General features: G+C 72.8%; 34 protein-coding genes, 1 tRNA gene and 1 pseudogene (1 of these 36 cut by a window edge). 10 read left to right on the top strand and 26 right to left on the bottom strand.

From position 1 onward, the window contains the following. The 3 genes from HHL19_RS21335 to HHL19_RS21325 form a co-directional block, all read right to left on the bottom strand. On the bottom strand, window positions 1-2,951 hold a 2,951-nt coding region (locus HHL19_RS21335), incomplete at its 3' end, for a LuxR family transcriptional regulator (RefSeq protein ID WP_169091876.1). 112 nt (window positions 2,952-3,063) lie between these two features. Then, entirely contained in the window at window positions 3,064-3,264 is a 201-nt protein-coding gene (locus HHL19_RS21330; protein WP_169091875.1) for a hypothetical protein, read from the bottom strand. Between the two features lie 116 nt (window positions 3,265-3,380). After that, entirely contained in the window at window positions 3,381-6,470 is a 3,090-nt protein-coding gene (locus HHL19_RS21325; protein WP_169091874.1) for a type 2 lanthipeptide synthetase LanM family protein, read from the bottom strand. Window positions 6,471-6,687: 217 nt separating this feature from the next. Here HHL19_RS21325 and HHL19_RS36845 point away from each other — a divergent pair. Then, window positions 6,688-7,615: pseudogene (locus HHL19_RS36845) on the top strand (site-specific integrase); the annotation flags it as partial. Window positions 7,616-7,701: 86 nt separating this feature from the next. On the opposite strand, the gene HHL19_RS21310 reads toward HHL19_RS36845, so the two are convergent. Together HHL19_RS21310 and HHL19_RS21305 are read right to left on the bottom strand one after the other, a co-directional pair. Further along, window positions 7,702-8,070, bottom strand: coding sequence for a hypothetical protein (locus HHL19_RS21310; protein WP_169091873.1), 369 nt, complete (start codon window positions 8,068-8,070; stop codon window positions 7,702-7,704). A gap of 10 nt (window positions 8,071-8,080) precedes the next feature. Next, entirely contained in the window at window positions 8,081-14,899 is a 6,819-nt protein-coding gene (locus HHL19_RS21305; RefSeq protein WP_240981788.1) for a polymorphic toxin-type HINT domain-containing protein, read from the bottom strand. Window positions 14,900-15,896: 997 nt separating this feature from the next. Between HHL19_RS21305 and HHL19_RS21300 the strand changes: the two genes are divergently transcribed. Next, window positions 15,897-19,373: an FG-GAP-like repeat-containing protein gene (locus HHL19_RS21300; protein ID WP_169091872.1), complete on the top strand. Its 3,477-nt coding sequence runs from the start codon at window positions 15,897-15,899 to the stop codon at window positions 19,371-19,373. Here HHL19_RS21300 and HHL19_RS21295 read toward each other — a convergent pair. The 8 genes from HHL19_RS21295 to HHL19_RS21260 form a co-directional block, all read right to left on the bottom strand. Beyond that, on the bottom strand, window positions 19,292-20,434 hold the full coding sequence (locus HHL19_RS21295; RefSeq protein WP_240981751.1) for a hypothetical protein: 1,143 nt from the start codon (window positions 20,432-20,434) through the stop codon (window positions 19,292-19,294). The two genes, HHL19_RS21300 and HHL19_RS21295, sit on opposite strands and share 82 nt — an antisense overlap. Then, the gene (locus tag HHL19_RS21290; protein ID WP_169091871.1) at window positions 20,431-21,720 is read right to left on the bottom strand and encodes an MFS transporter; all 1,290 of its coding nucleotides are present in this window, start codon (window positions 21,718-21,720) and stop codon (window positions 20,431-20,433) included. The genes HHL19_RS21295 and HHL19_RS21290 overlap by 4 nt, the downstream gene beginning before the upstream one ends. Next, complete coding sequence (locus tag HHL19_RS21285; RefSeq protein WP_169091870.1) at window positions 21,720-23,060, bottom strand: discoidin domain-containing protein; 1,341 nt, start codon at window positions 23,058-23,060, stop codon at window positions 21,720-21,722. Before HHL19_RS21285 ends, HHL19_RS21290 begins: the two co-directional genes overlap by 1 nt. A 282-nt stretch (window positions 23,061-23,342) precedes the next feature. Continuing rightward, window positions 23,343-24,974, bottom strand: coding sequence for an ABC-F family ATP-binding cassette domain-containing protein (locus tag HHL19_RS21280; protein WP_169091869.1), 1,632 nt, complete (start codon window positions 24,972-24,974; stop codon window positions 23,343-23,345). A gap of 223 nt (window positions 24,975-25,197) precedes the next feature. Continuing rightward, the gene (locus HHL19_RS21275; protein ID WP_240981750.1) at window positions 25,198-25,620 is read right to left on the bottom strand and encodes a hypothetical protein; all 423 of its coding nucleotides are present in this window, start codon (window positions 25,618-25,620) and stop codon (window positions 25,198-25,200) included. Beyond that, complete coding sequence (locus tag HHL19_RS21270) at window positions 25,617-26,186, bottom strand: RNA polymerase sigma factor (RefSeq protein WP_169091868.1); 570 nt, start codon at window positions 26,184-26,186, stop codon at window positions 25,617-25,619. The genes HHL19_RS21275 and HHL19_RS21270 overlap by 4 nt, the downstream gene beginning before the upstream one ends. 290 nt (window positions 26,187-26,476) lie before the next feature. Beyond that, window positions 26,477-28,105, bottom strand: coding sequence for an acyl-CoA dehydrogenase family protein (locus HHL19_RS21265; protein WP_346768331.1), 1,629 nt, complete (start codon window positions 28,103-28,105; stop codon window positions 26,477-26,479). 207 nt (window positions 28,106-28,312) lie between these two features. Then, entirely contained in the window at window positions 28,313-28,921 is a 609-nt protein-coding gene (locus tag HHL19_RS21260) for a TetR/AcrR family transcriptional regulator (RefSeq protein ID WP_169091866.1), read from the bottom strand. 88 nt (window positions 28,922-29,009) lie between these two features. On the opposite strand from HHL19_RS21260, the gene HHL19_RS21255 reads away from it, so the two are divergent. Beyond that, window positions 29,010-30,083 (top strand): hypothetical protein, encoded by a 1,074-nt coding sequence (locus HHL19_RS21255; RefSeq protein WP_169091865.1) that lies wholly within the window; start codon window positions 29,010-29,012, stop codon window positions 30,081-30,083. On the opposite strand, the gene HHL19_RS21250 is transcribed toward HHL19_RS21255, so the two are convergent. After that, complete coding sequence (locus tag HHL19_RS21250) at window positions 30,073-31,542, bottom strand: cellulose-binding domain-containing protein (RefSeq protein ID WP_169091864.1); 1,470 nt, start codon at window positions 31,540-31,542, stop codon at window positions 30,073-30,075. The genes HHL19_RS21255 and HHL19_RS21250 overlap by 11 nt on opposite strands. Before the next feature lie 277 nt (window positions 31,543-31,819). Between HHL19_RS21250 and HHL19_RS21245 the strand changes: the two genes are divergently transcribed. Further along, on the top strand, window positions 31,820-33,136 hold the full coding sequence (locus HHL19_RS21245) for a cytochrome P450 (protein ID WP_346768326.1): 1,317 nt from the start codon (window positions 31,820-31,822) through the stop codon (window positions 33,134-33,136). Window positions 33,137-33,183: 47 nt separating this feature from the next. On the opposite strand, the gene HHL19_RS21240 is transcribed toward HHL19_RS21245, so the two are convergent. After that, window positions 33,184-33,660: a hypothetical protein gene (locus tag HHL19_RS21240; protein ID WP_169091862.1), complete on the bottom strand. Its 477-nt coding sequence runs from the start codon at window positions 33,658-33,660 to the stop codon at window positions 33,184-33,186. Between the two features lie 50 nt (window positions 33,661-33,710). Continuing rightward, entirely contained in the window at window positions 33,711-35,033 is a 1,323-nt protein-coding gene (locus HHL19_RS21235; RefSeq protein WP_169091861.1) for a hypothetical protein, read from the bottom strand. A gap of 162 nt (window positions 35,034-35,195) precedes the next feature. On the opposite strand from HHL19_RS21235, the gene HHL19_RS21230 reads away from it, so the two are divergent. Then, the gene (locus HHL19_RS21230) at window positions 35,196-35,879 is read left to right on the top strand and encodes a 1,4-alpha-glucan branching protein (protein WP_169091860.1); all 684 of its coding nucleotides are present in this window, start codon (window positions 35,196-35,198) and stop codon (window positions 35,877-35,879) included. Window positions 35,880-35,897: 18 nt separating this feature from the next. Here the strand turns inward: HHL19_RS21230 and HHL19_RS21225 are convergent, their stop codons facing one another. The 7 genes from HHL19_RS21225 to HHL19_RS21190 all read right to left on the bottom strand — a co-directional run bounded on the left by HHL19_RS21225 (window position 35,898) and on the right by HHL19_RS21190 (window position 47,059). Beyond that, complete coding sequence (locus HHL19_RS21225; RefSeq protein ID WP_346768325.1) at window positions 35,898-38,924, bottom strand: helix-turn-helix transcriptional regulator; 3,027 nt, start codon at window positions 38,922-38,924, stop codon at window positions 35,898-35,900. A 222-nt stretch (window positions 38,925-39,146) separates the two neighbouring features. Beyond that, on the bottom strand, window positions 39,147-40,844 hold the full coding sequence (locus tag HHL19_RS21220) for a S8 family serine peptidase (RefSeq protein ID WP_169091859.1): 1,698 nt from the start codon (window positions 40,842-40,844) through the stop codon (window positions 39,147-39,149). A 955-nt stretch (window positions 40,845-41,799) separates the two neighbouring features. Beyond that, window positions 41,800-42,666 (bottom strand): GNAT family N-acetyltransferase, encoded by an 867-nt coding sequence (locus tag HHL19_RS21210; RefSeq protein ID WP_169091858.1) that lies wholly within the window; start codon window positions 42,664-42,666, stop codon window positions 41,800-41,802. A gap of 239 nt (window positions 42,667-42,905) precedes the next feature. Continuing rightward, window positions 42,906-43,841 (bottom strand): hypothetical protein, encoded by a 936-nt coding sequence (locus HHL19_RS21205; protein WP_169091857.1) that lies wholly within the window; start codon window positions 43,839-43,841, stop codon window positions 42,906-42,908. Next, window positions 43,838-44,890, bottom strand: coding sequence for an SPFH domain-containing protein (locus tag HHL19_RS21200; protein ID WP_169091856.1), 1,053 nt, complete (start codon window positions 44,888-44,890; stop codon window positions 43,838-43,840). The genes HHL19_RS21205 and HHL19_RS21200 overlap by 4 nt, the downstream gene beginning before the upstream one ends. A gap of 124 nt (window positions 44,891-45,014) precedes the next feature. Beyond that, window positions 45,015-46,094: a DMT family transporter gene (locus tag HHL19_RS21195; protein WP_169091855.1), complete on the bottom strand. Its 1,080-nt coding sequence runs from the start codon at window positions 46,092-46,094 to the stop codon at window positions 45,015-45,017. Further along, entirely contained in the window at window positions 46,091-47,059 is a 969-nt protein-coding gene (locus tag HHL19_RS21190) for a phosphatase PAP2 family protein (RefSeq protein WP_169091854.1), read from the bottom strand. Before HHL19_RS21190 ends, HHL19_RS21195 begins: the two co-directional genes overlap by 4 nt. 197 nt (window positions 47,060-47,256) lie before the next feature. On the opposite strand from HHL19_RS21190, the gene HHL19_RS21185 reads away from it, so the two are divergent. After that, the gene (locus HHL19_RS21185; RefSeq protein WP_169091853.1) at window positions 47,257-47,859 is read left to right on the top strand and encodes a TetR/AcrR family transcriptional regulator; all 603 of its coding nucleotides are present in this window, start codon (window positions 47,257-47,259) and stop codon (window positions 47,857-47,859) included. Between the two features lie 29 nt (window positions 47,860-47,888). After that, window positions 47,889-48,257 carry a DUF488 family protein gene (locus HHL19_RS21180; protein WP_169091852.1) on the top strand — a complete coding sequence of 123 codons (369 nt, stop codon included), beginning with the start codon at window positions 47,889-47,891 and terminating at the stop codon, window positions 48,255-48,257. A 161-nt stretch (window positions 48,258-48,418) separates the two neighbouring features. On the opposite strand, the gene HHL19_RS37510 is transcribed toward HHL19_RS21180, so the two are convergent. Then, window positions 48,419-48,925, bottom strand: a complete 507-nt coding sequence (locus tag HHL19_RS37510; RefSeq protein WP_169091851.1) for a DUF309 domain-containing protein — start codon at window positions 48,923-48,925, stop codon at window positions 48,419-48,421. 106 nt (window positions 48,926-49,031) lie between these two features. Here HHL19_RS37510 and HHL19_RS21170 point away from each other — a divergent pair. From HHL19_RS21170 to HHL19_RS21160, 3 genes are all read left to right on the top strand, one after another. Continuing rightward, window positions 49,032-49,105 (top strand) — tRNA-Pro (locus HHL19_RS21170). A gap of 115 nt (window positions 49,106-49,220) precedes the next feature. Further along, window positions 49,221-50,006 carry a DUF397 domain-containing protein gene (locus HHL19_RS36840; protein WP_240981749.1) on the top strand — a complete coding sequence of 262 codons (786 nt, stop codon included), beginning with the start codon at window positions 49,221-49,223 and terminating at the stop codon, window positions 50,004-50,006. Window positions 50,007-50,220: 214 nt separating this feature from the next. Beyond that, window positions 50,221-51,117 (top strand): helix-turn-helix domain-containing protein, encoded by an 897-nt coding sequence (locus HHL19_RS21160; protein ID WP_346768324.1) that lies wholly within the window; start codon window positions 50,221-50,223, stop codon window positions 51,115-51,117. A 244-nt stretch (window positions 51,118-51,361) separates the two neighbouring features. Here HHL19_RS21160 and HHL19_RS21155 read toward each other — a convergent pair whose 3' ends face one another. Both HHL19_RS21155 and HHL19_RS21150 read right to left on the bottom strand, forming a co-directional pair. Next, window positions 51,362-51,832, bottom strand: coding sequence for an SRPBCC family protein (locus tag HHL19_RS21155; protein WP_169091850.1), 471 nt, complete (start codon window positions 51,830-51,832; stop codon window positions 51,362-51,364). Between the two features lie 46 nt (window positions 51,833-51,878). Next, window positions 51,879-52,549, bottom strand: the 3' end of a protein-coding gene (locus tag HHL19_RS21150; RefSeq protein WP_346768323.1) for an MFS transporter. It continues 736 nt past the right edge of the window; 671 of the gene's 1,407 nt are visible here — the last part of the coding sequence; its start codon lies off the right edge, out of view — the gene reads right to left on this strand; its stop codon occupies window positions 51,879-51,881.

Genomic DNA, 52,549 nt, shown 5'->3' with positions numbered 1-52,549 from the left:
CCGGCGCTCTCGGCGGACAGGGCGCAGAGGGCCGCGCGGTCCGCGCGGCCGGTCTTCGCGAGGAGGCTCGCCAGGTGCTTCTCCACCGTGCGCGGGGAGATGTGCAGCCGCCGGGCGATCTCCTGGTTGCCCGGACGTTCGGCGAGCAGCACGAAGACCTCGTGCTCGCGCGGGGTCACGCCGACCTCGCGCAGCCCGGCGGGGATCCGCTCGCGGCCGCCCCGGCGCTGCGAGACGGTCACGCCCGCCTGCCGCAGCGCGGCCCGGCAGGCCGCCGCCACCGGCTGGACGCCCGCGCCGTAGAAGTACTCCTCGGCGGTACGCAGCCAGGCCACGGGTTCGCCCCAGCCGTCGGCGAGCGCGGCCTCGGCCGTCAGCCGCAGGGCCAGGTGCCAGGCCTGGGGGAAGGCCCGCGCGGCTTCCCCGGTGGCGCGTACGGCCCGCAGCGCGCCCGCCCGGTCCTTCTCCCGGCCGAGCAGCACGGCGTCCGCCATGCCCAGGAAGACCCGGTTCCAGGCGAGCGCCGCGCCCGGGGAGGCCAGCGTCTCCCGGTACGCGGCCCGGTCGTCCGCGCCGCTCAGGACGCGCAGCAGCGGGCGGAGCCCGTACCGTCCGCTCAGGTAGAAGAAGCTGGGGTGCGCCCGCTCCCAGGCCAGCGAGGCGTCGAGTTCGGCCAGCGCCCGCTCCCGGTCCTCCTCCATGAGCGCCCCCATCGCCTGACAGAGGCCGCGCTGGAGGGGGACGAGCATCGACTCCTCGCCGCCCGCGCGGCGCAGCCGCGTCAGCGCCTGGTCCCGCTCGCGGGAGCGCCCCTGGTGGGCGGCGGAGGTGGCGCGCACGAGCAGCAGATAGCGGTGGGCGGCGTGGTTGCGGACCCGGACGCTCGCCTCGACCGACTGCTCGACGATCTCCGTGGCGCGCTCCCAGCGTCCGCCGAGCACCGCCTGCATCGCCAGCATGCCGTCGATGTGCTGGAGGAGGGCGAGTGAGCCGAGCTCCCGGGCGGCCGAGCGGGCCGTTTCGAGGCGGGCCGCCTCACCGGTCCGCATGAAGGCGTTGGCGCCGAGGCGGACGAGGGCCTCGGCGCGCCACACCGGGAGCCGGTGCTCCTCGGAGACGGCCAGCATGCGTTCGAGGCAGGCGTCGGCCTCGCCGAAGCCCCGCTCGCGGGAGAGCAGGGCCAGCAACTGCCAGGCCCGGCAGGCCACGACCGGTGTCCGGTGCTCCTCGGCGATCAGCGCGGCCCGTCTGGCGGAACGTTCCGTCTCCGCGAGGTCCTCGCGCGTGCGGGAACGTTCCGCCTCCGTCGGGTCCTCGCGCCCCGCGTGGCCCGGCAGCAGCGTCAGATGCCCCTCGACCACCGCGAGCGCCGCCTCGTGCACCGGCAGCGGCGCGGGCCCGAGCAGGGCGCGGGCGGCCCGCGTCAGGGACAGCGCCTCCTCCCGCTGCTCCGCCATGGTCGCCACCCAGGCGACCTCCACCAGCGCCTCGGCCCGCGCCTCGGCGGCCGGCGAGCCCGCGGACACCGGCGCGAGGTCGTCGAGCAGGGCACGGGCCGTGTCCAGCTGCCCGGACTGGGCCTGTGCGACGGCGAGCGACACCGTGACCGCGTCCCGCCCGTCCTCGGCCGCCAGTTTGCGGGCCCGTTCGAGCAGCACCACCGCCGAGCCGGCCGCGCCGGCGGCGAGCATATGGCGCCCGACCAGCTCCAGTTGGCGGGCGGCCGCCGCCTCGTCACCGGCCGCGAGCCGAAGCGCCGCCACCAACTGACGGGCCTCGTCCGACAGTTCGCGCCCAGCCTCGCCGGGGCCTTCGAGCACCTCGGCGGCCTGCCGGGCCAGTGCGGCCTGCTCGGCCGGCGGCAGCGTCGCCCGCAGCGCCTCCGCCGTCAGCACGTGACGGAAGGTGTACTGGTCGTACGCGGCCCCGTCCGGGGTGATGATCCCCGCCTCCGAGGCCGAGCGCAGATGCGCGAATAGCGACCGGTCGTCGAAGCCGGTCACGTCCTTCAGTACGCTGACGGAGAACCGCCCGCCGAGCGTGGCCGCGGTCAGCAGCAGCGTCCGCACCGGCTCGTCGAGCCGGGCGAGGCGCCGCGCCCAGCTCCGCACGATGCCCGTGGGCACGGTGGGATCGAAGCGCTCGGCGAGCCGCCACCCCTCGTCCGTCCGGCCGAGGCGTCCCGTGTCGAGCAGATCGGCGAGCAGCACCTCCAGGACGTACGGGTTCCCGCCCGCCCGCTCCGACAGCAGCCGGTGCGCGGCCTGCGGCACCTCCCCCCGCCCGGTCTCCAGGCACGCCGCGATCATGTCCCGTACCGCCTCGTCCCCCAGCGGACCCAGCTCCCGCGCCGCGGCGGTGCCGCGCAGCTCCGCGGCGTGCGCCAGGTCCAGGGCCGGGCCGGGGTCCGGGCGGAGCGTCGCCACCAGGAGGACGGGTAACCCCGCGACGTTGTCGACCAGGTACTCCACCACCGCGACCGTCTCGGTGTCGGCGTCGTGCAGGTCCTCCAGGAGGATCACGCAGCCCCGCTCCCGGCCCAGCACCGAAAGCAGCCGGAGCAGCGCCTCGGCCAGCTCGATCAGCGAGTCCGGAAACCCGGGCGCGGCCCCGCCCCGCCACTCCGGCACGAGACTCGCCAACGCGGGCCGGTAGGGGAGGAGTTCGGCGTCGTCGGGCGTCCCCGCCGCCCGGAAGCGCGAGGAGAGCGCCTCGGCCAGCGGGCGGAAGGGGACGACGAGCCCGGTCGAGGTGGCGCGCCCACGCAGCACCGGCATGTCGAGGCCGTAGGCACGGAAGGCGCACTCCCCGGCCAGCCGCGACTTCCCGATCCCCGCCTCGCCCACGAGGAACACCGCGCTCCCCGAGCCCCGCGCGGCGCCGTCCAGAGCGCGGCCCAGAAGCCCGATCTCGGAGTCCCGCCCTACGATGACCGAAGACGTCGCACGCATGCGCACAAACTACTTGATCTTCTCCATGCGCGGCAGAGGGCCCGGGAGGTTCCCCGGGCCCTCGATGTCCTTGCGGACAGCGCCTGGTGACGTGTGCTCAGCCCGTCGTGCGTCAGTCCGCACAGGTGATGGTGAAGGTGGTGAACGGCATGTCCGCGGAGTAGCCCGCCTGGTCGGCGGCCGAGGCCCGCAGGAGCCGGCTGCGCATGCCGAGCCGCCCGCCGACGCCGATCGTGACCTCGCCCGCGGGGTGCCCCTGGACCGTGTTCTCCTGCGCGCCGTCGACGTGCGTCACCGAGTGGCTGATCTGCATGATTCCCGCCTCGTCCTTCGTGGTTGGTGTGATGCTGCACCGTTGGATGTCGCCGTGGTCGTGCGCCTTCCCCCGCATTTCCCCCTTGTGCTTCCCCCCTGTGCTTCCCCGCGCGCTCAGGGGGAGCCGCGGAGGGCCGGTACGGCTCCGCCCCCCGCCGGGCCCGGCGCCGCGGACGCCCGTACGGCCGGACGCAGGAGGAGCGCCGGTGGCACCTGGTCGGGGAAGCCGGCCCTGAGCAGGCCGTGCCCCACCCCCGCGAGCCCGGTCAGCAGGCCGGGATGCGCCACCCGGTCCGGTGTGCCGCAGACCGGCCCCGCCTCCTCGACCGCCGCGAGCAGCGCCCCGGCCCGCCGCACCCAGTGCGGCCGAGCCTCCGGCAGCGCCCCGTGGCCGAGCAGTTCGAGCAGCCCCGACTCCCCGTGGCAGAGGCTGTCGTCCCCGGACGGCCCGCCCCGCGCCACCACGTCGACGGTCTCCCGGGCCCAGCGGGCCAGGAGCGGGTCGTCCAGGGCGCCCGCACCGTCCAGGACGGCCAGCGCGATCCCGGCCCGACCCCGGCACCAGGCGCCGGACCGGCCGGCCGGATCGCCGCCGACTGCCTCCCGCAGCGCGGCGAGGCCCGCCCGGCGCGCGTGGTTGCCGCCGCCCGCCTCGGCGAACCGCAGCAGCGCCCAGCCCGCCCCCGCGAGCCCCGTCGCCACGTCGGGCCGCCCCCGCAGCCGCCCGGCGGCGAGGAGCTCGACGAGCCGGTCCGCGCAGGCGCGGGCGGTCCGCCAGGTCTCCGTCCCGCCGACCGCGCGGTGGCCGGCGAGCAGGGCGACGAGGCCGCCGGCGGTACCGGAGCCGTACCCGTGCTCGTGCTCCGACAGGGCCGCCGCGCCGGTGAGCCGCAGGGCGGGCGCCACCCACTCGCCGACCTCGGGGTCGTCGAGCAGCCGGGCCGTCTCGGCCAGCGCGTAGGCGATGCCGCCGAGCCCGGAGAACGCCCCCGAGCCCACCACGGCCAGGTTGTCCGGGTGTTCGTGCAGCGCGTCCAGGAGGCCGGGGACCGGCGCCAGGGCCGTACGGGCCGCCTCCGCGTAGTGTCCCGCCCCGGTCAGCGCGGCCAACTGGGCGAGGAACAGGGCCGGTCCGGTGTAGCCGCCCGCCAGGTCCGCCGCCATCGGCCCGATCCGCCAGTACCGCTCGTCCAGCAGCTCCAGACCGATCCAGTTGGTGCGTCCGGCGCCCCGGTAGGCCTGGGACACCAGCTGGTCGCCGATGGACCGGGCGGCCGACAGGAGCCGTTCCGGCTCGGGGGCGTAGTCCGCGGTACGGGCCCGCCGGCTGCCCGGCGGGCGGTGCGCGGGTGCCCGGGACGAGGTCACCATCGCGGCCCGGACGATCCACTCCTGGTCCTGCCGGTCCACGGTGTCGAGCGCGGCGATCCGCTCCCGGACCCGGGCGAGCCCGGGCCGCTCCGTCGCCACCGCCGTCGGCCGCCCGCCGCTGCCGTGCAGCCGGGTCCCGCCGGGCCGGGCGGTGAACAGCGGCACGTCCCCCGCCCACAGCTGGGCGAGCTCGTCGTCCTCCAGGCCAGGGAAGGCGGCGGCGCCGAGCTCGTCGGTGCGCAGCGTCTCCAGGATCCGGTGCCGTGCCGCCGCGTCGCCCAGCAGATCAGGATGGGTCGACTCGTCGAGGAGCATGGTGTACACCCACGTCGGGCGCGCCACCACCCGTACCTCGTCGTCGACGAAGGAGTCCAACGGGCCGCCGGGCAGCAGCAGTTCGTCGCGGGCCCTGCTGATCGCCGTGTACCCGGCGCGGAACCCGGCGCACATCGCCTCGACATGGGCACCCGGCTCGGCGAACTCCCCCCTCAGCCTGGGAAGGTTGGCGGACTCGCCCATCGTCCCGGCCCGGCGCACCAGATGCATGGTGTCGGTGCCCGCGTCGGCCCAGTCGGCGCGGACCACGGGGGAGGGCGCCTGCCGCCCGCCGCCCACCCCGGACACGTCGAGGGCGCTGTCGTCCCCCACGAGCAGCTGCGGCAGCAGCCCGACCCGGTACACCGAGTCCTGCAGGGCCCGCGAGGCCGGATCCTCGGCGACGGCCCCGGTCAGCGGCGGATGGAAGAGCGTCTCCAGGTCGACGAGGACCGGATGCCCGCCGACGGCGATCAGGTTCTCGTGGTGCAGATCCGTCCCGTCCAGCACGTGCAGCAGCGAGAGGAGCACCCCCTGGCGGCGGTAGAAGGCCTCGACCTCCGCCGACTCCGCGCACCCCCGCGCCTCGACGAACTCCACCCAGCCGTACCGCCCCCGGTCGAGCAGCCGCAGCGTCCGCAACTCCACCGCGTCCGGCAGCCCGTTGAACCACGCCACCAGTTCGTTGAAGTGCCGGTGCACGGAGATCGGCCGAGGCTTGTACACCAGCCGGGCCCCGCCCTCGAACTGCAGCAGCATCACGGAACGGCCGCCCCCGTGCCCGTCCCCGGCCCCCGGCTCGACCCCCGCGAGCCGCCCCGGATCCCCGCCGAGCAGCCGCTCGGAGACGACCGGCAGGTCCTCCACGAGCCGCCCCAGCATCTCCCCGAGCGCGTCGGCGGCGTCCATGCCGGCCCGCGACAGGATCCGCGCGAGCACCGGCCGCCCCGCGAGCAGCTCCGTGAGCCCCTCCCGCGTCCCGGCGCGCCGCACGAAGTCCCGGTACCGCGCCCGGGAATCGGCCCCGTCGAGCCGCCCCGCCCGACGCGCCTCGTGGAGTTCGAGCACCAGGGTCCGGGCGGCGGCCCGGGCCAGCCGCCGCCGCAGATGACGCTCCAGATCGGCGCGGACGGCCCCCAGGTCCACCCGCCCCCGTACGCCCTCCGGAACGCCCGCCACCAGCCGCTCCCCGGCCCGCTCGGCGAACGCCCCGACGACCCGCTCGAACCCGCTGAGCCCGGGCAGCTCCCCCTCCGGCACGGCGGCCTCCTCCGGCGCCGCCCCCACGGCCCCCAGTGCGAACTCGGCCCAGTCCGGCGCCCCCGCCGCCGCCGACTCCGCGTACCGCCCGTCCCCGCCCTCCGGCACGGCGACCGTCCCCCGCCGCCACCAGCGCTCGTCCCCGAACGAGAGCCGCCCGGCGCCCCTCTCGCCCCCCTCGGCCCGCTCCGACCGGTCGTGCCGCTCCGGCGCGAAGCCGGCGCCGTCCCCGCCGCCCCGCTTCTCCCCAGCCGCCATCGCTCCTCCTCCGCGGTCCCGGTCCGACCGGTCGCCCTGCCGCACCCATGCTGTCCCGCCGCCCGCACCGAGGACATGGGGGCACGTCCCCCATCTTTCCGACCTCTCCGATACCCCCCCCGTCCACCGACCTGCTCATGTCCGAAACGTTGCGCCAGGCAGCCCTGGGAGCGGACTCCGGTCACGGGCGACGCATGAGGCGCTCACTTCAAGGCTGAAGGGCGCTCGTCTTACGGCCAAGGATGTGCGCACCTTCCTCGACCGCCTCCGCACCACCTGCCAGTGCCGCGCCCGGAGCCTGGATACGGAACGGAAGAGATGCTGCGCCGTCGGTCAGTGCTGCCAGACGCAGTTGTCCGCATCGACCGTGACCTTCGTGCACTCGGTGCTCAAGCCGGCACTGGAACACGTGGTCCGCGAAGACGAGCTGCCTCGAAAATTCGCCCGCAACGTCAAGACCACCACGCACCAGCCCAGGCGCTTCCGTCCGCTCACAGCGGCCGAGGCCCGGCAGTTCCTCGACGCGGCCCGCGCCGACCGGCTCCGCGCGCTGTATGAACTCGCCCTGCGCACCAGACCCCGCAAGGGCAAACTCCTCGGCCTCCACTGGGACGACCTCGACCTCAGCGCCGGAACGGCCAGCATCCGGCGCTCACTCCAGCGCACCCGCACCGGCGGCCTCACCCATCTCCCCACCAAGACCCGGGTGTCCGAACGCCGTATCGCGCTCCCGACCGAATGCCTCCACTCCCTCAAGGAGCACAGAGGACGGCAGGGGCAAGGGGTGAGAGACAGCAGGAACGGACTGGAGCGACAGCGGGCTCGTCTTCACCACGCCGACCGGACGGCCTCTCGACCCTGCCAACTTCACCCGCCGGCTCCGCAGCTTCTTCAACCGGGCCGGCCTCCGACGCATCCGCTTCCACGACCTCCGCCATTCGACCGCCACTCTGCTCCTCGAACAGGGCGTCGACCTCGTCGTGATCAAGGAGCTGTTGGGTCACGCCCACATCGGCGTCACCGCCGGCGTCTACGCCGATGTGAGACTCCGACTCCAATGCCAGGCGATCGACACCCTCGGCAACGCTCTCAGCCGGACCGACGACGAACCGGAAGACCCACCCGCCGCAGCCGTTGTCCGCTGACGTTGTCGTCAGACGCCCGAGAGGCCCTGCTGGACTTCCCAGCAGGGCCTCTCGGACTTTCACCTCACTTCGCGAAGCAGAGCCCCTTACTCCGCAAGCGCAACAATGTCTCCTCTTGAGGCGTTCGACGGAACAACCCCGTCGAAGCTGTACGAGTCATCACAGAAGACGATTTCCTCTTCAACCGGCACGAGTCCGCGATACCAGACCACAAAGTCAGCCACGACTTCAATGGGCCCTTCCAAGTAGATTCCCTGGCCATCCGCGTGGGCGTATCCCTCCAGCTCGCCCAACTCGGAGCGGTAGGTCCATTCCACATCGCGAACCTCGGCCCCCGCAGCTCCCGGGGAAGCCACCTTCACCTGAGCCTGCGGCCAGTCGCTGGCAAGGGCTAGGGCCAGAGCATTTCGCTCCAAACGCCACGTATCGCTCTCAAAGACGGCGAGGTACGTCACTGACTTGCTCCTATCTCACGACCACAGACCCAGGGATGCCATGCTGCTGCATCAGCCCTTGGAAGTATGGCACCGCGCCTGAATGGTTGGTGATCACCCGCAGTCCTGTCAGGGGATTGGAGGGATCATTGATCACGGCAGCGTATCTACTGAACTCATCGTCCATCTTGGCCGTGATCTTGCTTCGAATGAAATCGGGGATACCTGATCCCGGAATGAACGGACTACGGCCAGGCTTCTCGATGAATTTGGCATCGAGAAGTTCCCCAGTGTTTCGATCGAATCCGTCGGCCCAGACCCTCTCTCCGCCACCGACGGCACGGTATTCGGTCGCTCCGGTGTGTGCGATCTGATAAGCCTGCGCATTTCCACTACCGACTGCGGCTCGCGTATCGAGCGACAATTGATACGACGTGTTGCAGTTGTGCACCAGGACCGGCGTGGCCCCCGCCAGCACATAGTACGCGTGGAGGTCGTCGATCGTCAGGTCATGTGTGCGCTGCCCCTTGGTGTAGTGCTTGACTGCGGTGATCTGGACATGGGTGCCGGCGCTGGTGCGGAGGAACTGGCCGTTGGCGAGGTCGCCGGCCTCGATCCAGCTGTCGAGTTCCGGTACCCAGAAGGGGTGTGTGCTGGTGGCGGTGAGCGTGGCTTCGTCGGCGGAGGTGGCAATAGTGAGTTCGGTGAACTCCTTATCGGTCTCCGTCTGAATGGTTTCGGTGACCCGTCTCGGGACGTTCTTTCCAGACTTGATGTCCGTGGTTAGAACGAAGTCTCCAATTTCAACATCCTCGATCCTCTTTCGAGTTCCATCAGCCATCAAAACTTCGGTACCGGGAAGGAAAGAGTGAGGGCAATCCGGAAGAACCCGTGCAGCAACTTCGCCAACCTCATCTCCTGCCGCAGGGGCATTTGACGCCGCCCTCGGGAGCACCTTCGAAACAGCTTTTCCTGCCCCCACACCCTTAGTGGCAGCGCTGATCGCTGCGTTGGCTCCTGGGAGAATCGGCATGAAGAGTTTCGTGACCCAGTAGGAAATTTTGTAGAACGAAGAGTCCGGCGCAGGTTGGCCGCCCATATTTCTGAGCAATTGATGCCCGTTGAGGAGGTTGCCCTTGTTTTCCTGCGCTTGCTTTCTTGACGCGCGGATCTCTCTCGCCTCCTCTCCGTCGCCGGTGAGGATGTTCCATCCCTCGCGGATCTCTGAGGAATAGTCGACGGTTGCATGCCAAGCACCTGTGAAGGCGTCCCCGATGGCGTCCCCGATGCCGTCAAGGAAGAGCCCTGAGGGGTCGCTGAACGAAATGGGACTGTTGTTGGCGTAGGTGTACCCGTTCATCTGGAGCGGGTCGGTGATGTCGATGAGGGGGTCGGCGGAGAGGAAGCGGCCGGTGTTGTGGTCGTATTCGCGGGCGCCGATGTGGGTGAGGCCTGAGATCGTGTCGTCGATGCCTACGCCGAGGTAGGTGCGCTTGTTGGGCCAGTTGGCGGGCTTGGGACCGCGAGGTTCGCCGTAGGGCTTGAAGGCGCGGCGGGTGACGGGCTGGGTGCCGCCAGCTTCGACGGTGGTGTGGGCCGTGCCGAGGTGGTCGGTGAGCAGGACGTTGAGGGTGTGTCCGGTTGCCGACTGGTTGGTGGTGGTGCGGACGACGGTGGGGGCGCCGGCCTGGGCGTAGGCGCGGGAGGCGCGGGTGATGAGGCCGACGGTGTCGGTGGTGAGTTCGGTTTCGCCGAGGTAGAGGGTGCTGCCGGTGTTCGGGGTGTGCTCGAGGATGCGGTTGCCGTCGGCGTCGTAGACGTAGGTGGTCTTGGTGGTGCCGACGGTGTTCGACGCGAGCTTGTGCTCGGCCGTCCACTGGAGGGTCTGGTCCTGGGCGGTGCCGGGGAGGTTGCGGGTCTTGGTGGTGCCGGTGGGGTTGTAGGTGTAGCTGGTTTCCTTGCCGGCGGGGGTGGAGGCGACGGAGGCGAGGGTGTGGGGCTGGGTGGTGTTGTAGGTGGAGGTGTAGGTGGTGGTTCCGGCGGGGGTGCGGTCCGTGGCCGTGACCCGGTTGCCGATCCAGTCGTAGGTGAACGCCTGGTGGTAGGAGTTCGTGTCGGTGGAGAGGGTCGTGGCGTCCGGGGCGGTGTTGGCCAGGCCGGCCGGGGCGTCGCTGGTGGCGGCGGAGGCGTCGGCGATCGGGCCGGTGGAGGAGGCTGCGTCCGTGCGGTTGCCCCAGGTGGTGCCGTTGGCGGCCTTGCAGCCGGTTCCCGAGCCGTTCGGGGTCAGCTTGGAGGTCCAGGCGTTGACCAGTTCGCCCAGGACATCGTAGGTGAAGCACTGGTTGTCCCAGACGGTGCTGGTGGCCGTCACCGCGTCCTGCCGGGCCACCGACGTGATCGAGCCGGAGTCGTCGTAGGAGTAGCCGGTGTCGGAGACGCGGTGGGGGCCCGCCCTCTCGCGGTCGGTCACGGTGCGGGTGAGGCGGCCGGAGTGGTCGTCGATGAAGTTGGTCGTCCACACGCGGTAGGGCTGGGCACTGGAGACCGAGCGCAGGACCTGTCCGTACGGGGAGTAGGTGGCGTCGGAGGTGTACCAGTTGATGCCGGAGGTGGACTCGGGCAGGCCGTCCTCGTCGTAGCGGGTGATGACCTTCTCGGCCGCGAGGCCGCCCTTGGCCGGGAGCGTGGTGGCCAGGGGCTTGCCGGTGGGCGTGTAGGTGTAGCTGTAGGCGTAGGTGCCGGACAGGCCGGTGGTCATCGCGTTGGACGGGACGACGGTCTGGCGGCCGGTGGGGCGGTATTCGGTGTCGTAGCCGGTGACCCGGTTGACGTAGTCGCCCGTGGTGGTGTGGCGGATGGACTCGTACGGCAGGCCGAGCAGGCCGGTCCGGTCGTAGGTGTACTTCTTGACCGGGTCGGTGAGCAGGCTGTCCTCGTGGACCGAGGTGACTCGGCCGAGGGCGTCGTAGACGGTGAAGGTCGACTTCCCCTGGGCGTCGGTGACGATGGTGGGGCGGTCGGCGTCGTCGTACGTCGTCTTGGTGGTGCCGGTGTCGGGGTCGCTGGCCACGGTCTGGCGGCCGCGGGCGTCGAAGGCGTAGGTCCAGGCGTTGCCGGCGGGGTCCTTGACGAGGTCGCGGTTGCCGCGCTTGTCGTAGCCGTACGTGGTGGAGCGGTACTTGCCGGAACCTGTGTGGTGGTTGATCTTCACGACCCGTCCGAGGGCATCGGTGTAGGTCGTGGTCATGGGGTCGGTGCTGCCGCCGGGGTTGACGGTGACGCTGGTGTCCCCGTACGTCGTGGCGGTGATGTACGTGAGCTTGGTGACGCGCAGCGTCTCCTGGCTGACGGGGCGCTCCAGGCCGTCGTAGAAGGTGAGGGTACGGCTGGGGACCAGGGTCGGTGACTTGACCTTGAACAGTTTGGGGATCGGCTGGCCCTGCGCGAGGTAGGCGCTCGTCTGTTCGCGGACCAGGCCGTGGTCGTCGTATTTGGTGTCGCTGACGACGCGTCCGGGGCCGTGGGCCTCGGACTGGGTCTGGACCTGGCGCAGCAGGCCGTCGTAGATCGTGACCTGCTTGGCGTAGGTGCCGTCGTCCTTGATGGTTTCGACGGTGGTGGCCGCGGGGCGGGTCTCGGTGGGGGTGGCGCTGGCCTGCTGGTAGGCGATCTTGACGTTGGGTGCCTGGGTACCGGTGGAGCGGGAGGGGGACCAGCCGCCGGTGAGGCGTCCGAGTGCGTCGTACTGGGTGCGGGTGATGCGGCCGTTGGGGTCGGTCACCGTGAGCGCCAGGGCTCGGCCGGGGTCGTAAGTGGTGGTGGTGGCGTGGCCGAGGGTGTTGATGGTCTTGACGGTGGTGACGGCGCCGCCGGTGTCACCGGGGGTGTACTGGGTCTCGGTCTTGCCCGTCAGGGGTTTGGTGACGGTGCGGATGCGGCCGAGGGGGTCGTACGTGTTCGTGGTGGTGATGGCGTGGGCGGTGCCGGCCGCGTTGAGGTCATGGACGCCGGTGACCAGTCCCTTGGTGGGGGCGTCGCCGTAGTTGCCGCCGTCGAAGCTGTAGTGGGTCGAGCTCTTGATCTCGCTGGCGGGATCGGCGTTCGCGTAGTCGGCGCAGGTGGTGGCGGTGGTGCGCTTGTGCTTGAGGAGGCCGATGAGCCAGGCGTCGGTGTTGTGGACGAAGGCGGTGTTGGTGCAGGTGACCTCGGTGAGGGTCTCTCCTGTGCCGTTGGGGGTGACGACGGCGGATTCGACCATGGAGGGCAGGCCGTAGGAGTCGCGGCTGAGGGTCTGCGAACGTACGCCGCGCCAGCTGCTGCCGTTGGCCTGGATGTTGTCGGTGCGCTTGACGAGGGTGCGGAAGGCGCGCAGGCGGTCGAGGTCGGTGCCGTCTTCGGCTTCGCGGGCGCGGGAGGCGGTCTGGGTGGATTCGGGGAAGGTGAGGGTGCGATTGAGTGCCTTGAAGGAGGTGCCTTCGGGAGCGGCGAGGTAGGCGCTGGCGTCGTCCGCGTTGCGGAAGGTGAGGTCTTCCGCGATTATGCCGGCGTATTGGGGGGCGTCGTCAGCGAGGAGGGTGACGGTGCCGGTGGCGTCCTTGACCTCTCCGCCGGTGCCCTGGAAGTAGCGGGTGACGGAGGCGGACTTGCGCTGGATCTTGCCGGTGGTGGAGCTGCCCTTGGTGACGGCCACGCGGCGGTAGCCTCGCCAGTCGCTGTAGGTGCGCAGGGCGGGGCGCAGGAACTCGTCCTCGCTTTTGGCCCAGGCGGCGCCGCCGTAGCTGTACCTGGTGGTGATGGGCTTGGTGAAGAGGGTGGCGACCTTGTCGGTTTCGGTTACCGAGTGGACGAGGTACTTGTTGAACCAGGCCTTGGTGGGGGTCTTCTCCTCGCCGTCGGGTGACCAGCGGACGGGGAAGCAGGTTCCGTTGGCCTTGCCGAGGTCGCTTGCGGGTTCGGTCGAGCAGCCGCCCTTGTACTGGATCTCGATGTCGGCGCCCGCTTCGGTGGCGACGAGGCCGATGCGGGGGCGGGTGAACGCGGGGCGCTTGTCGCCGGGGCCGGTGGGGACGAGGTTGGGGAGCTGCTTGTCCTTCAGGCGGGTGTAGAGGGGGGACCGGGGGCCGACGGTGTAGTGGGCGAAGCTGACGCCGTCCTTGGACTGGAGGGTGCCGGTGGTGTCCCCGGGGGCGTAGCCGCGGCGGGTGAGGGAGTTGAGCCAGAGGCTGGGGGCGGTGTCGTACCAGTCTTCGGGGAAGGACTGGTTGAGGGTGTAGGTGTCGACCTTGCCGAGGCCGCTCTGGCCGGCGCGGACGGCCTTGGTGGTGACCGAGGCGAGGCGGAGCTGGGTCCAGAAGGAGGGGAAGCCGGGGCAGAGCTTGGAGGTCGACTTGCAGTTGAGGGAGCCGGGGGTGTCCCACCAGGGGCGGTAGGCGCCGGGGTCGTCGGTCTTGGCGAAGTTGGCCGCGTCGCAGACGGTGCCGGTCTTGAGGCAGCGCTGGGCGGTGGCGAACTCGACGACGGCCGGGGGGTTGGTGAGGGCGGCGGCGCGCATGCCGTACTCGATGGTCTTCGGGTAGGCGAAGCGGTCGTACTGTTCGGGGGAGTTCCGCTTGTCCCGGACGGCGTAGTGGTTCGCCTCCTGGGACCAGTTGACGATCATGACGTTGCCGTGGATGTCCTCGACCTTGTCGATGCCCCAGCGCCACGCCTGCTGCTTGCCGGCGCCGCAGCGGGAGTCGGCGAAGGTGCTGGTGTAGCAGGGTTCGCCGGGGTGGTTGCCGAAGACGGGGACGGTGGAGACGGAGTTGGTGTCCGCGTGGCCGCCGCCGACCTGGTTCTGGCCGAAGTAGTACTTGGTGCCGTCGGTCGTGGTGACGACCCAGTACTCGCCGTTGTTGTCGCCGTTGACGGCGCCGGTGCGACGTTCGACGCGGGTGCCGTCGTCCTTGGCGGGGCGGTAGGTCTCGGTCTCGGTCTCGGGGTTGCCGCCCGCCGGGACGTCGCGGACGAGTTCGGTGGTGGAGCCCCCGAGGGACATGACGGCGTTGGGCGAGACCCAGCACAGGTCGCTGGTCTTGTTGGCCTTGGCTGTGTTGTTGGGGGTGCCGGCGGTGAGGGTCTTGGTGTCGTCCTTGCAGGTGCGGTAGCGGCGCTGGATGTGGCCGGGGTCGTAGTCCCAGCCCTCGCCGATCCACGAGGCCTGCGGGGAGGAGACGGCGGTCTTTCCGTCGACGGTCTGCGAGTTGTACGAGAAGGAGATGTTCGGCGCGGGGCCGGCGGGGGCCGGCGGGATGGCGAGCGGGTAGTTCCAGGTGAAGGCACCGGAGGAGCCGCCTGCGGTCCACTTTCCACTGGAGGCCAGCGGGGTGGCCTTGAAGGAGCCGCCGGGGCCGGAGCCGGAGTCGACGGCGCCGATGACGGCCTTGTCGCCGGCTGCGACCGGTGTCGCAGCGGCGGTGTAGGAGGCCTGCATGATGCCGGTGCCGGAGGTGGTGGTGCTCGTGGCGGAGGCGGGGGCCGTGGTGCCGTCGGCGGCGGTGTCGACGGTCGCGGTGATCGAGTGGGTGGTGGTGTCGTTGGCGGTCTCGAGTTCCTCGTAGGCCTGGCAGGCTTCCTCAAGAGGCGTGGTCAGGTAGCACTCGGGGAACTGGACCAGGCGCAGGCGGGAGGCCCAGTCGGCACCGTAGACGTTCTGGAATGTGCCGTAGTCGAGGCCGACGGAGATCGGGACGGAGCCGGTCGCGGGTGCCTGGACGGTCACCAGGGCTCCGACCTTGGTGACGCCTTCGACGCCCTTGCTGATCTCGTTCGCGCGGTCGACGACGGTGGCCTGCCAGGTGCCGGTGGGCATGGGCTGGCCCGCGGCCCGGCCGAGCTTGACCGGAAGGTTCGGCACCTGGGTGAGGTCGCCGCTCGTGGCTGTCGCCGTCTGGGTCGTGCTCGTGCTGAAGGAGGCGGGGCTGGTGGCCGAGCCGAAGGTGACGGAGCCCGTCTCCGCGGGGGGCGGGGTGGCGGTGCCGGCGGGCGCCTGCTCGAGGTTGTTCGGGACGTCGACCTTGAGGGTTTCGAGGTCCTTCTCGAAGGTTTCGCCGTCGAGAGGCTTCTTCTCGGGGAGGGCTTCCAGGCCGAGCGGATCGGTCGCCTCGAGGGATTCTCGGCCGGTCTCGATCGTCGTGGGGTCCGGTGGCAGCGCGAAGGACTGCGCGGGCAGCAGGGCGATCAGGAGGGCGGCGCCCAGCACGGGGACGACGGTGCGCCGCGCACGGCGGGGCACGGGCGATATACGACGGAACAAGGCGGGGTCCCCCCGGACCACTTGGAGCGAGACCGGAGACGGACCGCGTGTCTTGACACTTCAGGTAGGTGCAGATTCTGCGGGTGACTCGTGAAGGAATACCAGCGTGCGACGGCACACGTGATGATCGTCACCGAACGTAGCGGGATAGGTGCATTCGGAAGGGAAGTAAGGCTTACTTCCATGCAAGACGCGGACAGCGGGTGAAGACTGGGTGAACAGCATGTATGCCACATTCACTGGTGAATGACCCGCTCCCTGGGGGTGATTCACGCCGGTTCACGCGGTTCGCGCCCTTCCACGGACCCCGCGGTGCCGCCATGCCGCCCTCTGCCGCGTCCCGTCGTGCTCGTCGGTACGACACCGTCCCCGTCCGGGCCGCCGCAGACGCGGGATGACGGCGAGGGATGGATGGGACATCATCGGCTCGCCCAGCCATGCCCTTGCCGAGATGATCCGACCTCACTCGCCCACCCAAGACGTCATGGCCGGCTCGTCGGTTCCAGCCGGTGCTGTGAGAGCCCGGATGTTGGGGGAAGGGGTCCTCACACTCATGACAGTCAGACAGCGCCGGCTGCCCGGACGTCGAGCGAGCGCGTTGGTGCTCACCGCCGCGCTCGCCGCCGGAGGCATCACCTACGCCGGCTTCCACACCGGTTCCGAGAACGCTCCCGCATCCGCTCCTTCCGCAGGCAAGGCGCCCGCACGGAAGCAGCCGGCCGCGGTGGACGGGCGCACCGCGCTCGCCCGGGCGAAGAAGTCGGGCAAGCAGGTCGAGGTGACCGCGGAGCGGACCGCCCGGTCCAGCACCTGGGCGCGGCCGGACGGGCTGATGATGCTGCGGTCGTACGCCGCTCCGGTGTGGGCGAAGGTCGGCGAGGAATGGAAGCCGATCGATACGACGCTGCGGCGTACTGGTGACGGCTGGCAGCCCAGGGCGACGAACACGCGGGTGGTGTTCTCGGCCGGCGGGCCTGATGGGGAGCGCGCCTCGCGTGGTGGCGTCCGCCGGGTGCTGCTGCTGCCGGCGCTGCCCGCGGAGGCGGGGACGGCGTCGCCGCTGGTGGCCTTGACGGTCACGGATGCCGACGGGGCAGCGCACACGATCCAGCTGACCTGGCCCGGTACGGTTCCGGCGCCGATCATCGACGGGTCGAGGGCGTTGTATCCGGAGATCCTGCCCGGCGCAGACCTGGTGCTGACCGCGGAGGACGACGGGTTCGCCCAGATGCTGGTGGTCAAGAACCGGCAGGCGGCGGCCGATCCACGCGTCGCGCAGCTGTCCTACGGCCTCACCTCGCCGACGCTCGACTTCCGTCTCGACACGCTGTCCGGGATCGTCGCGGCGGAGACGCCGCGGGGCGAAGAGGTCGCGCTGTCGCCGACGCCTCTGATGTGGGACAGCAGCGGCGCTCCGGCCGTCACCGACGGCGAGGCCGGCGCGTCAGCCCAGCCGACCGCCTCGGAATCGCCCGAGGCGACACTGCCCACGCCGCCCACCGCCGCCCCGGTCGCCACGGCCACCGAAGAGCTTGCCGACGACGTGGTGGACCCCGAGAACGAGGTGCTGCCCACGGCGACCGACGGCGCCGCGCCGACGATCAGTGACCCGCCGCTGCCCACGGTTCCGGGTGAGCCGACCCCCACGCCGTCACAGCCGGATACGGGGGCCACATTGAACCTGCCTCTGCTCAACGGCCCCTCGCCTGAATCCCGCGGCGACGTCGTCGAGGCGGACCTGTCCCAGGGCAACTGGACGCTCGCCCCGAGCACCGACTTCCTCAACGACCCGGCCACCGTCTACCCGGTCTTCATCGACCCCACGGTCAAGAAGCACACCCAGGACTGGACCACGGCCTACAGCCGTCACCCCAAGGCCACCTTCTTCAACGGCAAGGACTTCAACAAGGGCGGCACCCACGAGGCTCGTGTCGGGTTCGAATCCGACACCTGGGGAACGTCCCGCTCGTACTTCAACATCGCCTTCGACAAGAAGATCAAGGGCGCGAAGATCCAGAAGGCCACGCTGCGCGTCCTGGAGACCTACTCCTGGTCGTGCAGCGCACGCTCCATGAGCGTGCATCTGACCAGCCCGGTCAACAGCCGTACGAACTGGAGCAACGCGCCCAAGCTCCACGACGGCAACCTCGCCGCCCGCATCCGCAGCTTCGCCCACGGCTACAAGACCGGCTGCCGTGACGCGTACGAGACCTTCGACGTCACCGCCGCCGCGCAGACCACCTCCAACAAGGGCAAGGATCTCATCACCTTCGGTCTGCGCGCCCGCAACGAGAACTCTCAGTACGCCTGGAAGAAGTTCCGGGCAGACGGCGACAACGCCCCCGTCCTGGAAGTCACCTACAACCGGGCCCCGCGCACTCCCTACGAGCTCGACCTCGGCCCCGACTTCAAGTGCAGCACCGGCGCGCCCTACCCCCGCGTCGGCTCCACGGACATCAACTTCACCGCCCGGTCCGGCGACTGGGACGACAACCTCGCCCACCTCGACTTCAACCTGTGGCCCTCCGGCAAGTGGGGCATCACGGGCGACATGCTCGGCTCGACCGGAACCGTGTCCGTCGGCGCCGACACCACCGACGCCAAGCGCACCACGAGCGCCTTTCCCACCTCCCGGCTCGTGAACAACACCCTGTACTCGTGGCAGGTCCGGGCCGTCGATAAGGCCGGAGCGACCTCCGTCTTCGCCCCTTACAAATCTCCCTGCCGCTTCATCTTCGACAGCGCCGCCCCCCGCGCGCCCCGGGTCACCTCGACCGACTTCCCCAATGCCGACGGCAACGAGAACGCCTTCGGCAACGAGCCCGAAGACAAGAACTGGTCGAAGAAGAAGTTCGGCTCCAGCGGGGTCGTCACCTTCCGCGCACTCGAAACCGACGTCATCCGCTACGAGTACGGCTACAACACCAACAGCTTCCCCCACACGGTGGCCCGCACCGCCGGAACCGCCACCACGGTCGCGGCGAACGTCACCGCCACACCACCGGCCGCCGGACCCAACGTGCTGTACGTGAGGACCGTCGACGGCGCCGGGCACGTGTCCGAACCGACGAAGTACTTCTTCTACGTCACCCCCAGGGACCAGGCCGACGTCGCCGGAGACTTCACCGGCGACACCCTGCCCGACTTGTTCTCCATCACCGCCGGCGGCAACCTGCGCATGTTCCCCTCGCAGACCGCGCCAGGATCCAACCCCGTCAAGGGCAACGGCGACACCGACTTCTCCATGTCCGGCGCCTACCAGGAGAACCCGGAGAGGGATCCCAACGGCGACAGCCTCGAACCCTTCATCGCCCCCGCCGCCGGACACTTCTCCAACGCCCTGATCACGCACAACGGCGACTTCTACGGTGGCGACGGCCTGCAGGACCTCATCGCCCGCGTCGAGGGCAAGCTCTGGGTCTACCCCGGCGACGGATACGGAGCGGTCAACGTCAACCGCCGCCGCGAGATCCTGCTGCCCGCCAACTCCCCGGCCCCCAGCGCCCTCTCCCAGATCGTCGCCACCGGCGACATCACCGCAGACGGCCTGCCCGACATGTTCGCCACCACCGGCAGTGAAATGTGGGCCTTCATCGGATACACCGGAGCCTCCTTCACCGAAGCCCGCATGGTGGCCAACTCCCCCTGGGCCGACCGCGACATCCTCACCGTCGCCGACATCAGCGGCGACGGCACTCCCGACCTGCTGTTCCGCGGCCCCGAGACCGAACGAGGTCTTCTCCTGCGCCACGGCAAGCCCGCAGCGGGCGGAGGCGTCGACCTCGCCTCCCTGACCACCGCGGCCGGCTCCAAGACCGGACGGGACGAGGTCTACGGAACCACCGGCTGGGGCACCGCCAACATCCCCAAGATCATCGGTACCCCCGACGTCAATAGGGACGGCATCCCCGACCTGTGGGCCTGCCTCTCCGACGGCCGCCTCTACTTCTATCCCGGCGGCCGCACCAGCCACGGAACCCGATTCCTCTCCAGCGCGAGCGGCTGGCTCAGCGCCACAGCCATCGGCTGACCCACGGCGATGCCGCCCCCGGACCGTGTGCCGAGGTCCGGGGGCGCGTCCGTTTCCGGGGATGTTGCCGTCGCGAGGCTCGGCGAGGAGGCGCGGGCGGCGAGGAGGCGGGGGGTGCCGGTGCCGTCGGCGGGGACCGACCAGACGCCTCCCGCGTGCCCGTACGCGAGGGTGCGGGGGTCCTTCCACAGGGCCTGGTCGTCGAAGGCCCGGTGCTCCGCCACCGGGTGTTCGCGGCCGGTGGCCAGGTCGAGGACGTACAGGCGCCAGGGTTCGTGCGGGCCGGGGGAGACGCGCTTCTTGAACGCGATCCGGGTGCCGTCGGGGGAGAGGGACGGGCACTCGACGTTCTCGTGGAGCGCGCGGGCGGACCAGGCCGCCAGGTCGGCCTCGACGAGGTGGGTGCGGCCGCCGGTCGAGACGGTGGCGTAGAAGCGGTTGTCGTCGGCGGCGAAGGTGACGCCCCAGTAGTTGACGTCGGGGGCGTGGTGGCGGCGGCCGTCGAGGGTCAGCGGGATCTGTTCGATGTTCTTCACCAGGTAGCCGGTGCGCAGGTCGAGGATCGAGGTGCGGGTGGAGAAGGACGAGCGGGCGTACGAGTCGCCGGTGGTGAACATCGTCCAGGCGAGCAGCGAGCCGGAGGCGGAGACCCGGGCCCGGCTGGGGACGCCGGGCAGGCCGATCCGGCGCACCTCGCGCAGCCGCCGGTCGAGCACGATCGCGTACGAGCGGGCCGGGACGCCGGGCCTGCGCTGGAGGCAGAGGGCGGTGTTCCCGGCCGCGTGGAAGCGGTCGCAGGCCGGGCCGCGCGCCGTCCGGCCGCCGGGCGCGGCCGGGTCGACGCGGGCGACCCGGCCGGTGGCCGAGTCCCGGGCGTACAGGGCGCCGGGGTGGTCGTCGAGGGTGAAGCCGGGGTCGGCGGGGAGGGCGGCGGTGGCCGTGCGGCCCGCGGCGGCCCGCAGGGTGTAGGCGGTGGCCCCGCCGCCGAGCAGGACGAGCGCCAGGACGATGATCCATATACGGGTACGAGTACGAGTACGGGTACGGCGGGTCCGGGTCATGGGGCGGACGGTCCTCTCGCGGCGGTTGCGGGGTCTCTCGGGAGGAGGCGCGCCGCGCAGCAGACCGCGGCGGCCAGCGCGACGAGGGCGCAGGTGAGCGCGGTCTCCGGACCGCTCGCGGTCCACAGGGCGCCGAAGGCGACGGCGGCGCCGACGCGGGACAGCGCCTGGGCGGTCTGGACGAGGGCCAGCCCGCTCGCCCGTCGCCCCTCGGTGAGGAAGGGGCCGGTCAGCGCCATCAGGACGCCGTCGGTCGCGGCGTAGAAGCCCCCGAGGAGGACGAGGACGCCGGGCAGGACGACCGCGTCGGGCAGCGGGGCGAGGAGGAGGCCGTACGCGAGGAACAGCGCCCCGTGCCCGTAGAGGAGGGGGCCGCGCCGGCCGAGGCGGTCGGCGAGCCGGCCGGCCGGGACGGCGAGCAGCAGGAACACGGCGGCGGCGCCGAGCGGCAGGAAGGGGAACCAGGTCGGATCGAGCTCCAGGCGGCGCTGGAGCAGGAGGTAGAGGAAGGAGTCGCCGACGGTGGCCGCCCCGAGGAGCCCGGCGCAGAGGGTGATCCGGCGGTGGCCGGGGGAGCCGAGCGCGGAGAACAGGCCCGCACGCGCGCGTGAGGCGGGTCGTGGGGTGGGGCGTGGGGTGGGCCGTGGGTCGGGAGCGGTGCGTGTGCGCCCGGGGATCAGCAGGAACCACAGCAGGACGCCGAAGGTCCCGGCGCAGAAGCTGACGGCGAAGACGGCGTCGTATGCGTCGGCCGTCGCCCACAGCAGGGCGAAGGCGGCGAGCGGGCCGAGGAGGGCGCCGGTGGTGTCCATGGCGCGGTGGACGCCGAAGGCGCGGCCGAGGTCCTCGGGCGGGCTGTGCAGGGTGATCAGGGCGTCGCGCGGGGCGGTGCGGACGCCCTTGCCGAGCCGGTCGGCGGCGAGGGCCCCGGCGATGCCGCCGGTGGCGCCGCCGGCGAGGAGCAGGCCGAGCCGGGAGAGGGCGGAGAGGGCGTAGCCGAGGCCGCCGACCGTCTTGTGCCGCCCGCCGCGGTCGGCGGTGGCGCCGCCCAGGAGCCGTACGAGGGCGGTGGCGCCGGTCGACAGGCCGTCGAGCAGGCCGAACTGGAGGGGGGAGAGGCCGAGTCCGAGGACCAGGTACAGCGGCAGGACGGCGGTCACCATCTCGGAGGAGACGTCGGTGACGAGGCTGACCGTGCCGAGGGCGAGGACGGTGCCGGGCACGCGCCGCCGGACCCCCGAGGGGGCGGGCGGCGCGTCCGGGCGACCGGTGGTCGCGAGGTACATCAGTGACAGGTGTAGGTCGGGGCGGAGTCCTTGACCTGGTTGTCGACGCCGACGTACTGCCAGGTGTAGGTGGTGTCGGTGAGGTCCAGCTTCAGCACCCCGTAGGTGCCGCTGATCCGCTTCTGGCTGTTCGGCTGGACGGTCTCGATGTCGTAGGGCTTGGCGCCGCCCATGCCGCCGACGATCTCGACGATGCCACCGGTGGTGGCCCGCCCGTCGGGGTCCTGCGGGGCGAAGCGCTCGTAGTGGTGGTCGTGGCCGTTGAGGACGAGGTCCGCCCCGGCGGCGTACAGGATCTTCCAGACGGGCCTGGAGACCGGGTCGTTGCCGTGGCCGCCGGAGGAGTACAGCGGGTGGTGGAAGTAGGCGGCGACGCAGCCCTTGGTGGTGTGGGCGAGGTCGTCCTTGAGCCACTGGATCTGCGCGGGGTCGTCGAAGGAGTTGGAGTCGAGGGCGACGAAGTGCCAGTTGCCCTGGTCGTAGCTGTAGTAGGGCTTGCCCTGCGGGTAGGCGATCGCGCCGAAGTACGCCTTGTAGCCGGCGAGCGAGCCCGCCGGATCGTACGTCTCGTGGTTGCCGGGCACGGGCCGGGTCTTCGCCTTGAACGCGCCCCAGCTCTTGTCGTAGTAGTTCCGGAAGTCCGACAACCGGGCGTCGTCGTACTGGTTGTCACCCATCGTCAGATAGAAGGCGGGGGCGAGCCGTTGGGCGAGGGCCGCCGTCTGCGGGTGGGCGCAGGAGCTGCTGGAGGCCGTGCACTGCGCGGCGATGTCACCGGCGGCGACGACGGTGAAGGAGCCGGTGGGCGGGGGCGTGGTGGAGGTGGTGCCGTAGACCTCCACCGTGTACAGCGAGTAGCCGTACGGGGTGCCGCGCGCCGTCCCGTAGACGCGCAGGTGGCGGCCCTGTCCGGTGAGTCCGGTCCAGTCGTCGGTGCCGCCGTTCCCCGCCGTCTCGGTGGCGAGGCGGGTCCAGGTGGTGCCGTCGGCGGAGATCTCCACCCGGTACGACGTGGCGTAGGCGACCTCCCAGACGAGCTTGACGCGGGACACGGTGGCGGACGGGCCGAGGTCGACGCGGAGCCACTGCGGGTCGACGCCCTCGGCGCTGGCCCAGCGGGTCGAGGAGTCGCCGTCGAAGGCCTTCTCCGGTCCGAAGGTGCCGTCCTCGACGGAGGACGAGGTGGCCGGACGGCCCTGGGAGATCAGGGTGTCGGCGGCGGCGCCGGCCCGGTCGGGGAGGGCGAGCAGGAGCCCGCCGACGAGCAGCAGCACGGCGGCGAGCACGAGGGAGAGGGGGGTCGTGGTGCGGCGAGGTGGGGCGGAGGCGAACAGGCGCATACCTGGGCTCCCTGGCCTGAGGGGGAGAGCTGGACACCGTGCCGGGGCACCACGGCGTGGGCCGTCCGCGCCCAAGGGTGAACACCCTGGGACATGGGCGCGGACGGCCGACCGCGTGGCGTTCGGGACGCCACACGACGGGGTGGTGCTCGGCGGCCGGGTCAGAGCTCTCGCTGAGCGCGTCACGCCCCTCGGAGAGGGCCGCCGCGCCGGGCCGCTGCCGGGATGTTAGCGGATAGTAAGGTTTCCTACCAGAGGTCGCGGCTCACGCGTCACGGCCGGTCACTCCGGGGTTCCCGCGGTCCGCAGCGTGCCGCCGTCGAGCCGCAGCCGGCGGTCCGCCCCGATCTCGGTGAGGAACCGCTCGTCGTGGCTGACCACGAGGAGCGCGCCCCGGTACGACTGGAGCGCCCCCTCCAGCTGGCCCACGCTGACCAGGTCGAGGTTGTTCGTCGGCTCGTCGAGCAGCAGCAGCTGCGGGGCCGGCTCGGCGTACAGCACACAGGCGAGAGTGGCCCGCAGCCGCTCGCCGCCGGAGAGGACCCGGACCGGCAGATGGGCCCCCGCGCCGCGGAAGAGGAAGCGGGCGAGCAGGTTCATCCGCTCCGCCTCGGGCCGCTCGGGCGCGAACGCGGCGAAGTTCTCCGCCACCGTCCGCTCCGGATCGAGGAGGTCGAGCCGCTGGGAGAGGACGGCGACGCGCCCGCCACTCCGCTTGATCTCCCCCGAATCCGGGGCGAGTTCACCGGAGACGATCCGCATCAGGGTGGTCTTCCCCGAGCCGTTGGGGCCGGTGAGCGCGATCCGCTCGGGACCGCGCACGGACAGGTCGACACCGCCCGCGCCGAACAGCTCCCGGCCGTCGTGCCGGACCCGCAGCCCCTCGCCGAGGAACAGGTCGCGCCCGGCGGGCACCCGGGTGTCGGGCAGGTCCAGGACCAGCCGCTGCTCGTCCCGGAGCGCCCGCCCGGCCTCGTCGAGCCGGGCCTGCGCCTCGCCGACCCGGGAGGCGTGGGTCTGCCCGGCCCGGCCGGCGGACTCCTGGGCGCCGCGCTTCATGGTGCCGGCGAAGATCTTGGGCAGGCCGGCGCTCTTGAGGTTGCGGGCGGCGTTGCTCGCCCGGCGCTCGGCCCGCTCGCGGGCCTGCTGCAACTCCCGCTTCTCGCGCTTCAGTTCCTGCTCGGCGTGGCGCACGTTCTTCTCGGCGACGTCCTGCTCGGCGCGCACGGCCTCCTCGTAGGACGTGAAGTCCCCGCCGTACAGGCGCAGTCGGGAGGAGCCGAGCTCGGCGATGGAGTCCATGCGGTCGAGCAGCGCCCGGTCGTGGGCGACGACCAGGAGGAGGCCGTCGAAGTCCGACAGCGCGTCGTACAGCTTGTGCCGGGCTTCCAGGTCGAGGTTGTTGGTCGGCTCGTCGAGCAGCAGCACGTCGGGCCGCTTCAGGAGCTGCGCGGCCAGCCCGAGGGAGACGATCTGTCCGCCGCTGAGGGTGCCGAGGGTGCGGTCGAGGGCGAGCGCGCCGAGGCCGAGCCGGTCGAGCTGGGCACGGGTGCGTTCCTCGATGTCCCAGTCGTCGCCGATGGCGGCGAAGTGCTCCTCGGCGACGTCGCCGGATTCGACGGCGTCCAGGGCGCGGATGACGTCGGCGACGCCGAGCACGTCGGCGACGGTGAGGCCGGCGGTCAGCGGGAGGCTCTGCGGCAGGTATCCGAGGGTGCCGCCGACCGCGACGGAGCCGCCGGTGGGCCGCAGCTCGCCGGCGACGAGCTTCAGGAGGGTGCTCTTCCCGGAGCCGTTGGGCGCGACCAGGCCCGTCCGGCCGGCGGCCAGGCTGAAGGACAGCTCGTCGAAGACGGGGGTGTCGTCCGGCCACGAGAAGGAGAGGCCGGAGCAGACGACGGTGGCATGGGACATGAAGGTGACCTCGCGGGGAGGGAGGGGGCGGCGGCGGGCGCGCGGACACGGCTCCGCCCCGGGCAGGCGGGGGACTGAGTGCTGGGGTACGACGAACGGGCCACCCCGGTGTGCGCTCCTCGGCGCGTCCGGTGGCCGTCAGATCCGGATCTCACCCGGAGATGTCGTCGTCACCCGCCACGTCTGCTGCTCTCCTCGATACACGATCAACGTCCTCACCAGCCTAACAGCCGGCCTCCGCGGACCGCCGGGATTTACGCCCGGGGTGCGGGTGCGGGTGCGGGTGCGGGTGGGCCTTGGCGAGGGTGCAGACGCCGTCGACGCACTGCCGCTCCAGACGGCCCCGGGAGATCGTCTGCGCCAGGCCGACCGCCCAGCAGGTGGGGCAGCCCCGGAAGGCGATCAGGGCCAGCGGGGCGGCGAGCAGGCTGACGGGCCCGGCCACCGGCACCAGCGCGACCGCGCCGACGACCAGCCCGAATCCGAGCGCGCCGCGGGCGAGGTGGCGGGGGACGGAGGTGCTGGCGAAATCGGGGGCCTGGGGGGTGGTCCGGGTCACGGTGCGGACGTCGGCGTGGGCGTCGGCGTGGGCGTGGGCGTCGGTGTGCGTGTCGAGGCCGGGCGGGGTGGCAGTGGTGGTGGTCATGGGTGCGGGTCTCCTTCGGTGGGATGGGCCGCGAGGGACTGGCGGAGGGTGGTGCGGGCGCGGTGGAGGCGGGACTTCATCGCCGCGTTGCTCAGGCCGAGGGCGTGGGCCACGGTCCTGCCGGGCAGGCCCTGCACGTCCCGCATGATCAGGACCTGCCGCTGGTCGCGGGGGAGGGCGCCGACGGCGGCGGCGATCCGCCGGGCCTCCAGGCGGTGCAGGACGGCCTCCTCGGCGGAGGGTTCCGAGGCCGCCTCGGGCCCGGCCTCCGGCTCCTCGCCGCGCCGCACCAGCTGGCGCACCTGCCGGAGGCACTCGTTGCGCACGATGCGGAACATCCACGAGGCGAGCGCCCCGGACGCCCGCAGGGTGCCGATCTTCCGGTACAGGATGATCAGCGCCTCCTGCGCCGCGTCCTCCGCGTCCTGCGGCGAGGCGCACAGGGAGAGGGCGAACTTCCGCACGTGCGGCTGGGATTCCATGACGACGGTGGTCAGCGAGGCGACGTCGCCGTCCTGCGCCGCCTTGACCAGCCGCTCGTCGGGCCAGGAGAAGGGTCGGTTCATGTGCCCATCCAAGTGGTGTTCCGCGGACTCCGGGGCCGGCTCAGGCCCGGCTCCGGTACCGCCGCAGCAGGTGCCAGCCGCACGCTCCGACGAGGACGGCTCCGACGACGACGAGGGTGGTGACCAACATGGGTGTCTCCTTCCGCTGACCGGCCCGTGCGGCCGGTACGGGGATAGGAGGCGGCGACCCCCGAAAAGGATTCACCCCCGCTGCGGAAATCTTCCGCGGCGGGGGTGAATCCTTCTCGGACGCGTCGGACGCGTCGGACGCGTCGGACGCGTCGGACGGGTCAGACAGGTCGGACAGGCAGGCGCGTCAGCAGCCCCGCGAAGTCCGTGCCCGGCGGGAGGGTGCCGAAGGCGAGGCCCTGGTCGCCGGAGAGGCGCGACGCGCAGAAGGCGTCGGCCACCGCCGCCGGGGCGTGCCGGACGAGGAGCGAGCCCTGGAGGACGAGCGCGGCCCGCTCGGCGACCCGGCGGGCGCGCAGCGGGGCGTCCTCGGTGAGGCGCAGCTCGCCCTGGAGGGCGGTCCAGGCCGCGTCGAGCCGCCGGTCCGCGCCGGACGCCGCCTCCACCTCCGTACGGAAGGCGTCCAGGGCCTCCGGTTCGCGGGCGAGGGCGCGCAGCAGGTCGAGGGCGCTGACGTTGCCGGAGCCCTCCCAGATGCTGTTGAGCGGGGCCTCGCGGTACATGCGCGGCATGCCTGACGCCTCGTCATAGCCGTTGCCGCCGAGGCATTCCAGGGCCTCGGCGACCGCGGCGGGCTGCCGCTTGCAGACCCAGTACTTGCCGACGGCGGTGGCGAGGCGGAGGAAGGCGCGCTCGCGCTCGTCGCCGAGGCGGGCGCGGTCGGCGGCGCCGGCGAGCCGCAGGCCGAGCGTGGTGGCGGCCTCCGATTCGAGGGCCAGGTCGCCGAGGACGTTACGCATCAGCGGCTGGTCGATCAGCTTCGCGCCGAACGCCGAGCGGTGGCGGGCGTGATGGGCCGCCTGCGCGAGCGCGCCGCGGATGCCGGCGGCGGAGCCGAGTACACAGTCCAGGCGGGTCATCGTCACCATGTCGATGATGGTCCGCACACCCTTGCCCTCGGTGCCGACGAGCCACGCCACCGTGTCGTCGAACTCCGGCTCGCTGGAGGCGTTGGAGCGGTTGCCGAGCTTGTCCTTGAGCCGCTGGATGCGGAAGGTGTTGCGGCTGCCGTCGGGCAGGACCCGCGGGACGAGGAAGCAGGAGAGTCCGCCGGGCGCCTGCGCGAGTACGAGGAAGAGGTCGTTCATCGGCGCGCTGGTGAACCACTTGTGGCCGCGCAACCGCCAGGTGCCGTCGGGGAGTTCGGTGGCGGTGGTGGTGTTGGCGCGGACGTCGCTGCCGCCCTGCTTCTCGGTCATGCCCATTCCGGCGAGCAGCCCGCGCTTCTCCGTCGGGGTGCGCAGGCCGGGCTCGTACGACCGGCTGGTGAGCAGCGGCACGTACGTCTTCGCGAGCTCGGGGGAGTGGCGCAGTGCGGGGACGACGGCGTACGTCATCGAGACCGGGCACAGGTGGCCCGGCTCCAGTGTGGTGGCGAGCATGAAGCCGGCGGCGCGCGCCACATGGGCGCCGGGCCGCTCGTCGGCCCAGGCGGCGCCGGCGAGGCCCTCGCCGACGGAGAGGTCCATGAGCCGGTGGTACGCCGGGTGGAACTCGACCTCGTCGACCCGGTTGCCGTACCGGTCGTGGGTGCGCAGCTCGGGCTCGTTGCGGTTGGCCTGGTCGGCCCAGTGCTGGGCCTCCTCGCCGGTGACGACCCGGCCGAAGCGGTGCAGGTCCTCCAGGTGCCAGCCGGCGCCCTCGCGGACGAGGCCTTCGAGCAGCACCGGGTCGTCGGCGGCGTCGTGGCCGGTGAGCGGCGGGGCCTGGTTGGTGACGGCGTGCGTCACGGCGGTGGGGCGGCTCTTGGGAGTGCTCGGGGCGGGGCCGGAGCCGGAGCCGGAGCCGGGAGTCGTGGTCACGGTGTGCGCTCCTCCGGGAGACGGATTCGGGCGGACGGATGAGGGCGAGAGGTGAGGGGTGAGGGTGAGGGGGGAAGGGGGGAAGAGACGAGGAATGACGCGTCAGGGGTACGGGTCCCCCGCCCGCGGAGGCGGTCAGGGCGAGGGGGCGCCCGCGCAGCGCAGCGCCATCGCGGTGAGTTCGGCGAGGAGGGCGTCGGTGGTGGTCGTGCCGGGGGTGTTGAGCGGGTCGACGAGGACCTCGCCGACCGCGCCGGTGAGCGCGGCGGCGGTGATCTCCCCGTTCTGCTCCGGCAGCACCCCCTCCGCGATCCCCTCGCGCACCACCTCGGCGAAGAGCGCGCGGTAGCGGCGCCGGAAGTCGAGCCGCTCGGCGCCGACGGCGGGTTCGGCCGGGGCGGCGAGCAGAGCGTAGGCGAGCCCGCGGTTCTCCAGGGCGCGGCGGGCGAAGACCTGGATGCCGCGGCTCAGCCGCTCGACGGGGTCGCCGGGCTCGGCCAGGACCTCGCCGAGGACCTCGACCTCGCGCCCGGCGGCCCGCCGGAAGACCTCCACGGCGAGCGCCGCCTTGGACGGGAAGTGCTGGTAGACGGAGCCGGCCGCGATGCCGGCGGCGTCGGCGACCGCCGTCACGGACGCCTGGGCCCAGCCCACCTCGGCGACGACGGAGGTGGCGCGGACGACCAGGTGCTCGCGGGCGGCTTCGAGCCGGCGGAGCTCGGCAGGGGTCTTGCGGTAGGCCATGGAAGAAGTGAACCACCATTCAGAGTTTCCCGCCATGGTCGTCACGACGACGGTGCGGCTGTCGGTGGCGTCTGGTTGCATTCCCGACGTGAACCTGCCACACGAGTACGACGCAACCCCCGCCGACGCCCTCGAAGAGCTCCTCGCCCGTCTGCAGCGCCGCGCCTGGGCCGACAGCGACGAGCTCCGCTGCGCGGAACCCGGTCACCCCGACGGGCACGTCTGCATGACGCCGCCGGAGGGCGAGGCCGCGTTCGACGCCCTGCGGCGGGCGCTCGTCGAGCGGTACGGCCGGGCGCGGAACCTCGCGCGGGACGGGGCCGTCGACCCGTACGTCACCGACCTCACCGGACGGCCGCTGCTCACCCCCTTCGGGGACCGGGTCGTCGGCATGCGGGGCTGGTCGCACGGCGGACGGTGGATCGGCCTCGGAGCCGTACGGGATCCATTCGGCGTCCGGCCCGTGCTGGTCGTCGCGGAGGGCAGGAGCGCGGCCGCCGAGCTCCCCGAGGGGGCCACCTGGCTGGGCGGGGTCCTCGCCACGACCGGCCGGGACCTCGCCGGGCCCCGCCACGCGGTCGACTGGCCGGCGGTGGAGCAACGGCTCGGCACGGCGCTCCCCGCCGACTACAAGCAGCTCGCCGAGGTCTTCGGCGAGGGCGCCTTCGACGGCTACCTCAGGTTGTACGTGCCCGACCCCGACGGGCGCGGCTCGGACGGGCGCGGGCCGGACGGGCGCGGCCCGGACGGGCGCGGGCCGGACGGGCGCGGCTCGGACCTCGCCGGGAAGGCGTTCCGGCTCGCCGAGCACGTGCGCGCGCACGGCGGCGCGCTGTGGGAGCCGTACGAGGTGTACCCCGCGCCCGGCGGCCTGCTCCAGTGGGGGGACACGGAGCAGGCCGACACGTCCTACTGGCTCACCGAGGGCCGCGATCCCGACCGCTGGCCGATCGTCGCCGTCGAGGACGACTTCGCCTCCTGGGTCAGGTTCGACGGCACGATCTCCGAGTTCCTGTACCGCCTCCTCACCGACCGGCACCACCCCTTCTCCACCGCCCGGTACTTCGACCGGCACTGGTTCGAGTCGTACGGAGAGGGGGACGGGGATCCGGGCGGGGACTCGGGCGGGGATCCGGACAGCGACCCGGAGCCTACGGGGTGACCGCGATGTTGGTCAGCCCGCTGGTGGCGCCGCGCACCGTGTTCGAGGCGTGGACGACGTTGAGCCGGCCCGGGCACTTCGACGTCGACGTGATCCTGACGGCGTACGCTCCCACCCCGCCCAGGTCCGAGTCGTTGCCGCGCCAGACGTTGCCGCAGCCGTTCGGGAAGGCGGGCGTGGTGAGCGGGTTGTGGGTCTCGTACCCGTTGGCGAAGGTGCCCGGCGCGGTGAACGTGCCGGTGTTGCCCTCGATGAGGTAGTCGACGCCCTTCACGTCGATCCACGAGTCCGCCGAGTTCTGGCCGCTGATCCCGCGCCCGTCGAAGGTGTTGCCGCGGATGACGCCGCCGAAGGTGCCCTCCTTGACGTCGATCGCCTCGGCGGCGACGCCCGGGCCGATGCGGTTGTTCTCGACCAGCACCCGGTCCGAGCGGTCGGCGCCGCCCTCGTTGCCGTGGCAGCCCCAGTTGGACCCGGCCGAACCGATGTACACGCCCTCGCCGTAACCGGGCTGGACCAGGCCCGTCTCCTCGACCGTCGAGTCGCGGAGCACGCCGTCCGCCGAGGAGCGGCGGAAGTGCACGCCCTCCTCCTCGACGCGGTGCACGTACAGCCCGTCCGCCGTCACGTGCGGGGAGGCGTCGACGACCAGGCCCTTCTTGGAGTCCCGGACGGTGAAGCCCTCCAGGTTCCAGTACGGGGCCCGGTACAGCCAGAGGCCGTAGCCCGGGTCCCAGCCGGCGGTCGGCGCGGGGCAGGAGGGGCCGCTGCCGGTGGGCCCGTCGTTGACGAGCACCGCCGTACGCGGGCCGGTGAGCGTGATCGGCCGGTCCGCCGCGCCGGGCTGTTGGGCGACGAAGGAGCCCCGGTACTCGCCGGGCGCCATCCGGATCGTCTGCCCGGGCACGGCCGAGGCGAGCGCGGCCTGAAGCTCCGCGGCGGTGGCGACGTCGACGAGGGGACCGGTGGGCGGGGCGGTGGTGGGACTGGGCGTGGGGGACGGCGTGGGAGTAGGAGCGGGTGTGGGCGTCGGCGTGGGCGTCGGCGTCGGGGTGGCGCCGCCCTCGCAAGGGGAGCCGTTGACCGTGCAGTTGAGCGGGAGGCCGAGGCCGCTCGCGTTGAATCCGAAGCCCTGCGTCCCGCCCGGTGCGACCGACCTGTTCCAGGAGACGTCGGTGAACGTGTAGTGCCGGCCGCTCTGGCTCTTCGTCGCCGACCAGTGGCTGCTGACCGAGGTGCCCTCGGGCAGGTCGAACTCGACCGTCCAGCCGACCGCCGGGGCGTCCCCGGCGTTGGCGACGGTCACGTCGGCCCCGTAGCCGCTGCTCCAGACGCTCGCCTGGGCGACGGACGCGGTGAGGGCGGGGGCGGTGTCGGCACGGGCCGACGGGGTCATCAGCCCCGCGGCGACCAGTCCGGCGAGGGCCGCCGCTGCCGCGGCCGGAATCGCTCTGCGCATGGTGGTCGTCTCCTCCTGGCCGGAAACCTGTCGTAAGTAAACCTTCCTTACTGTTGCGAGCACGTCAACAGAGCGGCCCAGACGTATCGATCCCCCACCCACCGGAACCCGAACACACCCCGAACAACCTCCACTTCACGCCACTCCGCCACACCGCCATGACACCCTGACCGGCGACGCGCTGTCGCGCCGCGCCACCGCACCCCTACAGTGCGAGATGACCGCGCGCCACCCTCCCGCACGCGAGGGCGTGCGGGCGCCGAACAGGAGCCGTTCCGTGGGCATCCCCGAAATCGACCCCGACGCCGTGGCCCGGTGGCACGCCGACGGGGGCGAGTTGGTCGACCTGCTCACCCTCGTACGCGAACGGCTCGGCGGCATCGGCGCGTTCCGCCCCGCGCCCGGGGCCGCGCCCACCGTGCTCGTCACCGACCCCGACGCCGTCCGGCACGTCCTCGCCCAGTACCCCGACCGGTACGTCAAACGCTCGCACCGCGCCCGCCTCCTCGTCGGAGACGGCGTCCTCTCCGCCACCGGCGAGGCCTGGCAGCGCCAACGCCGCCTCCTCCAGTCCCAGTTCACCGGCCCCGGCATGCGCCGCTACGAGGAGCGGATCACCGCGGCCGCCCGGACGACGGCCGCGCGCTGGAAGGCGTACGCCCGTACGGGGGAGGTCTTCGACCTCGGCGACGAGATGCGGCGCTTCGCCCTCGACACGATCTGGCGCGCCCTCACCGGCCACCCGCTCGACCCGGACACCGAGCACGAACTCGCCGCCGTGGCCCAGGTGGTGGCCGTCCTCCCGAGCCTGCCCGCCGACGCGTTCGCCGCCCAGGCGGCCGTCGCCGCCGACATCGCCCGCATCGACGCCGTCGCCGAACGGGCCGTCCACGCCGCCCGGGAGACCGCCGCGGGACCCGAAGGCCCCGGCCTGCTGCGCGTCCTCGTCGACGCCGCCGAGACCCGCCCCGAGTACACCGACCGGCTCATCCGCGACGAACTCGTCACCCTCCTCGTGGCCGGGCACGAGACCACCGCCACCACCCTGACCTGGCTGTATCTCCTCCTCGACTGCCACCCCGAGGCCCGCGAACACGCCCTCGCCGCGGGGCCCGAAGGCTCACCCGAACGGCAGCGGGCCGTCCAGGCGCTCGTCCACGAGACGCTCCGGCTCTACCCCTCCGCCTGGATCCTGCCCCGCCACGCCGCCGAGGCCGACACCCTCGCCGGCCACCCCCTGCCCGCCGGAACCGACCTCCTGGTCTGCCCCTACCTCACCCACCGCGACCCCGAACTCTGGCCGGAACCCGCGGACTTCGACCCCACCCGCTTCACCACCCCCGGCCGCCGCCCCGGACACCCCGGCGCCTACCTGCCGTTCGGCATCGGCCCCCGTGCCTGCCTGGGCCTCCAGTTCGCCCTCCGCGAGTCCGTCACCCTCCTCGAACACCTGCTCCCCGGCCCGTCCCCCCGCTTCCGCTCCCACCCCCACCGAACCGCCTACGGCCTCACCGTCCGCCCCGACGGCCCCACCCCCGCCGTCCTCTCGGACACCGTCCGCTCCGACGCCCGGGAGGCCGCTCCGGCGAGCTGACCTCCCGGTCCGCGTCAGACACGCCGAAACGGCCCCCCGCCGGCGCGTCAGCGCAGGACGGACGAGAAGGAGTCCAGCTGGATCCAGGTCACCGGGTTGGAGGTCTGGGGGCCGTACACCTTGAGGGCGCGGGCCGTGTTCGCCTCCACGCGGATCGCGTTGATGCCCTGGCTGTTGTTGCGCGGCACGACGCCCCGGGTCAGCTTGGGCGGGACGATCGTGGCCGGGAGTGTACCGAGGGTGGCGTCGGCGGTGAGGTTGCAGGTGAGGGTGCCGCGCAGCTGGAGGAACTCGGTGCCGGCGAGGCGGATGACCCGGGCCTGGAGCGGGGCGGCGGAGGCGGGGGTGATCCCGGCCGCGGGGGTGATGGCGGTCCAGTCGACGACGGTCTGGCAGCCGTCGACCACCTCGGCGGCGGCCGGCGCGGCCGTGGCGAGCGGGACGGCGACGGCCGCGACGGGCGCGGCGAGGGCGGCGGTGAGCAGGGAGCGGCGGCTGGTCGGCGCCGGGTGCGACGTGGTCATGAAGTGGTCCTCTGGAGAAGGGGAGTCGAAAAAGCGGTGAGGTCGGCGCGTCAGCGCCAGGCGACGGAGACGCCGTCCAGGTCGATCCAGGTGATCGCGTTGTCGGCGTAGGCGCCGTACGCCCACAGCTCGCCCCGGATGTTCGCCTCGACGCGGCAGACGCAGCGCCCGGTTCTGTTGTTCCGCGGCACGTTCTGCCGGGTCTGCCGGGTCGGGCGGAGCCGGTGCGGGAGGGTCGCGATCCTGCTGTCCGCGGTGAGGTTGCAGGTGAGGGTGCCGCGCAGCTGGAGATAGGTGGTGCCGGCGAGGGCGACGAGCCGGCCGCGCGGTCGCTCGGCCCCGGCGGTGACACCGGAGGCGAGGGTCAGGTCCTCCCAGTCCGACAGCACCTTCACGCCGTCGACGGCGGGCTTCGTCGGGTACCAGCAGACCGTGACGTCCCGCGAACCCGTCGTGCCCGGCACGGTGTTGCTGAAGCCGAACAGCAACCGGGTCTCCTGCGTCGACGGGTCGACCTCGACCGCCACGCCCTCCGGCTCGCGCCGCTCCAGGCCGTCCGCGCCCGTGACGACCTGTCGGTCGAGGCGCTGCCCGGTCGTCCAGTCGTACGAGGTCATGAAGGCGATCCCGGGGAAGGCGCTCGGCACCGTGTCCGGGTACGTCTTCGCGTCGTACGGCGCCCAGTGGTACGCGTACAGCACGTCGCCCAGCGTCTGGTAGCCCTGCGAGGTGAGCGTCTTCACCAGCGGGTACGGGGACGGCACGGACGGGGTGACGCCCTCGCCGGCCGGCATGACGAACGTCGTGCCGACGGGCGTCCAGTCACCGGCGGCGGCGAGATTCGCGTCGTACCGGGTGAAGTGCCGCTTTCCGTCCTTGTGGTACATGACGGTCAGCAGGCCCGTGGTCGGGTCGAACGAGGGGCCCGTGCCCGCCGTCGAGCCCGCCGGCGTGAACTTCTGCGCCTGCGGGATCGCCGCCGCGTCGAGCACCCCGTCCTTGACGAACTTGAAGCGCGTCACGCTCTTCCCGAACGCGACGCCGCTGCTGGTGACGTGCACCGGACCGCACTCGGTCCACAGGTAGCTGTCGGCGCCCACCGGCTGGCAGCCCATCGAGAGCCCGTGACCGAAGCCCTTCAGCCGCATGGAGCCGGTGACCGCGCCCGTCGCGCGGCTGATCCGGTTCAGGTACATGTTGCCCGAATCGCCCGGCGCGGTGGCCGACGACTCCAGCTGAAGGACGAACACGTGTCCGTTGACCGTGTCGGTGGCTATCGCCTGCGGGGCCGGGTTCTGCACCAGGTCCACCGTCTGGATGAGCCTGCCGGTGACACCCGACAGGTCGACGCCGTTGGCGTCCGTGAATCCCATGTTCTCTCTCCCCCGCGGGTCCCCTCCGGACCCGCGTCCCGCAGATCATCACACGGGGGGTCCGGTGCCGGGCGGGGAGGGCCGAGGGACCCGGCCCGACCCCCGCGGCCCTCTGTTACGTTGACGGGCGCCCCGGCCCCGACGAGAGGAAGCGACCCCATCATGGCCCTCATCCACCGCACCACGATGCGGCCGACCAAGCTGGAGCTCCTCGCCGACTGGCTGCCGACCCGCGCCTGGTACGCCGCCGGGCCGGGCGCCCCGCGGCCGGTGAAGGCCGGCGGGTTCCGCCTCGACGACCCCGAGGGCGAGGTCGGCGTCGAGTTCATGGTCGTCACCGACGGCGAGGGCCCGGACGCGGGCGCGTACCTGGTGCCGATGACGTACCGGGGCAAGCCCCTCGACGGCGCCGGGCACGCCCTCATCGGCACCTCCGAGCACGGCGTCCTCGGCACCCGCTGGATCTACGACGGCGCCCACGACCCGGTCCTCGTCCGCGAGTTGTACGCCCTCCTCGTCGGCCGGGCCGTGCCCCAGCAGCAGTCCGTCAGCGACGCCGCCGACCCGACCGTCGCCGCCTTCCTCGACACCGCGGCCGCCGCCACCGGGAACGCCGAGCCGGTGGAAGCCGTCGACGGCGCCGCCCACACCGACATCCGCGTCCGCGTGGGCGACGAGGCCGAGCCCCTCACCCTGCGCCTCCGGCGCGTCCTGCGGCCGGCCGCCGAGGACGGGGCGGACGCCGCCCTCGGCGGCGTCACCGCCGAGTGGACCCCCGCCGGCCCGGACGCCGGCCCCGCGAGCGCTCCCGTACGAGGCGCATACGTGACCGTCCACCGCCCCTGAGGCGGCGCGGGTACGGGCTCAGGGGCGCAGCGCCGTCGCCAGCTGGGCGCGGGAGCGGACGTCCAGCTTCTGGTAGATGCGGGTCAGGCGGGCCTCCACCGTCTTCACGCTCAGGAAGAGCTTGGCCGCCGCCTCCTGGTTCGAGGCACCCTGGCCCACGAGCCGGGCGAGCCGCAGCTCCGCCTCGGTCAGCGAGGCCAGCGCCGTGGCGGTCTCGTCGCTGCCCGGCGCCGCCCCGGGCAGCTCGCCGGCCGGCGCCTCCGTGGCCAGTGCCAGCCAGGGCGCCGCGCCCGCCCGCTCGAAGATCGTGGCGGCCGCGTGCAGCGCGGTCTGCGCCGCCGAGCGCCGCCGCCGCTTCCGCTCCACCCGGGCCAGCGCCATCAGCGCCCGCCCCTGCTCCAGCGGCAGACCCGCCTCCGCGAACCGGCCCGCCGTACCGGTCAGCAGCTCCGCCGCCTCGTCCGTCCGGCCCTCCGCCGCCTGGCACAGCGCCTGCGCCCGGTCGCAGCCCAGCAACACCGTGGACCGTCCCAGGCGTTGGGCGACCGGACGCACCTCGGCCAGCACCGCGAGCGCCTCCTCCACGGCGTCGTGCGCCAGCAGGGCCTCGGCCAGTTCCTCGTGCCAGCGCAGCATCGACGGGTCGACCGTCGACTGCGCCCGCTCGTCGGTCTGCACCCGGCGCAGCGTCTCCAGGGCCGCCGCGACGTCGCCGTTGATCAGCTGGACCCGCCCGAGGGCGTACCGGCTGCGCGAGAGGAAGACCCGGTCGCCCTCCTCCTCCGAGGCCTGCACGCTCCGGCGCGCGTAGCTGGCCGCCCGGGCCAGGCTGCCGCCAGCGGTCTCGGCGAGCGCCAGCGCGTACCAGGCGGGGCCGGGGGAGAGACCGGCCTCCAGAGTGAGCGCGAGGGACTGGCCCGCGTGCGCGAGCGCCGCCCCGCAGGCGCCGATCCGCGACTCGATCTCCGCGAGCGTGCGGAAGAGTTCGATGGCGTCCTCCACCGAACCGCGCCGCTGCACCAGCGGCAGCAGCGCGTTCAGCTCGTCGCGGGCGTCGCCGAGACGGTCGTCGAAGAGCGCATGGCGGATGGTCAGGATCTGGGCGGCGTTGCGGATGCCCAACGGCCGCTCGGTGAGCTCCAGTTCGCGGGCCCGGGCCAGGACCGGCTCGGCGTCGGCGGAGCCGAGCGCCCGCTCCATGCGGGCCTGGACGGTCAGCGCCTGCGCGGCCGTACGCGGGTCGCCGACCGAGGCGGCGAGCGCAGCGGACTCCATCGCCGCCGTCCGGGAGCGCTCCGGATCGCCGTCCGCGAGCACGTACTTGACGGCGAGACGCAGCTGTACGGCGGCCCGCAGCGCGGTCTCGCCCTCCGAGTCCTCCATGGCGTGCACGTACATGTCGTCGAGGTCGGTGAGGCCCTGCCCCGCGGTGTCCAGGACGGCGAGGCGGGCCCGCACCCGGTCGGTGGGGGAGGCGTCCCGGGCGAGCAGATCCGTGGTGGCCCGCATGGCGAGGTCGGCGCGGGCGGCCCTGGCCGCCTCCTCGGCCGCGTCCACGAGGCGGGCGATCCGCCGCGCCCCGTCCCGCCCGGGCGTCGACTCGGCGGCCAGCAGGGCCAGTTCGGCGGCGAGCGCGTTGTTGCCGCGCCGCCGGGCGGCCTCCGCCGCGGCGGCCACCTCGGCGGCCAGCTCCTCGTCGGGCCGGTCGGAGGCGAGCGCCCGGTGCCGTACCGCCTCCACCGGGTCGTCCACGACCTCGGCGAGCGCCGCGTGGCCCGCGCTGCGCTCCGCCCAGCAGGCGTCGTGCACCAGCGTGGAGGGCAGCAGCCCGGCGGTGAAGACGAGGGAGCCGTCCTCGGCGAGCGACACGAGGCCGGCCCGCTCGGCCGCCGCGAGGTCCGCCTCCGCGTTCGGCCGACCGGCGCGCCGCACCAGCGTCGCCGAGGGACGCAGGGCGAGGGCCGCGAGCAGCAGGGTGGCCCGGACGGGCGGGGGAGCGGCGCCCAGCAGCTGGCGGGCGAGGTCGCGGGCGCGGCCGGAGAGGGTCAGCGCCTCCGCGTGGTGGACGGGCGTGCGGGCGTCGGCGAGGGAGCGGCCGACGGCGAGCGCGAGCCGCGGGTTGCCGCCGCTGGCGCGGTGGATGCGGCCGGCCATCCGGGACGGCAGCCGGTGGTGGATGAGGAGTTCGGCGATCTCGTCGGCCTGGAGCGGCGGCACGAGCAGCAGGTCGGCCTCGGACGGCACCCACAGGTGCGCCGAGTGCCCCGCGCCCGACCGGCCCGGGTGCCCGGCGGCGCCGGTGCCGGGCTCCGGAGCGTCGGCGCGGTGGGTGTCCCCGTACGGCTCCGGGGTCTCGACCGCGATCACCCGCAGCGACGGCGGCGCGAGGTGCAGGGCGAAGCGGAGCAGGTCGGTGCTGTCGGGGTCGAGGAACTCGGCGCCGTCGACGACGAGCAGCACCGGACCCCGCGAGGTCAGCGCGCGCAGGATGCGGGCGATGCCCAGGCGCAGCGCGATCGGGTCCCAGCCGCCCTGCTGGATGGGTGCCTCGCGGCAGAGCATCGCGACGGCGGTGCGCTGAGGGCCCGGCAGGTCGTCGAAGACGCCGGAGGCGAAGACCCCGGAGGGAAGCGCCCCGGCGAGGGGCACCGTGCCGCCGGGGGCGGCGCCACCGGGGCCCGGGCCGTCCTCACCCGCGAGCCGGTCACCGGCGGGCGGGATCGTTTCGCCGGCGCGCGGGCCCGGCCAGGCGACGGTGCTGGCGACGGAGGCGACCAGGGCGGCCGCGGCGGCGCCGGGTATCGCGCGGTCGGCGGGGAGCGCGGCGAGCCACAGAACGGTTTCGCCGCGGGCCTCGGCCCGGGCGGCGGCGGCCAGCGCGACCTCGGTCTTGCCGACGCCGGCGGGGCCGGTGAGCAGGGCGCGACCGCGCGCGTGGAGGACGGATTCGAGGCGGGCGAGCAGCTCCGCGCGGCCCACCGGGGCCGGCGGTCCGGCCGTGCCGGGGGTGCGTGCGGGCAGGGGGCCGTTCGGAACCGTCGTCACCTGGTCGCCACCTCCGCCCGTGGGCCCCGCCCATGAGCCCTGCGCAGAGAATACGGAGCCCACCGCTGCCGTCCAGGGTCCGTGTCCGGCATACGGACACCCGGCACCGGGCGGATACCTTTCCGGAACCCGGCGACGCCCCCGTGGTGTAGACCACGAGGGCGTCGCTGACCAGCGATGATGCTGGTGTGGGGGGTGGTGTCAGAACGATGGAGCGGAGGCTCAGAAGGTGAGACTCCAGGAGTCGATGTAGCCGGTGTCACCCGAGGCCACATCGCGGACCCGCAGCTGCCAGGTGCCGTTGGCGACCTCGCTGGAGGCGTCGACCGTGTACGTCGCGAGGACGTTGTCGGCGCTGTCCGAGCCGGAGGAGCCCTTCAGGTTGCGCACGGTGCCGTCGGGGGCGATCAGGTCGATGACCAGGTCCCCGCGCCAGGTGTGCTTGATGTCCACGCCGACCTTGAGGGCGGCGGGGGCGTTGCCGGTGCGGCCGGTGACGGCGATCGACGACGACACGGTGGTGTGGTCCGAGATCGTCACGTTGTTCGTGTTGGTGAAGACGGTGCCCGGCTGGGTGGTGGTGCCGGTGACCGCGTCCACGGTCTTGGCCGTGTCGGCGATGCCGGCGCCGCAGCCGCCGGAGCAGGTGCCGGGCAGCGGGCGGGCGTTGCTCTTGATCGCCGACTCGATTTCGGCCGGGGTGAGCGTGCTCTTGGCCGACTTCAGGAGGGCGGCGAGGCCGGCGATGTGCGGCGCGGCCATGGAGGTGCCCTGGTAGGGCTTGTAGTTCTCCAGCGACTGGGTCGTCGTGCCCGAGTTCAGCGTGGAGTAGATGCCGTTCTCGGGGGTGGTGACGGTACCGGGCGTGTCGGTGGCGCGGCGGGTCTCACCGCCGGGGGCGGACACGTCCACGAGGTTGCCGTAGTTGGAGTAGTACGACCGGTTGCCCTCGCGGCTGGTCGACGCCACGGTGATGACGTTCGAGCAGTTCGCGGGCGTGAAGCCGGAGGTGTTGGCGTTGCTGTTGCCCGCGGCGACGACGACGGTGGTACCGCGCGAGACGGCGCCGTTGATGGCGGTCTGGTAGACGCTCGGGCAGGAGGAGCTGGCGCCGCCGAGGCTCAGGTTGATGACCTTGGCCGGCGTCGGGTTGGCCGGGACGCCCGGCACGTTGCCGCCGGAGGCCCAGGTGATGGCGTCGGCGATGTCGGAGGACGAGCCGCCGCACTTGCCGAGGACGCGCACGGGCTGGATCTTCGCGTTGTACGCGATGCCCGCGATGCCCTTGCTGTTGTTCGTGACGGCGCCGATGGTGCCGGCCACGTGGGTGCCGTGCCAGGAGGAGTTGGACGCCCGCGAGCCGGTGCCGCACTCGCCGTCGGTGGCGTTCCAGTCGCCCTCGTCCTTGGCGTCCGCGTCACGGCCGTTGCCGTCGCGGGCGTCGGCGGAGGAGGAGATGAAGTCGTAGCCGGAGACCACGTTGGCCGCCAGGTCCGAGTGGGCCGCGTAGCCGGTGTCGATGACGGCGACGGTGACGCCGGAGCCGGTCGTCTTGTCCCAGGCCGACGGAACGTTCATGCCGCCGGTGGCCTCGAAGAGGTCCCACTGCTTGGCGTAGTCGGTGTCGTTCGGGGTCACGGCCATGGCGTAGGCGCGGATGTCCGGCTCGACGGTCGCGACGGACGGGTCGGCGCGGAAGGCGGCCATGACCTCGTTCACGTCCTGCGGGGTGGCGGTCTCGCCCAGGTCGACGAGGGCGCCGCCGCCGGCGAGGCGACGCTCGAAGGAGAGCTTCTCGCCCGTCTTCGCGGCCTTCTCGGCGGTGTCGGTCTTGGCGGCCGCGTTGGAACCGGCCTCGGCCGCCTGGGTCTTGTAGGTCACGATGACCTTCTCGACCGGAGCGGTGGGAAGCGCCCGCATGCTCTGCGACGCCGGAGCCGGAGCCGGCTTCGGAGAGGGAGCGGCCGGGGCGGCGGCGAACGCCCCGGTGGTGGTGACAGCGGCACCGATGATCGCGGCGGTGGCGACCACGGATATGACTCTCCGCCTGGAACCGTTCAAAGTGCTGGCCCTTTCGAGTACGACGTGGTTGCGGGCAGTGGCGGCGGCGCGGGAGGCACGGTGCGAAGTGGGGTCGCCGCCGTGTTCCCTGGGCTGGGGGGCCCGTGCGCCGCCACCGGCGCCGACGGCCCGGGTCAAGGCCGTCACCGGTGGGTCTCCCCGCATGCACCTGTCACATGTCAGATGCGATGCGGGGGATGGTATCCGCCGGTGCGGAGGACAGTAGGGAACGCCGAGGTGAACGCGATACGGGGAAAACCCTTGTCACCCCTCACCCTCGGGCGGGGGGTCCCCCCAAGGGGGGCCACCCGAGAACCCCGAGGCCCCGACCCTGGCCCGCCCCGAGCGCCCCCGATGCGCCCCTTCCGCACACGAACTGGCCGAATCCGACCCGCTCGCGGGCACGCGAAGGGGCACGCGGGGGGAGCGTACGCCTTCTGGGGTGGGGGGTCGCAGGCGGGGGTGGGGTGAGGGTCGCGCGCGGCTTGGATGCCGGATGTTGGATGCGGCATCCGGGATATCGGATCCAGTCCGGCCTGGATCGGATCCGACGTCCGGGATATCGGATCCAACCCGGCTTGGATGCCGGCTGTCGGATGTTGGATCCGATATCCGTAGCACTGGATCCAGTCCGGTCCGGAGGTGGGGTGTTGGATCCCATGCGCGTCTTGCCGGATCCGATATCCGCCCGGATACCTGATATCGGATCCGACGTCCGGGATGCTGGATCCGACATCCAGGATGTTAGATCTGATGTCCGAGATGTCGGATCCAGTCCCGGGCTCAGGCGCCGGAGGCCGGATCCAGCGACCGCTCAGCCCAGTTCGAGGGTCGTCACGCCGAAGACCCGCTCCCGGGCGACCGGCCGCACCGGGCCCGTGTACATGCGGGCCGTCTCGAAGGTCGGGACGAGGCCGCGTTCCTCGGCGATGCGGGCCGCGGCCGGATTCGTGTCGGGCATGTCGACGGCGACGGACCGTGCCCCGAAGTCCCGGGCGGCCTCGGCGAGGGCGTCGAGGAGGGCCGCCGCGTCCGCGGGGCCGTCCGCGAACAGCGGCCCCACACGGGCCTCGTCCTGGCAGGGGCGGACGACGCCGTAGCCGGTGACCCGCCCGTCGACGACCCGTGCGAGGGCGCGGTGTCCCGGGGTCGTCAGCCAGGCGGAGAGGAACCGGGGGCGTTCGGCGTGGTGGCAGGTGGAGTCGTACGCGGCGAGGAGTGCGGGGTCGATGCGTTCGGCCGGTACCACCCCGGTCGGCGGGCGTTCCGGGGGCGGGACTTCTCCGACGTATCGGGCGGTGCGGTAGGCGGTGACGAAGCCGGAGCGCCGGTAGTTGTCCTGCTGCGCCGGAACCCCGTCGAGCCCGACCGCCCGCCCGTCCGCGTGGGCCAGGCCCGCCCGCCAGGTGGCGATCCCGAGGCCACGGCCGCGCAGTTCGGGGCGGACGAGGTAGAAGCCGAGGAAGGCGTACGCCTCCCCGTAGGTGACCACGGAGACGGCGGAGACCGGCTCCCCGTCGAGCCGTCCCAGGAAGAAGCCGGCCGGATCCTGCGCGAAGAAGGCGTCGGCGTCCGACCGTCCGGGGTTCCAGCCCTCCTCCGCGGCCCAGGACCGCACGAGCTCCCACTCGGCGCGGGTGGCGGGGCCGACGCTGACGGCACCGGGGGAGGGAGAGGTCATGGCCGGCCTTCCGGGGAGGGGGCGGTGTGCGGGCGGGCTTCCGCGCGGCGACCTCGGCGAGCACCGCCGCCGTCACCCGGACACCCGGACCCCCGGACACCCAGGAATGCGGACACCCGGCACCCGGACACTCGGACACACGCCCAGGGGCACGTCACCGCGCCCCAAATCGGTCAAAGCGCCTCACCCTAGCGCTCCCTGGAGGGCGCCCGGTGTGCCGCCGATCGTTTCCGGCCGGGTCAGCCCACCAGGCGGAGACGGGTGTCGGCGACGGTGAGCCGGACGGTCTGGCCCCAGGTCAGGTCGAGCGAGTCGGACTCGACGCCATCGCCGAAGGCGACCAGGCGGTCGGACTCGACGGTGAGCCGCAGCCCCTGACCGGGGCCGATGAGCCCCTCGACCCGGCTCGTCCCGGTCGTCGGCGAGGGCCACGCCTCGCGCACGAACCAGGCGAGGCGCGGTTCGGCCGGCCCGGGCAGGGCGAGGCCGCTGGATCGCTGCTGCCAGAGCGAGCGGAGCCAGCCGGTGGCGCCGGTGCCGGTACCGGCGAGCACCCCGGAGGACGCCTGGGGTTCGGGCTCGGCGCCGCCTTCCCCGCCGTCCGTGTCGCCGCCCTCCCCACCGCCCACCGGGGCGTCCAGGGTGTAACGGGCGGTCTGGTGGCCCGGCGGGCCCACGTAGATCTCGTTGAGGGCGAGGAGTCGCTGCCCGTCGTCGGTGGCCGCCGCGACCATCGTCAGCTCGTCGGCGGCGACCCCGGGCCCGGCCGCGTACGGCAGCAGCCGGCGGGCGTCGTCCGGCCGGTGCCGGACGAGGACGCCGGCGTTGCGTCCCGGGTCCGCGTCGATGCCGACGACGGGCTGCCCGGCGAGGTACTTGGCGGTGTTGGCGACGAGCCCGTCCTGGCCGACGACCACGACCACGTCCTCCGGCCCGAACAGGAACCTGTCCAGATCCGCGCGTTCGACCCGGGTCTGCCGCCAGGTCAGCGGTACGGCGCCGACGACGGCCGCGAGGGCCCGCCGCGTCCGCTCGTGCCGTTCGCGGACCTCGTCGGCGGAGCGTCCGCGCGCGGCGAGGAAGAACGCGGCCTGCCCGTGCGTCCCGTGCCGGGCGAGCAGCTCCTCGTACTCCGTCCTGCGGTGCACGAGGACCGCCCGGGGCGCGAGGCTCACGCGCCCGCCCCGCCGCCGTGCCCGCTGCGGCCACTGTTGCCGCCGTTGCCGCCGTTGCCGCCGCCGAGCTTCGCGAGGAGGCCGGTGAGGACGTCGGGGGAGAGGGTGAGGTGCTCGATCCGGGGCAGCTGTTCGGCGGCCCGGGTGAGCGCCAGGGCGTGGAGGACGGCCGGGTCGGCGGCGGCGTGCGCCTGGAGCCAGGCCGTCTGCGCGGCGGCCCGCGCCTCGCCGACCTCGCGCGCCGCCTCCGCCTCGGCCCGGGCGAGCCGCACCTTCCGTACGGCCTCGGCCTCGGCGCGTACCGCGTCGGCGGCGGCGGACTCCTCGGCCTCGCGCCGGGCGTTGGTGCCGCGCTGCTCGACGAGCCGCTCCTCCTGGCGGGCCAGCTCGATCTTGCTGGCGAGCTCGTTCTCGGCGATGGTCCGCTCGCGCTCGACCGCGACGGCGCGGCGCTCGTACGTGGCCCGGTCGGCCTCCTGCTGGATCTGTTCGCGCGCGGGGGTGCGCAGGGCGCGCTCGACCTCGGGCTCGGGCCGGAGCGCGACGACGCGGACGGCGACCACCTCGATGCCGGTGGCGGGCAGCCGGGGCTCGGCGGCGAGCCCGTCCGTGATCCGCTCCCGCACCGCCGCCACGCCGTCCACGAGCGCCTGGGCGAGCGTGGTGCGCGCGAGCACGTCGAGGGCGTGCTGCTGGGCGGTCTCGGTCAGCAGGGTCGCGATCTGCTCCAGCGGGGTGCCGCGCCAGACGCCGGTGTCGGGGTCGATGGAGAAGTCGAGCCGGGCGGCGGCGGTCGCCGGGTCCCCGATCCGGTACGTGACGGTGGACTGCACGCTCACGTCCTGGAAGTCCGCGGTCCTGGCGTGGAACGCCATCGCGAGCTCCCGGTCGTCCACCGGCACTTCGGAGAGCGCCGCGCTCAGCGGCCGGAACCAGAAGCTGAGCCCGGCCCCGTCGTGCGCGAGCCTGCCGCCCCGCTGGTGCCGGATGTGCGCGGTGGGCGCGGAGCGGAGATGGCGCCAGCCGGCCCGCCGGGTGATGTCGGCCATGAGAGAACCCCCCTTTTCGTCGCCATGACGATAGGCCGGGGGAAAGCTTGTCGTCAAGGTGACATTAAGGGGGTTTCGGCAGGCGGATCGGCAGGCGGGCCGGTGGGCGGATCGGCGGGCGGGGTCAGCGGGCGGGCTCCGCCTCCGGTACGGGGGTGAGCGTGCCGCCCAGCGCGCCGGCGAGGCCCGTCGGGGCGACCGGCTCCGGCGCGATCTCGCCGGGGCCCGGCACGGTGACGGCCGAGCCCTCGGGCACCTGCCCCGCCGGCGCCTGCGCCGGCAGGGGTGCGGGCCCGGGCGCGACCTCCGGCGTCGGCGTCGGCGCGCCCGTCGTGAGCAGGACCACGCCCCGGGCCGCGACCAGCGCGCCCGCCGCGGCGACCAGCCAGCCCCAGGCGCCCGCGCGGAAGGTCTCGCCGAGCAGCGCCACGCCGAGGACGGCCGCGGCGGCCGGGTTGGAGAGGTTCACGACCGCGAGCGGCGCGGCCAGGCCGCCCCGGTAGGCGGTCTGGGAGAGGAGCAGGCCGCCCATGGCGAAGGCGGAGATCAGCAGGGCGAGCGTGGCGGTCTGCCACCAGGCCGGAGTGCCGCCGGGGAGGCCGAGGGTCAGGGCCGCCGTGAGGGTCTGGGTGAGGGCCGACGCCACGCCCGACGCGACGCCGGAGGCCGTGGCGTGGCCGAGCCCGCCGGCGCGTACCCCGCCCCGCCCCGCGCCGCCCGCCGCGCGCCCGGCGTGCCGACCGCCCGCGAGCACCGCGATCAGCAGGGCCGTCGCCGCGGCGACCACCAGGGACTCCCGCAGGCTCAGCGCCTCGCCGGGCGCGGCCGGACCGGTCACCGCGACGAGACCGACGAGGCCCGCCAGGGTCCACAGCGCGCCCCGCCACTCGGTGCGGGTCACCCGTCGCCGTGCGGTGTACGCGCCCAGGGGCAGCGCCGCCACGAGCGTCAGCGCGCCGAGCGGCTGCACCAGCGTCAGCGGCCCGTAGTGGAGGGCGGCGACGTGGGCGAGGGCGCCCGCCGCGTTCAGGCCGACGGCCCACCACCACTGGCCGCGCGCGAGCAGCGCCCGCAGCGCCCCGCGCCCCGAGGGGGTGGAGGGAGCGGCGGCGAGCCGGGCCTGGGCGACGGCGGCGAGCGCGTACCCGGCGGCGGAGACGAGCGAGAGGAGCACCGCGAGGACGGTGCCCGCGACGCCGTTCATCGCCGAGCCCCGGCGGGTACGGCCCCGGTCTCGGCCCCGGCTCCAGCCGGGGTCCCGGCCGGGGTCTCAGCCCCAGCCGCAGCCTCCGATTCAGCCCCAGCCCCGGTCGTCCCGGCGGCGGACTCCCGCCGGCCCCGGGAGAGTGCCGGGGCGGAGGGCGTCGCGGTCGGCATCGAGGTAGGCGTCGAGGTCGGCATGGCGTTCGGCATCGCGTTCGGCGTCCCGGTGTTCCGCCCGGGTGACGGCACGACGAGCAGCGCGAAGCCGAGCAGGGCGGCCGCGGCGACCGCGTCCAGCCAGTAGTGGTTGGCCGTGCCGACGATCACGAGCAGCGTGATCGCCGGGTGGAGCAGCCACCACCAGCGCAGCGGCGAGCGGGTCGCGGCGATCAGGCCGATCGCCACCATCAGCGCCCAGCCGAAGTGCAGCGACGGCATCGCGGCGAACTGGTTCGCCATCGAGTCCGTCTCGGGGACCGCGCCGTACACGGACGGGCCGTAGATCCGCGCGGTGTCCACCAGGCCGCTCGCGGAGAGCAGCCGGGGCGGCGCGAGCGGGATCAGGATGTGCAGCGCGAGCGCCGCACCGGTGACCAGGGCCAGGACGCGCCGGGACCACACGTAGTGCGCGGGGCGGCGCCAGTAGAGCCAGCCGAGGAAGGCGATCGTGGCCGGGAAGTGCACGGCCGCGTAGTAGGCGTTCGCCGCCCGGATCAGCGGCTCGCCGTGCAGCAGCAGCTGCTGGACGGCGCCTTCGCCGGGGAAGTGGAGGGCGCGCTCGGCGTCCCACACGAGGTCGGCGTTGCGGAAGGCGCGGAGCTCGTGGCCGTTGGCGAGCAGTCGGCCGAACTTGTAGACGAGGAAGAGCCCGGTGACGAGCAGCAGCTCGCGCAGGAGCGGTGGCCGCCCGCCCTCCGCCGGGGAAGCGGGGCGGAGCCCGAGTGCCCCGCGTATCCGGGTAGCCATGGCGCGGCACTTCCCATCCGTTAATCGGTCAATCGGTCAAATGTGAAACAAACGGAGGAACTCTAGATCCGATTTCATCGAGACGCAAGCGTCTCGATACGTTTGCGTCTCGATTGCGCACCCCCTACTCTCGTATGTGCAGAGAAAGGGAGCTCGCGCCCCGCGCGCAGAGCCCCGGAGGTATCCGGGAGGGACCGATGTCCACACAGGCCGCCACCGCCGCCGCCCGCCGCAGCAAGATCACGCCGGAGCGCGAGGCGGAGCTGTACGAGGCCGTGCTCCGCCTCCTGCGCGAAGGCGGCTACGACGCGGTGACCATGGAGGGCGTCGCGGCCCGCACCAAGTGCGGCAAGGCCACCCTCTACCGGCAGTGGGGCACCAAGCCGCGGCTCGTCACCGCCGCCCTCGCCGCCCGCCGCTGCGGGGTCTTCACCGGCATCGACACCGGCAGCCTCGCCGGCGACCTCCACGAGGCCGCCCGCGTCGCCTCCGCCCGCCACGAGCACGACACCGAACTCATGGAGGCCGTCGCCCAGGCGTACCTCCGCCACCCCGACCTGCGCGGCTGCATCCGCGACACCGTCCTCGCCCCCGAGGTCGCGGCCATCGACGCCGTCGTCCAGCGCGCCGTCGACCGGGGCGAGGTCGCCCCCGACAACCCGGCCATCGCCTTCGTCGCCCCCAGCCTCATGGGCCTGCTCCGCATCGAGCGGCTCCTGGAGGACCGCTTCCCCGACGCCTCCGCCGCCCGCGCGTTCGTCGACGCCGTCCTGCTGCCCGTCCTGCGCGTCGACGGGTGACCCGCGCCGGGGTCGCGCACCCTGGAACCATGCCCGCCACCACGCCCGACGTCCGCGTCCGCCGCGTCTACGACGCCCCGTCCCCCGACGACGGGGTCCGCGTCCTCGTCGACCGCCTCTGGCCGCGCGGCCTCGCCAAGGCCGACGCCCACATCGACGAATGGCCGAAGGCCCTCACCCCGTCCACCGAACTCCGCCGCTGGTACCACGGCCCCGGCGAAGGCGACTACGAGGAGTTCCGCCGCCGCTACGAGGCCGAACTCGCCGCCCCCGAGGCAGCCGCCTCCCTCGACCGCCTCCGCACCCGCGCCGCGACCGAGACGATCACCCTCCTCACCGCCACCAAACACCCCGAGACCAGCCACACCACGGTCCTGCGGGAGGAACTGACGCCCTAGGGCCTGTCCGGCGGACCACGGTCGGGGCCGCGACGCCTGGCACGGCACCTCGCCGCGTTGCCGAAACGCCCCAATAGCTCCGCTATCGAGGCGCTCCGGCGCCTTGCGATGCACCGCACCAGACGCCGCGGCCTACCCGACCCTGATCCGCCGGACAGGCCCTAGCTGCCCGTGAGCCGGGGTGCCTCCGTGCCCGCGTCCACCGGCGCGCCCCGCTCCACCCGGGCGGCCAGCTCGCCGGCCCAGTGCAGCAGCCCGGCGACGTCCACCCCGTACGTCTCGCCGCCCCCGTCCGCGTACGCCCCGACCCGCCCCGCGCCCCGCCGCAGCAGCCGCGCCCCGCCCGTCGCGTTGCCCCGGGCGGCGTGCGTCAGCCCCACGGCCAGCTGCGCGAGCCACTGCCACAGCTCCCGCTCGCCGCCGGGCCCCGACTTCCAGGCGTCCTCGAACACCTCGTGCGCGTGGAACGGCATTCCGGCGTCCAGCAGCCGCTGCGCCTCCCGCACGGTCTCCCCGGGCGCCCGCACCACCCCCTCGGGCTGCCGCGCCACCCCCGCCGCCCCGTACGGCAACGGCCGCCCCAGCCCGTCCCGGGGCCGGGCACTGCGCGCCCGCCCCTCCGCGTCACGGTCCCGGCCGCGCGCCGGCCCTCCGGATTCCTCGTTCACCCGGCCATTCTCCGCCCCCGCCGACCGGAGTGTGATCGCCACCCGTGGAGTGAGGTAATGTTCTCCTGCACGCCGACGCGGGAGACACCCCGCCGCCGACGCGCACCGGGACGTGGCGCAGCTTGGTAGCGCACTTGACTGGGGGTCAAGGGGTCGCAGGTTCAAATCCTGTCGTCCCGACTCGAAAGAGTCGCAGGTCAGGGGCCGTTTTGGAGTAATCCGAAACGGCCCCTTGATCGTTTTTGGGGACCAGTTGGGGACCAATTCGCCTTGACCGCCTCAGCGGGCGACCACGATGGGGCTCGGCAGGGACCGGGGCGCCTTCTGCTGGCCCCTGGAGGACGAGGCGCCCCACATCCGTCAGCTCGCCGGCGGAGTGATACCGGGTCTGCTGCAGATGATGGACTACGCCAAGAGCATCAAGCCAACCCCAGGCTGGACCCCGCCAGAGGCCGACCTGGGGGATCGTCTGGGCCTCCGGATGCGGCGGCAGAAGATTCCCGATCGCGAGGTGCCGCCCCGGTACGACGTGTTTCTCGACGAGGCGGTGCTACGGCGCGCCGTCGGCGGACCCGAGGTGATGGCGGCCCAGATGTCGCAGCTCCTACAGCGCGGCAGCCAGGATGCCATCACGATCCAGGTACTCCCCTTTGCGGGGGGTGCCTACAGCGTGGGGCTCGGCGCCTACGTGATCTACGGCGGATTCGGTGGGCCAGACCCGGCCCTCGACGTCGTCTTTCTGGAGCACCAGACCGGCGGCGTCTTCCTGGAGAACGCAGAGGCCGTTGAGGAATACGCCCGGTGGCCACGCCTACCTGCGCCGGCAGGCGCTGGACCCGTCCGCTTCGGCGGCCCTCATCGCCGATGCGCGTGGTCGATTCCTGCAAGCTCGCAAGTAGGTAGAGGACCAGTGGAAGACCAGCTCGCGTACTTCACCAGCTCGTACAGCGGCTCCCCCAACAACGAGTGTGTGGCGTGCGCGTTCGCGCCGGAGGGCCTCCGCGTACGTGACTCCAAGCGGCCCGACGACGGCACGATCAGCGTGGGCCCCGAGGCGTGGCAGCCTTTACTGGCGCGGTGAACCAAGGCGCGATCTGAGCGCTGCCCACCTGTGTCGGCCCGGCGCCTTCTTGGGAGGAGCCGGGCTTCGTCGTGTCCGTACCCACGATCACCCGTGCTCCGGCGGGTGAAGTCTGGCGGTTTGGCCCAACTTGGAGCGCGGAGCGGGGTATTCAAAAGAATCTGCCCATGCGGACAAGTCCCTTGTCCGCATGGGGAATCCGAAAGGAGGAGCTGTGGCGCAGAAGCCAGTGCCGTTGGACGAGAACCACTCGGTGCGTGCCTGGTGGGGCAAGGAACTTCGGAACTGGCGCCGGGCGCGACGGCTCTCCTCCAGGGCCCTCGGCGAGTTGGTACAGCTCAGCGGCACGCTGATCGAGCGGATCGAGAAGAACCAGCGAAGGTGCACGGCGCAGCTGGCGGCCAAGTTCGACGTCGCGCTCGACGCCGGCGGGGCGTTAACGCGACTGTGGCGATACGTGGAACGCGAGGAGCAGCAAAGCGACTCTCATGCGGACAACGACGCGGACCTTCCCGCCGAAGGCGGCATGGACGACTCGCACTCGGGCAAGGTGGGGGAGATCCCGGTCTCCTATCTGAAGAGGATGTCTGCAGTGGAGCGCCGGAAGCTGATGCTCTTGCTTGGAGGACTCGGCGCTGCAGCCACGGCCGTGACCTCTGGACCGGCCCGCCCGAGGGCGGTACGCGCGGAAGACGTCCAACAGGTCCGAGCCGCCTCCATCGCCCTGTCGCAATGGGACGCTCGGTTCGGCGGGGATGGGCTCGTGCAGGGCGCCGCCGAGGGGGAGTTGGCCAGGGCTCGAGCCCTCCTGCGGCTGGACTGCCCCATCTCGCTCAGCAGGAACCGGCGTCCCGATCAGGGCGAACTCGGCGCCGGGCCACTGGCAAGTGCAGGTGCCCTCGCTTCGACGAGTGCGCGTCCGGGCCAGCTCCTGCGTCTTCTCGGTGCGCGGTATGCCGGGACACTTGACCTCGATCCAGGTACCGAGCTCGGGGAGCCAGAAGTCTGGGATGTACAGGGAGGGACTGCGGCTGCGCGAAGCCCACCCGCCGACCTGACCGTACTCGATCCGCTTCCGGGGCGCGCTGGGCCGGCAGCGCCGCCGACCTGAGGCACTCTCTGCCGTGCCAGGGTGAGGGATGCCCGCTGCGCCTGTGGTTGTACTGGTGCAGGAGACACCCAGCGCAACGCGTACCGTTCTTACCTTCTACGTCTTGCGGCGACTACTGGAATCTGCCCAAGGGGAGCAAGCGGCACGGTGGCGTCCGGATCGGGGTGAACAGGCTCGCCCGCTCTCCTGGGCGGGCGAGCCTCGCTCCCCTCTCAGGGGCGTCGTAGTCGCTTCATCGGCCCGCTCAGGCCCGGGAGGTGTCCTTGAGGGCCGCGAGCATCTCCCACGGCTTCTGCGGGAGGACCTCCCCGGTCTCCAGCAGGGACTTGAGGTTGGACAGTACGGCCGGCCAGCCGGCGGCCACGGCGTCGCGGTCGCCCGGTCCAGCGAGATCCTCGTGGGTGACGGTGAGCTGGGCGATCTCGCGGTACTCCTCGATCCCGAACGTGACCTTGGAAGGGCCGGCGGTGGGGAAGGTCATCACCAGCCGCTTGGACGGCGAGGCCTCCAGGACCGTCCCGCCACCGTCGACGGTCCCCGAGCCGTCGGCGCGTACGTGCTCCCAACTGGAGCCAACCTGCCAGTCGGAGACGTTGCTGTGTCCCCAGTACCGGCCGGTGAGGTCGGCGTCGGTCAGTGCGTGCCAGATCGTGTCCGGGGTGCTCCGGATGTACGTCACGTAGGTGAAGGTCAGCTTCTCGGTGGTGTCGCTCATGTCGTGCTCCTCGTGCGTCGTTTCTTCGGAGTGTGTCCGTGGCTTGTCAGGGGGTCGCGGGAGGTGAGAGGGGCTGGGCCGGCGCGGCGGCCGCGGCGTGGTCGCCGCGGGGACGCAGACCTACCCAGATGAGGAGGGCGCTGGCGAGCGTCACGATCACGTTCACGGTCAGCGCGAGGTGGATGCCGGCCAGTTCCCCGCTCTGTGTCGCGGCGACCGCGCTCAGGATCGGGATGCCGATGGTGATGGCCACCTGCTGAGTCATCGACGTCAGGCCGGTGGCCAGGCCCTGCTCTTCGTTCGGCAGGCCCGAGGTTCCGGTCACCGTGTACGCCACGATGGCCGTCACGTGTCCGAAGAACCCGATGAACAGCGCGGGGACGAGGATGACGAGCACGATCCGATTCGCGCCGAGGAAGATCAGCGGAAGGGTCGCCAGCCCCTGGACCAGCATGCCGGCGACCAGCACCTGCCGGGTGCCGAAGCGTCCGAGGAGGCGCCCGGCGATCGGTCCGGCGGCCACGGCCGCCAGGCCGGGTACGCCGAAGACGAGCCCGGTGGCCAGCGGCGACAGATCGAGGGTCTGCTGCATGTAGAGCGTCATCAGGAAGATCATGGCGGTCTCCATGGTGAAGATCACGAGACCGGCGTAGTTGCCCCATTTCACGGTGGGGCGCTTGAGGATGCGGACCGGGGCGAGCGGTGCGGGCGCGCGCA

The sequence above is a fragment of the Streptomyces sp. R302 genome (assembly GCF_012927245.1).
GTDB lineage: Bacteria > Actinomycetota > Actinomycetes > Streptomycetales > Streptomycetaceae > Streptomyces.
Note: the sequence above shows the minus strand (reverse complement) of the source record. Positions and strands in the feature narration are given on the sequence as shown.

What these genes read in the sequence shown, in the direction of transcription:
- HHL19_RS21330 (WP_169091875.1), bottom strand. Translation starts at nt 3,264, where the DNA reads ATGCAGATCAGCCACTCGGTGACGCACGTCGACGGCGCGCAGGAGAAC.
- HHL19_RS21325 (WP_169091874.1), bottom strand. Translation starts at nt 6,470, where the DNA reads ATGGCGGCTGGGGAGAAGCGGGGCGGCGGGGACGGCGCCGGCTTCGCG.
- HHL19_RS21305 (WP_240981788.1), bottom strand. Translation starts at nt 14,899, where the DNA reads ATGCCCACCGGCACCTGGCAGGCCACCGTCGTCGACCGCGCGAACGAG.
- HHL19_RS21300 (WP_169091872.1), top strand. Translation starts at nt 15,897, where the DNA reads ATGACAGTCAGACAGCGCCGGCTGCCCGGACGTCGAGCGAGCGCGTTG.
- HHL19_RS21295 (WP_240981751.1), bottom strand. Translation starts at nt 20,434, where the DNA reads ATGACCCGGACCCGCCGTACCCGTACTCGTACTCGTACCCGTATATGG.
- HHL19_RS21290 (WP_169091871.1), bottom strand. Translation starts at nt 21,720, where the DNA reads ATGTACCTCGCGACCACCGGTCGCCCGGACGCGCCGCCCGCCCCCTCG.
- HHL19_RS21285 (WP_169091870.1), bottom strand. Translation starts at nt 23,060, where the DNA reads ATGCGCCTGTTCGCCTCCGCCCCACCTCGCCGCACCACGACCCCCCTC.
- HHL19_RS21280 (WP_169091869.1), bottom strand. Translation starts at nt 24,974, where the DNA reads ATGTCCCATGCCACCGTCGTCTGCTCCGGCCTCTCCTTCTCGTGGCCG.
- HHL19_RS21275 (WP_240981750.1), bottom strand. Translation starts at nt 25,620, where the DNA reads ATGACCACCACCACTGCCACCCCGCCCGGCCTCGACACGCACACCGAC.
- HHL19_RS21270 (WP_169091868.1), bottom strand. Translation starts at nt 26,186, where the DNA reads ATGAACCGACCCTTCTCCTGGCCCGACGAGCGGCTGGTCAAGGCGGCG.
- HHL19_RS21260 (WP_169091866.1), bottom strand. Translation starts at nt 28,921, where the DNA reads ATGGCCTACCGCAAGACCCCTGCCGAGCTCCGCCGGCTCGAAGCCGCC.
- HHL19_RS21250 (WP_169091864.1), bottom strand. Translation starts at nt 31,542, where the DNA reads ATGCGCAGAGCGATTCCGGCCGCGGCAGCGGCGGCCCTCGCCGGACTG.
- HHL19_RS21240 (WP_169091862.1), bottom strand. Translation starts at nt 33,660, where the DNA reads ATGACCACGTCGCACCCGGCGCCGACCAGCCGCCGCTCCCTGCTCACC.
- HHL19_RS21235 (WP_169091861.1), bottom strand. Translation starts at nt 35,033, where the DNA reads ATGGGATTCACGGACGCCAACGGCGTCGACCTGTCGGGTGTCACCGGC.
- HHL19_RS21230 (WP_169091860.1), top strand. Translation starts at nt 35,196, where the DNA reads ATGGCCCTCATCCACCGCACCACGATGCGGCCGACCAAGCTGGAGCTC.
- HHL19_RS21220 (WP_169091859.1), bottom strand. Translation starts at nt 40,844, where the DNA reads ATGCGGGCGCTTCCCACCGCTCCGGTCGAGAAGGTCATCGTGACCTAC.
- HHL19_RS21210 (WP_169091858.1), bottom strand. Translation starts at nt 42,666, where the DNA reads ATGACCTCTCCCTCCCCCGGTGCCGTCAGCGTCGGCCCCGCCACCCGC.
- HHL19_RS21200 (WP_169091856.1), bottom strand. Translation starts at nt 44,890, where the DNA reads ATGGCCGACATCACCCGGCGGGCCGGCTGGCGCCATCTCCGCTCCGCG.
- HHL19_RS21195 (WP_169091855.1), bottom strand. Translation starts at nt 46,094, where the DNA reads ATGAACGGCGTCGCGGGCACCGTCCTCGCGGTGCTCCTCTCGCTCGTC.
- HHL19_RS21190 (WP_169091854.1), bottom strand. Translation starts at nt 47,059, where the DNA reads ATGGCTACCCGGATACGCGGGGCACTCGGGCTCCGCCCCGCTTCCCCG.
- HHL19_RS21185 (WP_169091853.1), top strand. Translation starts at nt 47,257, where the DNA reads ATGTCCACACAGGCCGCCACCGCCGCCGCCCGCCGCAGCAAGATCACG.
- HHL19_RS21180 (WP_169091852.1), top strand. Translation starts at nt 47,889, where the DNA reads ATGCCCGCCACCACGCCCGACGTCCGCGTCCGCCGCGTCTACGACGCC.
- HHL19_RS36840 (WP_240981749.1), top strand. Translation starts at nt 49,221, where the DNA reads ATGGGGCTCGGCAGGGACCGGGGCGCCTTCTGCTGGCCCCTGGAGGAC.
- HHL19_RS21155 (WP_169091850.1), bottom strand. Translation starts at nt 51,832, where the DNA reads ATGAGCGACACCACCGAGAAGCTGACCTTCACCTACGTGACGTACATC.